General features: G+C 67.2%; 55 protein-coding genes (1 of these 55 running past the window's edge). 19 read left to right on the plus strand and 36 right to left on the minus strand.

Annotated features, from left to right (window positions below; translation table 11 throughout):
- The 3 genes from ACFWPK_RS16290 to ACFWPK_RS16300 all read left to right on the plus strand — a co-directional run.
- Positions 1–965, plus strand: a 965-nt coding sequence (locus ACFWPK_RS16290; RefSeq protein ID WP_378916299.1) for a UDP-N-acetylmuramate dehydrogenase, incomplete at its 5' end; no start/stop codon positions are given.
- A gap of 64 nt (positions 966–1,029) precedes the next feature.
- Positions 1,030–1,557, plus strand: coding sequence for a DUF2505 domain-containing protein (locus tag ACFWPK_RS16295; protein ID WP_378916302.1), 528 nt, complete (start codon positions 1,030–1,032; stop codon positions 1,555–1,557).
- Between the two features lie 8 nt (positions 1,558–1,565).
- The gene (locus tag ACFWPK_RS16300) at positions 1,566–2,357 is read left to right on the plus strand and encodes a class I SAM-dependent methyltransferase (protein ID WP_378916305.1); all 792 of its coding nucleotides are present in this window, start codon (positions 1,566–1,568) and stop codon (positions 2,355–2,357) included.
- Here the strand turns inward: ACFWPK_RS16300 and ACFWPK_RS16305 are convergent.
- Entirely contained in the window at positions 2,343–2,951 is a 609-nt protein-coding gene (locus tag ACFWPK_RS16305; RefSeq protein ID WP_378916308.1) for a hypothetical protein, read from the minus strand. The two genes, ACFWPK_RS16300 and ACFWPK_RS16305, sit on opposite strands and share 15 nt — an antisense overlap.
- A gap of 105 nt (positions 2,952–3,056) precedes the next feature.
- Between ACFWPK_RS16305 and ACFWPK_RS16310 the strand changes: the two genes are divergently transcribed.
- Entirely contained in the window at positions 3,057–3,791 is a 735-nt protein-coding gene (locus ACFWPK_RS16310) for a DUF2993 domain-containing protein (RefSeq protein WP_378916311.1), read from the plus strand.
- Between the two features lie 4 nt (positions 3,792–3,795).
- Here the strand turns inward: ACFWPK_RS16310 and deoC are convergent, their stop codons facing one another.
- On the minus strand, positions 3,796–4,461 hold the full coding sequence (gene deoC, locus ACFWPK_RS16315; RefSeq protein ID WP_378916314.1) for a deoxyribose-phosphate aldolase: 666 nt from the start codon (positions 4,459–4,461) through the stop codon (positions 3,796–3,798).
- 117 nt (positions 4,462–4,578) lie between these two features.
- Here deoC and ACFWPK_RS16320 point away from each other — a divergent pair, with 117 nt between their 5' ends.
- Positions 4,579–5,106, plus strand: a complete 528-nt coding sequence (locus ACFWPK_RS16320; protein WP_378916316.1) for a GNAT family N-acetyltransferase — start codon at positions 4,579–4,581, stop codon at positions 5,104–5,106.
- Position 5,107: 1 nt separating this feature from the next.
- Here the strand turns inward: ACFWPK_RS16320 and purU are convergent, their stop codons facing one another.
- The 6 genes from purU to ACFWPK_RS16350 form a co-directional block, all read right to left on the minus strand.
- Positions 5,108–5,998 carry a formyltetrahydrofolate deformylase gene (purU, locus tag ACFWPK_RS16325; RefSeq protein ID WP_378916318.1) on the minus strand — a complete coding sequence of 297 codons (891 nt, stop codon included), beginning with the start codon at positions 5,996–5,998 and terminating at the stop codon, positions 5,108–5,110.
- A gap of 20 nt (positions 5,999–6,018) precedes the next feature.
- On the minus strand, positions 6,019–7,071 hold the full coding sequence (locus tag ACFWPK_RS16330; protein WP_378916320.1) for an alpha/beta fold hydrolase: 1,053 nt from the start codon (positions 7,069–7,071) through the stop codon (positions 6,019–6,021).
- Between the two features lie 75 nt (positions 7,072–7,146).
- On the minus strand, positions 7,147–7,437 hold the full coding sequence (locus tag ACFWPK_RS16335; RefSeq protein WP_378916653.1) for a DUF2516 family protein: 291 nt from the start codon (positions 7,435–7,437) through the stop codon (positions 7,147–7,149).
- A gap of 81 nt (positions 7,438–7,518) precedes the next feature.
- A complete protein-coding gene (locus ACFWPK_RS16340) occupies positions 7,519–8,172 on the minus strand; it encodes a heparin-binding hemagglutinin (RefSeq protein ID WP_378916322.1) in 654 nt (217 codons plus the stop codon).
- A complete protein-coding gene (locus ACFWPK_RS16345; protein ID WP_378916325.1) occupies positions 8,172–8,618 on the minus strand; it encodes a helix-turn-helix domain-containing protein in 447 nt (148 codons plus the stop codon). Before ACFWPK_RS16345 ends, ACFWPK_RS16340 begins: the two co-directional genes overlap by 1 nt.
- A gap of 91 nt (positions 8,619–8,709) precedes the next feature.
- Positions 8,710–10,041: a DUF445 domain-containing protein gene (locus tag ACFWPK_RS16350; RefSeq protein WP_378916326.1), complete on the minus strand. Its 1,332-nt coding sequence runs from the start codon at positions 10,039–10,041 to the stop codon at positions 8,710–8,712.
- A 262-nt stretch (positions 10,042–10,303) separates the two neighbouring features.
- Between ACFWPK_RS16350 and ACFWPK_RS16355 the strand changes: the two genes are divergently transcribed.
- From ACFWPK_RS16355 to ACFWPK_RS16370, 4 genes are all read left to right on the plus strand, one after another.
- Positions 10,304–10,990, plus strand: coding sequence for a TetR/AcrR family transcriptional regulator (locus tag ACFWPK_RS16355; protein ID WP_378916655.1), 687 nt, complete (start codon positions 10,304–10,306; stop codon positions 10,988–10,990).
- Between the two features lie 158 nt (positions 10,991–11,148).
- Positions 11,149–12,579: an ABC1 kinase family protein gene (locus ACFWPK_RS16360; RefSeq protein WP_378916657.1), complete on the plus strand. Its 1,431-nt coding sequence runs from the start codon at positions 11,149–11,151 to the stop codon at positions 12,577–12,579.
- 25 nt (positions 12,580–12,604) lie between these two features.
- The gene (locus ACFWPK_RS16365) at positions 12,605–13,849 is read left to right on the plus strand and encodes a saccharopine dehydrogenase family protein (protein ID WP_378916328.1); all 1,245 of its coding nucleotides are present in this window, start codon (positions 12,605–12,607) and stop codon (positions 13,847–13,849) included.
- 17 nt (positions 13,850–13,866) lie between these two features.
- Positions 13,867–14,490: a methyltransferase domain-containing protein gene (locus tag ACFWPK_RS16370; RefSeq protein ID WP_378916330.1), complete on the plus strand. Its 624-nt coding sequence runs from the start codon at positions 13,867–13,869 to the stop codon at positions 14,488–14,490.
- Here the strand turns inward: ACFWPK_RS16370 and ACFWPK_RS16375 are convergent.
- The 4 genes from ACFWPK_RS16375 to ACFWPK_RS16390 all read right to left on the minus strand — a co-directional run bounded on the left by ACFWPK_RS16375 (position 14,476) and on the right by ACFWPK_RS16390 (position 18,202).
- Positions 14,476–15,039 (minus strand): vitamin K epoxide reductase family protein, encoded by a 564-nt coding sequence (locus tag ACFWPK_RS16375; RefSeq protein WP_378916660.1) that lies wholly within the window; start codon positions 15,037–15,039, stop codon positions 14,476–14,478. The genes ACFWPK_RS16370 and ACFWPK_RS16375 overlap by 15 nt on opposite strands.
- Complete coding sequence (locus ACFWPK_RS16380; RefSeq protein ID WP_378916331.1) at positions 15,039–15,800, minus strand: DsbA family protein; 762 nt, start codon at positions 15,798–15,800, stop codon at positions 15,039–15,041. Before ACFWPK_RS16380 ends, ACFWPK_RS16375 begins: the two co-directional genes overlap by 1 nt.
- An 83-nt stretch (positions 15,801–15,883) precedes the next feature.
- A complete protein-coding gene (locus ACFWPK_RS16385; RefSeq protein ID WP_378916334.1) occupies positions 15,884–16,729 on the minus strand; it encodes a polyphosphate kinase 2 family protein in 846 nt (281 codons plus the stop codon).
- Positions 16,730–16,744: 15 nt separating this feature from the next.
- Complete coding sequence (locus tag ACFWPK_RS16390; RefSeq protein ID WP_378916335.1) at positions 16,745–18,202, minus strand: alanine/glycine:cation symporter family protein; 1,458 nt, start codon at positions 18,200–18,202, stop codon at positions 16,745–16,747.
- Positions 18,203–18,328: 126 nt separating this feature from the next.
- Here ACFWPK_RS16390 and ACFWPK_RS16395 point away from each other — a divergent pair, with 126 nt between their 5' ends.
- Both ACFWPK_RS16395 and ACFWPK_RS16400 read left to right on the plus strand, forming a co-directional pair.
- On the plus strand, positions 18,329–18,805 hold the full coding sequence (locus ACFWPK_RS16395) for an excisionase family DNA-binding protein (protein WP_378916338.1): 477 nt from the start codon (positions 18,329–18,331) through the stop codon (positions 18,803–18,805).
- Positions 18,805–19,365 carry a PIN domain-containing protein gene (locus ACFWPK_RS16400; protein WP_378916340.1) on the plus strand — a complete coding sequence of 187 codons (561 nt, stop codon included), beginning with the start codon at positions 18,805–18,807 and terminating at the stop codon, positions 19,363–19,365. The genes ACFWPK_RS16395 and ACFWPK_RS16400 overlap by 1 nt, the downstream gene beginning before the upstream one ends.
- 12 nt (positions 19,366–19,377) lie before the next feature.
- Here the strand turns inward: ACFWPK_RS16400 and ACFWPK_RS16405 are convergent, their stop codons facing one another.
- The 3 genes from ACFWPK_RS16405 to ACFWPK_RS16415 are packed head-to-tail and all read right to left on the minus strand — an operon-like array spanning position 19,378 to position 22,426.
- Complete coding sequence (locus tag ACFWPK_RS16405; protein WP_378916343.1) at positions 19,378–20,109, minus strand: ZIP family metal transporter; 732 nt, start codon at positions 20,107–20,109, stop codon at positions 19,378–19,380.
- 7 nt (positions 20,110–20,116) lie between these two features.
- Complete coding sequence (locus ACFWPK_RS16410) at positions 20,117–21,316, minus strand: AI-2E family transporter (RefSeq protein WP_378916345.1); 1,200 nt, start codon at positions 21,314–21,316, stop codon at positions 20,117–20,119.
- A 57-nt stretch (positions 21,317–21,373) separates the two neighbouring features.
- Positions 21,374–22,426 carry an NAD(P)-dependent alcohol dehydrogenase gene (locus ACFWPK_RS16415; RefSeq protein WP_378916348.1) on the minus strand — a complete coding sequence of 351 codons (1,053 nt, stop codon included), beginning with the start codon at positions 22,424–22,426 and terminating at the stop codon, positions 21,374–21,376.
- A gap of 199 nt (positions 22,427–22,625) precedes the next feature.
- Between ACFWPK_RS16415 and ACFWPK_RS16420 the strand changes: the two genes are divergently transcribed.
- Positions 22,626–23,666 (plus strand): S1C family serine protease, encoded by a 1,041-nt coding sequence (locus ACFWPK_RS16420; RefSeq protein ID WP_378916662.1) that lies wholly within the window; start codon positions 22,626–22,628, stop codon positions 23,664–23,666.
- A 38-nt stretch (positions 23,667–23,704) separates the two neighbouring features.
- Here ACFWPK_RS16420 and ACFWPK_RS16425 read toward each other — a convergent pair whose 3' ends face one another.
- Positions 23,705–24,988 (minus strand): hypothetical protein, encoded by a 1,284-nt coding sequence (locus ACFWPK_RS16425; RefSeq protein WP_378916350.1) that lies wholly within the window; start codon positions 24,986–24,988, stop codon positions 23,705–23,707.
- A gap of 96 nt (positions 24,989–25,084) precedes the next feature.
- Between ACFWPK_RS16425 and ACFWPK_RS16430 the strand changes: the two genes are divergently transcribed.
- A complete protein-coding gene (locus ACFWPK_RS16430) occupies positions 25,085–25,624 on the plus strand; it encodes a TetR/AcrR family transcriptional regulator (RefSeq protein ID WP_378916352.1) in 540 nt (179 codons plus the stop codon).
- Positions 25,625–25,762: 138 nt separating this feature from the next.
- Positions 25,763–27,097 (plus strand): DUF1254 domain-containing protein, encoded by a 1,335-nt coding sequence (locus tag ACFWPK_RS16435; protein ID WP_378916354.1) that lies wholly within the window; start codon positions 25,763–25,765, stop codon positions 27,095–27,097.
- Position 27,098: 1 nt separating this feature from the next.
- Here ACFWPK_RS16435 and ACFWPK_RS16440 read toward each other — a convergent pair whose 3' ends face one another.
- The 7 genes from ACFWPK_RS16440 to aceA all read right to left on the minus strand — a co-directional run bounded on the left by ACFWPK_RS16440 (position 27,099) and on the right by aceA (position 37,533).
- Positions 27,099–30,191: an ATP-binding protein gene (locus ACFWPK_RS16440; protein ID WP_378916356.1), complete on the minus strand. Its 3,093-nt coding sequence runs from the start codon at positions 30,189–30,191 to the stop codon at positions 27,099–27,101.
- Positions 30,188–30,781, minus strand: coding sequence for a hypothetical protein (locus ACFWPK_RS16445; protein WP_378916359.1), 594 nt, complete (start codon positions 30,779–30,781; stop codon positions 30,188–30,190). The genes ACFWPK_RS16440 and ACFWPK_RS16445 overlap by 4 nt, the downstream gene beginning before the upstream one ends.
- A 28-nt stretch (positions 30,782–30,809) precedes the next feature.
- A complete protein-coding gene (locus ACFWPK_RS16450; protein ID WP_378916361.1) occupies positions 30,810–31,862 on the minus strand; it encodes a hypothetical protein in 1,053 nt (350 codons plus the stop codon).
- A gap of 5 nt (positions 31,863–31,867) precedes the next feature.
- Entirely contained in the window at positions 31,868–32,368 is a 501-nt protein-coding gene (locus tag ACFWPK_RS16455; RefSeq protein ID WP_378916363.1) for a DUF4365 domain-containing protein, read from the minus strand.
- A gap of 168 nt (positions 32,369–32,536) precedes the next feature.
- Complete coding sequence (gene metE, locus ACFWPK_RS16460) at positions 32,537–34,861, minus strand: 5-methyltetrahydropteroyltriglutamate--homocysteine S-methyltransferase (RefSeq protein ID WP_378916365.1); 2,325 nt, start codon at positions 34,859–34,861, stop codon at positions 32,537–32,539.
- Positions 34,862–35,208: 347 nt separating this feature from the next.
- On the minus strand, positions 35,209–36,081 hold the full coding sequence (locus ACFWPK_RS16465) for a 3-hydroxybutyryl-CoA dehydrogenase (RefSeq protein WP_266293923.1): 873 nt from the start codon (positions 36,079–36,081) through the stop codon (positions 35,209–35,211).
- A 162-nt stretch (positions 36,082–36,243) separates the two neighbouring features.
- Entirely contained in the window at positions 36,244–37,533 is a 1,290-nt protein-coding gene (aceA, locus tag ACFWPK_RS16470) for an isocitrate lyase (RefSeq protein WP_378916366.1), read from the minus strand.
- A gap of 567 nt (positions 37,534–38,100) precedes the next feature.
- Between aceA and ACFWPK_RS16475 the strand changes: the two genes are divergently transcribed.
- Together ACFWPK_RS16475 and ACFWPK_RS16480 are read left to right on the plus strand one after the other, a co-directional pair.
- Positions 38,101–39,243 carry a lipase family protein gene (locus tag ACFWPK_RS16475; RefSeq protein WP_378916368.1) on the plus strand — a complete coding sequence of 381 codons (1,143 nt, stop codon included), beginning with the start codon at positions 38,101–38,103 and terminating at the stop codon, positions 39,241–39,243.
- 88 nt (positions 39,244–39,331) lie between these two features.
- Positions 39,332–39,619, plus strand: a complete 288-nt coding sequence (locus ACFWPK_RS16480; protein WP_378916371.1) for a hypothetical protein — start codon at positions 39,332–39,334, stop codon at positions 39,617–39,619.
- A gap of 49 nt (positions 39,620–39,668) precedes the next feature.
- Here ACFWPK_RS16480 and puuE read toward each other — a convergent pair whose 3' ends face one another.
- The 9 genes from puuE to uraD all read right to left on the minus strand — a co-directional run bounded on the left by puuE (position 39,669) and on the right by uraD (position 50,223).
- Entirely contained in the window at positions 39,669–40,583 is a 915-nt protein-coding gene (puuE, locus tag ACFWPK_RS16485; RefSeq protein ID WP_378916373.1) for an allantoinase PuuE, read from the minus strand.
- Complete coding sequence (gene alc / locus ACFWPK_RS16490) at positions 40,580–41,557, minus strand: allantoicase (protein WP_378916374.1); 978 nt, start codon at positions 41,555–41,557, stop codon at positions 40,580–40,582. The genes puuE and alc overlap by 4 nt, the downstream gene beginning before the upstream one ends.
- 155 nt (positions 41,558–41,712) lie before the next feature.
- Positions 41,713–42,936: a DUF6986 family protein gene (locus ACFWPK_RS16495; RefSeq protein WP_378916377.1), complete on the minus strand. Its 1,224-nt coding sequence runs from the start codon at positions 42,934–42,936 to the stop codon at positions 41,713–41,715.
- Entirely contained in the window at positions 42,933–46,031 is a 3,099-nt protein-coding gene (locus tag ACFWPK_RS16500) for a molybdopterin-dependent oxidoreductase (RefSeq protein WP_378916379.1), read from the minus strand. Before ACFWPK_RS16500 ends, ACFWPK_RS16495 begins: the two co-directional genes overlap by 4 nt.
- Positions 46,032–46,053: 22 nt before the next feature.
- Entirely contained in the window at positions 46,054–46,917 is an 864-nt protein-coding gene (locus tag ACFWPK_RS16505) for an FAD binding domain-containing protein (protein ID WP_378916665.1), read from the minus strand.
- 235 nt (positions 46,918–47,152) lie between these two features.
- Entirely contained in the window at positions 47,153–48,523 is a 1,371-nt protein-coding gene (locus tag ACFWPK_RS16510) for an 8-oxoguanine deaminase (protein ID WP_378916381.1), read from the minus strand.
- Positions 48,511–49,416: a factor-independent urate hydroxylase gene (pucL, locus tag ACFWPK_RS16515; RefSeq protein WP_378916384.1), complete on the minus strand. Its 906-nt coding sequence runs from the start codon at positions 49,414–49,416 to the stop codon at positions 48,511–48,513. The genes ACFWPK_RS16510 and pucL overlap by 13 nt, the downstream gene beginning before the upstream one ends.
- A gap of 1 nt (position 49,417) precedes the next feature.
- Complete coding sequence (gene uraH / locus ACFWPK_RS16520; protein WP_378916385.1) at positions 49,418–49,735, minus strand: hydroxyisourate hydrolase; 318 nt, start codon at positions 49,733–49,735, stop codon at positions 49,418–49,420.
- Positions 49,732–50,223 (minus strand): 2-oxo-4-hydroxy-4-carboxy-5-ureidoimidazoline decarboxylase, encoded by a 492-nt coding sequence (uraD, locus tag ACFWPK_RS16525; RefSeq protein WP_378916388.1) that lies wholly within the window; start codon positions 50,221–50,223, stop codon positions 49,732–49,734. Before uraD ends, uraH begins: the two co-directional genes overlap by 4 nt.
- A 126-nt stretch (positions 50,224–50,349) precedes the next feature.
- Here uraD and ACFWPK_RS16530 point away from each other — a divergent pair, with 126 nt between their 5' ends.
- Together ACFWPK_RS16530 and ACFWPK_RS16535 are read left to right on the plus strand one after the other, a co-directional pair.
- Complete coding sequence (locus ACFWPK_RS16530; protein WP_378916390.1) at positions 50,350–50,946, plus strand: NTP transferase domain-containing protein; 597 nt, start codon at positions 50,350–50,352, stop codon at positions 50,944–50,946.
- A 15-nt stretch (positions 50,947–50,961) separates the two neighbouring features.
- Positions 50,962–51,981: an XdhC family protein gene (locus ACFWPK_RS16535; RefSeq protein ID WP_378916393.1), complete on the plus strand. Its 1,020-nt coding sequence runs from the start codon at positions 50,962–50,964 to the stop codon at positions 51,979–51,981.
- Positions 51,982–52,012: 31 nt separating this feature from the next.
- On the opposite strand, the gene ACFWPK_RS16540 is transcribed toward ACFWPK_RS16535, so the two are convergent.
- The 4 genes from ACFWPK_RS16540 to ACFWPK_RS16555 are packed head-to-tail and all read right to left on the minus strand — an operon-like array spanning position 52,013 to position 55,462.
- Positions 52,013–53,077 carry an ABC transporter substrate-binding protein gene (locus ACFWPK_RS16540; protein ID WP_378916396.1) on the minus strand — a complete coding sequence of 355 codons (1,065 nt, stop codon included), beginning with the start codon at positions 53,075–53,077 and terminating at the stop codon, positions 52,013–52,015.
- Positions 53,078–53,136: 59 nt separating this feature from the next.
- Positions 53,137–53,937 (minus strand): ABC transporter permease, encoded by an 801-nt coding sequence (locus ACFWPK_RS16545; protein ID WP_378916398.1) that lies wholly within the window; start codon positions 53,935–53,937, stop codon positions 53,137–53,139.
- On the minus strand, positions 53,934–54,695 hold the full coding sequence (locus ACFWPK_RS16550) for an ABC transporter permease (protein ID WP_378916401.1): 762 nt from the start codon (positions 54,693–54,695) through the stop codon (positions 53,934–53,936). Before ACFWPK_RS16550 ends, ACFWPK_RS16545 begins: the two co-directional genes overlap by 4 nt.
- Complete coding sequence (locus ACFWPK_RS16555) at positions 54,692–55,462, minus strand: ABC transporter ATP-binding protein (protein ID WP_378916404.1); 771 nt, start codon at positions 55,460–55,462, stop codon at positions 54,692–54,694. The genes ACFWPK_RS16550 and ACFWPK_RS16555 overlap by 4 nt, the downstream gene beginning before the upstream one ends.
- A 246-nt stretch (positions 55,463–55,708) precedes the next feature.
- Between ACFWPK_RS16555 and ACFWPK_RS16560 the strand changes: the two genes are divergently transcribed.
- Positions 55,709–56,453 carry the 5' portion of an alpha/beta hydrolase gene (locus ACFWPK_RS16560; protein WP_378916406.1) on the plus strand. Its footprint extends 272 nt past the window's final position, so the window shows 745 of its 1,017 coding nt (coding positions 1–745); the start codon lies at positions 55,709–55,711; the stop codon falls past the right edge of the window.

The raw sequence follows: 56,453 nt of genomic DNA on the forward strand, positions 1-56,453 counted from the left end.
CCGAGGCGCTGGTGGCCACGGTGAAGGCCCTGGATGCGGCCGGTATCGCGGTCCTGCTGGTGGCGGGCGGGTCGAATCTGCTCATCGACGACGCGGGCTTCGACGGCGTGGCGGTCCGGATCGACACGACCGGTGTCGAGCTGGGGACCGACGGCGTGGTGGCCGAGGCGGGCGCGAACTGGGACGAGGTCGTCGCGGCGACCGTCGCAGCCGGGTTGGGCGGGCTGGAGTGCCTGTCCGGGATTCCGGGTTCGGCAGGTGCGACGCCGGTGCAGAACGTCGGCGCCTACGGGGTAGAGGTCGCGTCGCTGTTGCGCCGGGTGCGCCTGCTCGATCGCAAGACCGGGGACGTGCGCTGGGCCGAGCCCGCCGAACTCGGCTTCGGCTACCGGACCAGTGTGCTCAAGCACAGCGATGACGCCGTGGTCCTCGACGTCGAATTCGCGTTGGATCCGAGCGGGATGAGCGCGCCGGTGCGCTACGGCGAACTGGCGAAGGCGCTCGGCGCGGGCGACGGCGAAACCAGGCCGGTCGAGCAGGTGCGCGCGCAAGTGCTCAGCCTGCGCGCGGGCAAGGGCATGGTCCTGGACCCCGCCGATCACGACACCTGGAGTGCCGGTTCGTTCTTCACCAACCCGGTCGTCACCGAGGAGCAGCTGCCGCGGGTACTGGCCGCGATCGCCGCGCACGTCGGCGACGACGTCAAGGTGCCCACCTATCCCGCACCCGATGGCACCAAGCTCTCGGCGGGCTGGCTCATCGAACGAGCCGGTTTCGCGAAGGGCTTCCCCGGCGAAGCCGCCGCCGCGCGCCTGTCGACCAAGCACACCCTGGCCCTCACCAACCGCGGCACCGCGACCGCATCCGACATCGTCGCCCTGGCCCGCACGGTCCGCGCGGGCGTCCTGGATCGATTCGGCGTGACGCTGGAACCGGAACCCGTAACCGTCGGCATCGATTTATAGGACCGAGCACAGACAACCCACCTCTTACCTCCGCCCGCACCTCAACCACGTAACGTGTTCTGCCATGGCACGCAGACTGGACTACTCGGCCCGCTATCCCCTGCACACCACCGAAGAGCTGTACGCAGCCCTCCAGAGCAGGGACTACTGGGAAGCCCGCGTAGCCGAAATGCGCAAGTACGCCCCCAACAACGAAGTGGTCAGTCTCGACGTCACCGATGACAGCATCGAGGTGGTCCTGCACCACACCCTGCCCCGCGAGATGCTCCCCGAGATCGCCCAGACCGTGATGCGCAAAGACATGGTGATCACCCGCAAGGAGAGCTGGGGCCCCTTCGACCACGACGAGACCGAGGGCAAGTTCTCCGCCTCGATCCCCGCGGGCCCCGGCAGCCTCACCGGCACCATCCGCCTGTTCCCCACCGAAACCGGCGCCACCATGCGCTTCTCCCCCACCGCCAAGGTCTTCATCCCCATGGTCGGCCCGCGCCTGGAGCAGCTGATGCTGGTGAACCTGGTGGACCTGTTCCGCGCCGAGCAGGAAGAAACCCTGCGATACCTGGACAGTCAGACCGCCGACAAGTCGGTCTGACACCTCCGGTGAGCCGCAAGGCCCTCCCTCCGGTCGGCACCATCACCCGCGGCACCACCGGCGTCAACCGTCTGCGCCGCAGCGATCGCTGGCTCGTCAACGACGAACTCGTCAGCAAGACCCTGCGTGAATCCGCCACGCCCTTGGTTGTCGACCTCGGCTACGGCGCCGCTCCATGGACCACCTTCGAGCTGGCCGCCCGCTTGCGGACAGTTCGTCCCGACCTCGAGGTGGTCGGTCTCGAAATCGATCCGGCCCGCGTCGTCGAACCCCGCGACGGTGTTCGCTTCGCCCGTGGCGGCTTCGAGCTGGCGGGCCTGCGACCTACCTTGGTCCGCGCGTTCAACGTCCTGCGCCAATACCCCGAGGACGCGGTCCCCGACGCGTGGTCCCGGATCCAGTCCAATCTGGCCCCCGGCGGCCTGCTCGTCGACGGCACCTGCGACGAACTCGGCCGCCGCTGCGCCTGGGTGCTCCTCGACCGCCACCGCCCCCTCTCCCTGACCCTGGCCTGGGATCCCTTCACCGTGGACCGACCCTCCGACATCGCCGAGCGCCTGCCGAAGGCGTTGATCCACCGCAACATTCCCGGTGAACGTATCCACGCCCTACTCATCGCGGCCGACCAAGCCTGGGAGCGTTGCGCGGCCATGGCGCCGTACGGCCCCCGCATCCGCTGGCGCGAAGCAGCGCGGCTGTTGCGCGCCAACGGTTTCCCGCTGCGGCCCTATCACCGACGAATGCGCGACTGCGTGCTGTCGGTCCCCTGGGACGTAGTCGCCCCGTCAGACCCGGCTTAACGCCCGCCGTACCCGCGCCGACGCGCGCGGCGCCAATTGCTGCCCGCCCCACCAGATCTCGTCGGTATCGCACCGGTGGATGGCCACCGCGTCGGCCACCACCTCGTCCAGCGCCGACTGCGAGATCTCGGTCTCGGCCAGATCGAGGACCGTCCGCACCGGCGTCGTCACCAGAAACGGCCCGGCCGACTCCACATCCGCCGCGCAGAGCTTGCGCCGGGTCAGCACCAACCGCGGCGTGACGGGCGGGCGACCCGCCGACACCGACAGGTGCAGAAACCGCGGCTGCAATCTGCCGAGCCCGTGTAGTTCCGCCGCACTCTGATACGACACCGCCGCGGCACCGTCGAACCACGCCGCCCACATCGCGTACTCGTCCAGCGGCCCCACCCGCCACTGCCCCAGCCGCATCATCCCGACCCCGGCCCTGGTCACCGACCCGTCCCCCAAGGCCGCCCTGACCTGCGATTCGCAGCCGGTTCGCAATACCTGACGCGTGGTGAAAAAGCCCGCGTGCCGCCCGGCGAGGCGCCGCAGCACCCGCCACCGATGATCCGCTGTCCCCGCCACCCGGCGCGCGCCCTCGCCAGTCATGAGCCAAGGTTACGCCGGGTTCAGTGCGCCACGTCACATTTTGCTGTGAAGGCTTTCACCACGTCCTCAGAACAGACACAGAAAGTTCGGGAAGAATCCGATGCCATGACCACGCAAAAGCCCCCACGCCCCAGGATCGGTCGCCGCCCGCTGGTGATCGCGTTGGCCGTGGTCGCCGTCCTTCTCGTCGCGGCCATCGGCGGCACCGAAGCCTATGCCCGGCACAAGGTCTCACGCTGCATCAGCAGCGCGTTCGAGCAGCAGATGGGCTCTGGCATCGACGTGGGCTTCGGCCTGCGACCGATCCTGCTGTCCTATGTGGACGGCAAGGTCGGCTCGGTCACCGTCGACAGCGAGGACAACAAGTTCGGCCCCGCTGTCGGGATGGTGGTGCACGCGAAATTCAACGACATCGAACTGGTCGACCGCGGTCGCGGCGGCGGCACCATCGAGAGCTCGACCGCCGACGTGACCTGGAACAACGACGGCATCCGCGAGACGCTGGGCACCATGGTCAGCGGCGTGAGCTCCTCGGCGAGCACCGGCGTGCTGACCCTCGATGTGCTCGGCGGCCTCGCCCAGCTGGAGGTGCAACCGCTGGTCCACAACGGCAACGTCACGGTGGAAACGAAGTCGGCGCAGCTGCTGGGCATCGGCCTGCCCACCGCCCTCGTGCAGGGCATCGTCGAAACCTTCACCGAGAGCTTGCAGAGCTACCCGCTCGGCCTGAGCGCCCAGGAGGTGAAGGTCACCGATGACGGTGTGACAGTGCACCTTTCCGGCGGCAAGACCTCACTGGATGCCGACCCCTCCGGTCAGCAGACCGAGTTCACCTGCTGATCGCCTACTCTGGAAACCCGTCGAGCACCGCGGCGGATTTCGACAGCCCGAGCCGGGTGGCACCGGCCTCGATCATCGCGGCGGCGTCCTCGGCGGTGCGGATCCCACCACTGGCCTTCACCCCGAGCCGCCCGCCGACGGTCTCGGCCATCAACCGCACCGCGTGCACGCTCGCACCGCCCGCCGGATGAAAACCGGTGGAGGTCTTCACGAAATCGGCACCGGCCTGCTCGGCCGCCCGGCACGCGCCGACGATCGCCGCATCGGTGAGTGCGGCCGATTCGATGATCACCTTGAGCACGGCCCGATCCATGGTCGCCTCGCGCACGGTGATGATGTCGGCGAGCACGGCATTGAAATCACCGGCCAGCGCGGCGCCCACGTCGATCACCATGTCGACCTCGGCGGCGCCCTGCTCCACGGCCAGCCGCGCCTCGGCACCCTTCACCAGCGAATGGTGTTTGCCGGACGGGAAGCCCGCGACGGTGGCCACCACCAGCCCCGGCGCGCGCACCGGCAGCATCGAGGGCGAGAGGCAGATCGCGTACACCCCGAGCTTGCGCGCCTGGGCAATCAGCGCGTCGACCTCGGCCGGGGTGGCTTCCGGGGCGAGCAGGGTGTGGTCGATCATGTCGGCCACGGCGGCCCGGGTCAGCGGCGCGGAAGTCATTCGCCGAGCATCGCACACCCGCAGCGGCGTCCGGCAGCGAGGGCGACGACGTTTCCGCCGACATCGAGCGCCGCACATCATTGCGCTCATCTACCCAAATCCGGGAGACTTATGCCTGTGCTGATCCGTCGCGAGACCCCAGCGGACGCCGCGGCGATCGCCGCGATCCACCGAGCCGCCTTCGCCCCGCACTACGCGGACGATCCGGCCGTCACCGAACCACCCGAACCCGCCCTCGTCGAGACGCTACGCACCGACGAGTCGTGGATGCCGACCCTGTCGCTGGTCGCGCTCGAATACGACACCGTCGTGGGGCACATCTGTCTCACCAGAGCCGGTATCGGCCCGTTCCCGGTGCTCGCGCTCGGCCCGCTCGGCGTCGACCCGGAGCATCAGAAGTCCGGCGTCGGCTCGGCGCTGGTCCACGCCGCCCTCGGTGCCGCAGACGCCCTCGACGAATCGGTCGTCGGCCTGGTCGGTGAACCCGACTACTACGCCCGCTTCGGCTTCGTCCCAGGCCCGCGTCTCGGCGTCGTGCCCGACGTAGCCGAATGGGCGCCGTACTTCCAGGTGCGCCCGCTCACGGCCTACGACTCCGCCGTCACCGGCGAATTCCGTTACCCCGCACCGTTCTACGACCTGTAGATCACTCGAAGACGACCGTGCGCCGACCGTGCACGAGCACCCTGCCTTCGAGATGCCAGCGCAGCCCGCGCGCGAGCACGACCCGCTCGATGTCACGTCCTTGGCGCACCATGTCGCGCACATCATCGGCGTGATCGACCCGGATCACGTCCTGCTCGATGATGGGCCCCGCGTCCAGCTCGGCGGTGACGTAGTGGCAGGTCGCCCCGATCAGCTTCACCCCGCGCGCGTAGGCCTGGTGATAGGGCCGCGCGCCGACGAACGAGGGCAGGAAGCTGTGGTGGATATTGATCGCGCGCCCCGCCCAGTACTCGCACAGCTGGGCCGGGAGCACCTGCATGAAGCGGGCGAGCACCACCGCCTGGGGATCGTGGGAGTCGACGAGTTCGCGCACCTGCTCGAAGGCCGGACCGCGCTCGGCCGGGTCCTTCGGGAACGGCACGTAGTGGAACTTCACCCCGTGCGCCTCGGTCATGCCCGCGAGATCGGGATGATTGCCGATCACGGCCTCGATGGTCGCGGGCAGCTCACCGGCCTGCGCGCGGCCGAGCAGGTCGTGCAGGCAGTGCCCGTCCTTGCTGACCAGCAGCACCACCCGCCGCGGCGCCCCGGAATCGTGTAGCTGCCAGTCGGTCTCGGGACCGAACTCGGCGGCCACCTCGGCGAAGCGCTCCCGCAGCTCGTCGATCGAGAACGGCACCGTCGAGGCCTGCACGGCCTGCCGGGTGAAGAACCAGCCGATGTCACCGTCGGAGTGATACCCGGCCTCCACGATCGAGCCGCCGAATTCGGCGATGAACGAGGAGATCCGGGCGATGATGCCCGGCCGGTCCGGACACCCGAGGGTCAGCACGAACCGACGGTCGTCCGAGGTCACAGCGGTAGAACTCATCCGCCGATTCTCGCAGGCTGTCAGGCCGAGGCGCGCACGGGCTCACGGACGGCGGCGAGTACCTCGGCCACTTCGGCATTGAACAGGTCATAGCGTTCGACGTTGCCGAGGTGCCCGGTCGGCAGCACCTTGAACTCGGCGAGCGTGCCCGCTTCCCGCAGCAGCGCGGCCAGACGCTCGGCGTGAATCGCCGGTGTCATGTCGTCGCGGTCGCCGGCGAGCACGGTGGTCGGCACCGAGAAGTTCTTCGCGTCATCGCCGAGGTGCAGCGCGGCGAGCAGGTTCCCGTAGCGCGAACGCGTCATCATCGGACAGCCACGCACCACCGACAGCGCGTAGTCCAGCTTCTCGCGGGAGGTGTCGAGGGTCATCACCTGACGGGCGAAGATCCAGCGCACCGGCTTGATGGGCGGGAAGACCACCGGGGTGCCCAGGATCAGCTTGCCGAGCCAGTCCGGCGTCGGCATCGCGCGCCCACGCAGCAGCCGCAGCGGCTTGTTCAGGCCGGGGACCATGGTCGACACCTCGACCAGCGAGTGCGCGCCGGTATTGGTGAGGATCACCGCGGCGGCCTGTTCGGCGACGCGCTCGGGGTAGCGGCCCGCCCAGGCGATGAGCGTCATCCCGCCCATGCTGTGTCCGGCCAGTACCGCGCGCTGACCCGGCAGCAGGACGGCGTCGAGCACGTCACACAGGTCGTCGGCGAGCAGATCCGTGCTCGGGCGGGCGTATCCGTTGGTGCTCTCGCCGTGGCCGCGCTGGTCGTAGGCGACCACGCGGTACTCGCCGGCGAAGGCGTTGATCTGGGCGTTCCAGTATTCGAGGGAGCAGGTCCAGCCGTGGGCGAACACGATCACGGGCGCGTCGACCGGGCCGTAGGCGTGCACCCGCAACCGGGCACCGTCAGCCGTGATCACCGGGATCACGTCGTGCGGCATCCGCGGCGGATCGAAGGCCGCGATCCCGTGCGACCGGGTCCGCAGGTCGGCCCGGTGGGCCGCGAGGGTGGTCTTGACCACGGTGGACGCCTGATCGACCAGGTTCACCAGAGCCGTCGGCAACTTTGCGCGCATCAGCACACTCCTTTGTGTTACTGATAGATACAGTAACACCGTGTACCACTCACCCGCGAGCCCTCCGGGGGGCTGTTACCAGCGCGGGCCGCGCTGCACCTCGTCGACCTTCGGGCGCACGTCGGCCAGGTACACACCGGTCGCGATGATCGCGATGAACGACAGCAACCCCAGCCCACCGATGCCGATCAGCAGAAACACCAGCGCACCGCCGAGAATGGCCAGCCAGATCGGCTTGGTCATCTTGTCGACGGCGGTGAACGCATCCGAACGCTGGCGCACAGCGTGAATGAGCGCGAACACCGTCGCGCCGAGGGCGCCGATCCACAGGACCAGCAGAATCAGCGAGGTCATCCCATTCACCATGTTCACATCCCCATCATACGAACAGCGGCCCCGTACACACACGGTGTACGGGGCCGCTGTCAGCGGTGATGCGCGGAAGGCTTAGACCTTCTTCGGCGCGACCTTCTTGGCAGCCGGAGCGGCCTTCTTGGCAGCCGGAGCCTTCTTGGCGACGGGAGCCTTGGCCGGAGCGGGCTCCTCGGTGGTGACGGCGACGACCTCGGCCTCGACGACAGCCTCGACCTCGTCGGCCACAGCCTCGACCTCGGCCTTGCCGCGGCCCAGCAGGTCGTTGACCTTGGTCAGGGCGTCCTCGGCGCGAGCGGAGGCATCCTTGTACAGGGTCTCGACGCGGCCGATCTGCTCGTCGACGGCCTGGTTGGCACGCAGCCGGTCGACGGTCTCCTCACCGCGAACGGCGAGATCGGCGTAGATGTCGAGCGCCTGGCGGTAGTACTGCTCGGCCAGCTTGCGCAGCTCTTCGGGGGTGAACTTCTCGCGCAGCTCGGCGAGATCCTCCGGCAGCTCCGAGGGCAGGCCGGAGATGCGGTCGCGCAGGGTGTCGAACTGGGCCTGCACGTCGGCGGGCACGTTCGCGATGCGCTCGCGGGCCTCTTCGACGCGGGCCTTGGCATCGGTGGCGCCAACGCGGCCACGGACGTCGGCGACGACGTCGTTCACGGCGGCGTAGATGGCATCACCGGCGCCGACGGTGGCGAACAGCGGCTTGGTCACAGTGGCGGTCTTCTCGGTCATCAGTCTTCATTCTCCTGGTGTGGCGGAGTGTCAGTTGTCGTGAACGAAACGTCACTGTCTCGTTCGATCCCCCCTGAGCCGGCTTCTTCCCCGTTTTCCCGGCGAAACGACTCATAGATTTCCAGCAACACCTGTTTCTGCCGCTCGGACACCGAAGTGTCGGCGAGCAGGGCGTCGCGGACCGGGCTGTGCGGACGCTGTTCCAGAAATCCTGCCCGCACATACAACACCTCCGAGGAAACCCGCAGTGCCTTGGCGATCTGCGCGAGTACTTCGGCGGAGGGATTACGTAATCCGCGTTCGATTTGGCTCAGGTACGGATTACTTACCCCCGCCAGAGCGGCGAGCTGACGCAGGGACACCTGCGCACCTTCGCGCTGTGCCCTGATGAAACCTCCGATATCTTGAGCCGCGTGCGCTACACGACTCTCGGGTTGGTCTGTCATCGCTCACCTTCTGGCGTTGTAAGGCCAATACTAGAACAGGGTGCTAACTATTGCAAGCACTACAGTTAGCACCCGGTCGGCTAACCATCACTCAGTGGAACAGCAGCTGCGAGATCGTGTAGATGGCCAGGCCGGCGAGCGAGCCGACGACCGTGCCGTTGATCCTGATGAATTGCAGATCCCGACCGACCTGCAATTCGATCTTCCTGCTCGCCTCGTCGGCGTCCCAGCGCGCGACCGTGTCGGTCACCAATGTCGTGATCTCCGCGGAGTAGTTACCGACCAGATAGCGAGCACCGCGATCGATCCACCCGTCCACCTTGCCACGCATCGCCGGGTCGTCACGCAGGCGCTCGCCGAGCTGCTGCACATTTTCGGCCACCTTGCGCCGAAGGGTGGAATCGGGATCGTCGGCCGACTCCAAGATCAACCGCTTCGCCGCCCGCCAGGTGGCCTCGGCCATTCCGGTGATCTGCTCGCGGCCCATGATCTCGGCCTTGACCTTCTCCGCCTTGGCGATCATCGCGTCGTCGTGTTGCAGGTCCTCGGCGAAATCCTGCAGAAAGCGATCGGCGGCCCGGCGCAATTCATGATCGGGATCGGAGCGCACCTTCCAGGTGAACTCCACGAGCTCCCGATAAATTCGTTCGGAAAGCAAAGTATTGACGAATTTCGGCGCCCATTGCGGCGCATCGCGCACCACGATCCGGTCGATCGTCTCCTGTGAGCCCAGCGCCCACTGATGCGCGCGCTCGGCCAGCAGATCGATCAGCGGCCGCTGCCGGTTGTCGGCGATCATCTCCGAGAGCACCCGGCCCAGCGGCGGGCCCCACAGCGGTTCGGCGATCCGCTTGACGATGGTGTTGTCGATGATCTGCTCGACGTCCTCGTCGCGCAGGGTGTTCACCACCGCGGTCAGGATCGTCGCGCTCTCCTGCGCCACCCTGGCCGCGTGGGCCGGATCGGCCATCCACCGACCCACGCGCAGCGAGATCTGCGCCGAGTCCAAGCGGGCCGAGACCACGTCCGGAGCGAGGAAGTTGGTGCCGACGAAGGCGCCGAGACTCTCGCCGAGCTGGTCTTTCTTCTTGCGGATGATCGCGGTGTGCGGGATCGGCAGACCCAGCGGGTGTTTGAACAGCGCGGTGACCGCGAACCAGTCGGCCAGTGCGCCGACCATGCCCGCCTCCGAGGCCGCGCGGACATAGCCCACCCACTCGCCGCCGCCGCCACGCGATTCGAGCCAGCGGCACAGCAGGTAGATCACGCTGGCCACCACCAGGAAACTGGTCGCCAGCGCCTTCATCTTGAACAGGTCACGTTTTTTGCCCGCCTCGTCGGTCATCACCGCGAAGCCGGCGGGCTGTGCGGCGGGCTCGGTGCGCGGCGTGAGAACCGCCGTGTTGCCGGGAGATTTCTCCATAGCCCCCATTCTGCTGTGCGCGCGGCGAGTGCGCCGCCGTCAACCCCGCGTGGCGTCTCCCACGACACGGCGAACCGCGCGGTTTGTCGTACGCGCGCGTAAGCACCGCAGTGTGGTAAATGCCGCAACGTGGGCCAAAGGAGCGCCACCCCACACCGGCGCGCCTAAGCTGTTGGCTAGAGACGCCAACATCGATCACAAGGGGGCTGTTCTGTCCACCGAAGACCTTGTCGAGATCGGCGAGCAGTCGAGCCGAGCCAGTGTGCGCGGCGGCGGCCAAGCCGACGGCCGCAAACGTCGGTGGCGCCAGCACAAGATCGACCGTCGCGAGGAACTGGTCGACGGCACCCTCAACGCCATCCGCGCGCGGGGCAGCCAGGCGGGCATGGACGAGATCGCCACCGAGATCGGCGTGTCCAAGACCGTGCTGTACCGCTACTTCGCGGACAAGAACGACCTGGTCCACGCCACCATGCAGCGCTTCATCGAAACCACCCTGCTGCCCCGGGTGTACGGCGCGATCAGTCTCGACGCCGACGAATACCAACTGGTGCGCGCCGCGATGACCGAATACGTCGGCACCGTCGACGACGACCCCGAGGTCTACCGGTTCATCATGAGCAATTCCGCGGGCGACAAGTCCTCGCTCGCGGAGTTCGAGCGGCTGTTCGCCGAGGTGGTCACCACGGTGCTGGTCGACCGCGCGGGCAGCAAGGGCATGCGTACCGACGGCGCGCTGCTGTGGTCGTATGTGCTGGTCGGCGGCATCCAGCTGGCCACGCACTGGTGGACCACCACCGACAAGGCCATGCCGCGCCAGGACGTCATCGACTACCTCACGATGATGGCCTGGAGCGCGATCGAGGGCATCGCCAGGGCAGGCGGCTCGCCCGAGATCTTCACCGCGCAGCCACATCCCCTGCCCGAGATGCCGCAGCAGGAACCCTGACCAGCGTTTTCGCGCGTTCGAGGGAGCCGGGCTCGACAACTCCGCGCGGTTGGCTACGCTGAACCGAGCGGGGCGCTGTGGCTTGCGTCACCGCCGGTGGTCGTGTGACGCTGCGCGTCTACGCCGCCGCGCACGTCGGCACCAACGGAGGTACCTCGATGGCGAAGAACGTGCCGACTTCCCGGCTTGCCCGCGGGACGAAACTGGGGGCAGTCGCGGCGGGTTCGGTCATCCGCTCGAAGAAGACCAGGCTATCGATGCGTGGCCGCTCGGAGGCGGTGCGCGCGCGAATGGCGGAGGAGTCGATGATCCGCACCACCGAACAGGTGGTCATGGTGCTGGGCACCATGAAGGGCGTCGCCATGAAACTGGGTCAGATGATGTCGGTGCTCGATCTGGATCTGGTGCCCGAGAACCATCGCGAGCGGTTCCAGCAGCGCCTCGCCGTGCTGCGCAACGCGGCACCGACGGTGTCGTTCGAGTCGATGCGCACGGTGATCGAGCAGGATTTCGGTGCTCCGCTGGCGGAGATCTTCGCCGAATTCGATCCGGAGCCGATCGCCGCCGCCTCGATCGGCCAGGTGTACCGGGCCACCCTGCACGACGGCCGTGCTGTCGCGGTGAAGGTCCAGTACCCCGGGGTCGACGCCGCCGTCCGCGCGGATCTGAAGAACCTCACCATGTTTCGCCGGGTCCTGGCCTCGGCGATGCCGTGGATCACCCCGGCGGTGCTCGACGAGCTGAAACTCAATATGGAGAGCGAGCTCGACTACCGGGCCGAAGCCGCCACGCAGTCCGAGATCGCGCATCTGTATCGCGAGCACCCGTTCATCGTGGTGCCCGCCTCGGTGCCCGAGCTGTCGACCACCCGCGTGCTGGTCAGCGAGTTCATCGACGGCGACGGCTTCGACGAGATCCGGAAAATGCCCGCTGCGCTTCGCGATCGGGTCGGCGAGATCATCTACCGGTTCTATGTCGGCTCGCTGTTCAGCTTCAACGAGTTCTGTGGCGACCCGCATCCGGGCAATGTGCTGCTCGCGCGTGACGGCCGGGTCGCCTTCCTCGACTTCGGGCTGTTCAACCGCATGGACCCCAAGCTGGTCGGATTCGAGATCGAGTGCCTGCGCGCGGCCGCCGAGGATCGCGCCGAGGACCTGCGGCAGTTGATGATCGATCGCGGCGTGATCGATTCGCCCGAGGAGATCGGCGCCGAGGAATGCCTCGAATACGTGCTCGCCGCCTCGGAATGGTGTCTGGTCGATGAGGAACTCACCATCACCCCCGAACTGGCCAGCGGCGCGTTCCTGCTCGCCGTCGACCCGAGGGCCAGCGAGTTCACCGGCATGAAGCAGCAGAATCTGCCGCCGGAACACCTGTTCTCGCGCCGCGCCGACTTCCTCACCTTCGGCATGCTCGGCCAGCTCGACAGCACCAACAACTGGCATCTGGTCGCCAGGGAATGGCTCTACGGCGATCCGCCGGTCACCGAACTCGGTCTGGCCCACCGCGATTGGCTCAGCACCCACCCACCTAAACCGGTGAAGAAGACCCGCGCCCGCAAGGCGAGCGCAGCAGCCACCAAGCCCTGATCATCATCTTCTCGAAAGGCGCGCAATGCCGCAGCACCGTGAGTTCGACCTGATCCTGTTCGGCGCAACGGGTTTCGTCGGCAAACTCACCGCCGAATACCTGACCACCGCGGCCCCGGCCGGCGCCAAGATCGCCCTGGCAGGCCGCTCGGCGGACAAGCTCGCCGCCACCCGCGCCGAGCTGGGCCCGGTGGCCGCGAATTGGGAACTCGTCGTCGCCGATTCCAGCGACCCGGCATCGCTCGCGGCGATGGCCGAGCGCACCAAGGTCGTGGTCACCACGGTCGGCCCGTACCTGCGCTACGGCATGCCGCTGCTCGGCGCGTGCGCCGCGGCGGGCACCCACTACGCCGACCTCACCGGCGAGCCGCTGTTCATCCACGACGCCATCGAGAAGTACGAACAGACCGCGGTCGACTCGGGCGCCAAGATCGTGAACTCCTGTGGCTACGACTCGATTCCGTCGGATCTGAGCGTGTACGAGATCTACCGCGCCACCATCGCCGACGACACCGGCGAACTGGAGGACACCACCCTGGTCGCCTATCTCAAGGGCGGCATGAGCGGCGGCACCATCGATTCCGGGCGCGCCATGATGGAAGACATCGCGGCCGATTCCGCGCGCGGCAAGATCCTGGCGCACCCGTATTCGCTGAGCCCGGACCGCAGCATGGAACCCGATGTCGGCCGCCAGTCCGATCAGGCGCTGGCTCGTGCCGACAGCATCGACGCCAGCCTGGACGGCTGGGTCACCACGTTCGTGATGGCCTCGCACAACACCAAGGTCGTGCGCCGCACCAACGGCCTGCTCGGCTGGGCCTACGGCAAGCAGTTCCGCTACCGCGAGGTGATGAACGCGGGCACCTCGGCCGCCGCACCACTGGTCGCGGCGGGTATCGCGGGTGGCATCGTCGCCGGTATGGCCTCGGGTGCGGTCCTTTCGCGCGTTTCGCTCGGCCGCAAGCTGCTCGACCGGATCCTGCCCAAGCCGGGTACCGGGCCCAGCGAAAAGGCCCGCCGCAGTGGCTGGTTCACCATGAAGACCTTCGCCCGCACCAGCTCGGGCGCCAAGTACCAGGCCACCTTCTCCGGCACCGGCGACCCCGGCTACCAGGCCACTGCCGTGCTGCTCGGCCAGAGCGGCCTGAGCTTGGCCTTCGACACGCTGCCCGAGCGCGCGGGCGTGCTCACCCCCGCTTCCGCGATGGGCGAGGCGCTCACCGCGCGGCTGCGCGAGGCGGGCATGACCATCGAGGTCGCACGGCAGTGAATCTAGCTCGCAAGACCATGAACGCCCCGGCGCTGGCGGCGGTGTACGAGCACGCGTGGCGACCCACGCTGTTCTACCTCGCCAGCGGCCGCACCACCGGCACCGACCGCCGCGACGCGGTCGGTGCCCTGCGCCTGAGCGGCCCCATGAAGGTGCTCGATCTGGCATGCGGCCCAGGAAATTTCACCCGCTATCTCAGCGAGTACCTGAGCAAGGGCGGCTTCGTCACGGGCCTGGACTACTCGGCGCCGATGCTGGCCAAGGCCGCCGCCGACAACGCGAGCCCGCGGGTCGGCTACGTCCGCGGCGACGCCCGCACGCTGCCGTTCGCCGACGGAACCTTCGACGCCGTCTGCTGTTTCGGCGCCCTCTACCTGATCCCCGACCCGCTGGTCGCTACCCGCGAGATGATCCGTGTCCTCGCCCCCGGCGGCCGCATCGCGATCAGCACCAGCTACGCCGAGGACAATCTCTTCGGCTCGGCGAGCAGCCTGGCCGCGAGCCTGGGCGGCCTGCGTCTGTTCGACCGCGACATCTTCCCGAAGCTGTTCGCCCGGGCTGGCCTGACCGAAATCGACCAGCGCGTCCACCGTTTCATGCAATACGTGGATGCCACCAAGCCCTTTTCAGACCAGGCTTAGCCAATAGTCCTGGAACTTCAGGAACACCAGCAGCAGCACCACCGCGTAGAACACCACCACCAGGGTCCAGCGCCATTCGGCGAGGATCCCCATCGCGCCACGCGAGCGACCCCACAACTCCTGGGTGATCACCGCGAACAGCACCGGCACCGCCACCCACACCACCATGCAGTACGGGCACAGCGCGTTGATCCGGTACAGGCTCTGGAAGATCAGCCAGCACAACCCGGCGACACCGAGGACGGTTCCGAGCCACAGCCCGCCCCAGATCCAGCGCGGGAACCCGACGCCGACCACCGACAGGACGCCGAGGGTCACCACCACCGAGAACCCGACGACGCCGATCAGCGGGTTGGGGAAACCGAAGACCGCGGCCTGGTCGGTCTTCATGATCGACCCGCACGACAGCACCGAGTTGATGCTGCACGAGGTGACGTAGTCCGGGTCGACGAACAGCTTGAACCGTTCGACGGTGAGCGTGACCGACGCCAGCCAGCCCGCCAGCCCGGCGATCAACAGCAGCCAGGCCGAGCGGGCGGGGGCGGTGATCACTTGGCCGCGTCAGCGATCACGGAGGCCAGGCCGTTCTCGGTGAAGATCGCGTCGGACTGGTTCAGCTGACCGTTGATGTACACCGACGGCGTCGACTTCACACCACTCTGCAGCGTGGTCTGGGTGACCTGCTGGATGTAGTCGTTGTACGGCTTGTCGTTGATGCAGGTCGCCACGGCCGGATCGGTATACCCGGCGCCGGTGGCGATCTCGATGAGCTCGTCGTTGCTCAGGCCCGCGCCGCCCTCGGCGGGCTGCTTTTCGAACATGGTCTGCAACCAGCCCTGGTACTTGGTCGTATCGGACTTCGCCACGCAGAACGACGCGTTGGCCGCGCGCGAGGAGTACTGGTTGGTCGAGGCCTTGTCGAGGAAGGAGATGATCTGGTACTCGACGGCGGCGGTGCCGTCGGCGGCGGCCTTGGCCAGCGCCTGCCCGTTGGCGGCCTCGAACTGCTTGCAGGCCGGGCACTGCAGGTCGGCGACCACGCGAACCTTGACCTTGGCGTCGGGATTGCCGATCACGACCGTGCCGGTCTCGGTGATCGCCCCGCCCGTCGCGGGCACCTGCGCCGCCGAAATGGTCGTCGACTCCTTGTCGGAATCGGACTTGTTCACCGCGATACCGATCCCGATGGCCGCCACCAGCGCGACAAGCACCGCCGCGACACCGACCTGGATCGCGATCTTGCGCTTCTTGTCGGCCGCCTCGGCCGCCGCAAGCGGATTCTTGCCCGAGGGCCTCTTGCCCGTGCTCACCGTCGTCACACGCCTTTCGCTCGTTGGCTCCCCACCGGGAACATCATGCGGGCCGAACCTGAGAGTTTCCGCAAAGCTCGTACTCAGGACTCGTCGAGTCGTTTCAACTGCTCGGCGATATCGAAGTCGGCGGGCGGCCAATCGAGTTCCAGCCGGGCCAGCGCGGCGATCAGCAACTCGGTGACCGCGAGGCGCGCGTACCACTTGTGGTCCGAGGGCAGCACGTGCCATGGCGCGTAATCGGTGTTGGTGCGTTCGAGAACGGCCTGGTAGGCCTTCTGATATTCGGGCCAGTAGGCGCGTTCGGTGATATCGGAGGGGTTGAATTTCCAGTATTTGTCCGGCCGCTCCAGACGTTCGCGCAGCCGCTTCTTCTGTTCGTCGAGGGAGACGAACATGGCGACCTTCACGATGGTGGTGCCCGCGTCGGTGACCTCTTTCTCGAACGCGTTGATCTGGTCGTAGCGCTGCTCCCACTCCGACTGCGGCACGAGATCGTGCACGCGCACCACCAGCACGTCCTCGTAGTGGGAGCGGTCGAAGACGCCGATCTGACCGTGCGCGGGCAGCTTGTTGCGGATGCGCCACAGGAAGTCGTGCTGCTTCTCGAGCTCGGTCGGCACGCCGAAGGACGCGTGATCGACGCCCTGCGGGTCGACCGAACCGATGACGTGGCGCACGATGCCGCCCTTACCCGCGGTATCCATGCCCTGCAAGATCAGCAGCACGCTGTGCTGCCCACCGGTGCGACCGTGCGCGAACAGCTTCTCCTGCAAGACCGACAGCACCGTCGCTCGTTCGGCGAGCAGTTCCTTGCCCAGACGCTTGTCGCCGGTGAAACCCGGTGTGCTCGAGGTGTCGAGATCGGCGACGCGCTGACCGTCGGGGCGCAGTGCGATATCAGCCTGTTCGGTCCAGTGTTTCGCCATTTCCCATGCCTACCACTAGTGGGTGGGTTTACCGGGCAAGCTCGACGCAATCGTTGCCTGCCAGCACTGCACGCCCACCGGATCGGCGATATCGGCGCTGTGTACGTACACGGGATCCTCGCCCGCGCCGCGCTGGGCGCGGTAGTCGGCGAGCAGGCGGAACGCGATGGCGCCGAGCGGGATGATCGCGGCCAGGTTGACCAGTGCCATCACGCCCATGAACACATCGGCCAGGTTCCAGATCAGGCTCACCGAGCCGAGCGCCCCACCGAAGACGGCCACCAGCACCAGGATTCGGAACGCGGTGAGCACCTGTGGACGGCTGGTGATGAATTCGATATTGGCGCGACCGTAGTAGAAATTGCCGATCATCGAGCTGAACGCGAGCAGGAACACCACCGCGGTGAGCACGTGCCCGGCCCAGGCGCCCAGCGACGCCTGCAGCGCGCTCTGGGTGAGGTCGGCGGTGCGCCGCTCGGACAGGTCGGGGTCGGTGGTGAGAATGATGAACGCGGTGATCGAGCAGATCAGCAGGGTATCGAAGTAGACGCCGAGCGACTGGACCAAACCCTGCTTCACCGGATGCGAGACATCGGCTGCCGCAGCGGCATTGGGCGAGGAGCCGAGCCCGGCCTCATTGGAGAACATGCCGCGCCGGATACCTTGCGCGAGCGCGGTACCGATCCCGCCGCCGACCACCTCGCGCAGCCCGAACGCCCCGCCGACGATATCGGCGAGCACCCGCGGCAGATCGGTGAGGTTGAGCGCCACCACGGCGATGCCGAGCAGCAGATACACGATCGCCATCACCGGAACCAGCACCTCGGTGATGTGGCTGATCCGGCGCACCCCACCGAAGATCACCACGCCGAGCAGCGTGATCAGGCACAGCCCGACCACCGGGGCGAACCAGTCACCGTCCAGCGCCGACAGCGACGCCCGCCCGGTCGCCACGATGGTGTTGGACTGCACCGCGTTGAACACGAACCCGAAGGTCACCGTGATGATCACCGCGAAGGCCAAACCCTGCCATCGACGACGCAACCCGTACTCCATGTAATAGGCCGGGCCGCCGCGAAAAGTCCCCGGCTCCGCCTCCCGGCGCTTGTAGAGCTGGGCAAGGGTCGATTCCACGAACGCCGACGCGGCCCCGACCGTGGCCATCGCCCACATCCAGAACACCGCCCCCGGCCCGCCGACGCTGATCGCGGTCGCGACCCCGGCGATATTTCCGGTTCCCACCCGCGCCGCCGCCGAAATACTGAACGCCCCGAACGCCGACACCGCCTTCTTCCCGTCCGCCGCCGTCGGCCCCTTCTCGGCCACCACCCGGAACATCTCCGGCAGCATCCGCAGCTGCACCACCCCACTGCGCACGGTGAAGTACACCCCGGCCGCGATGACCAGCGGAATCAGCAGCCAGTTCCAGAACACATCGTTGACATCGACGATCACCGAGTTCAGGGTGTCCATCCGGCGAACGCTACCGCCGCCGCCCGCCATGACCGGTCAGGCTGCGACCGATGTTGCCGGTTCGATCACCTATCTTTCGAATTATTCGAAACAGTGCCACAATGTTGGTGTCCCCGAGGAGGCGCTATGACCGCGACATTGAACGAACGCACGCTCTTGCCGGAGCATCCGGATCAGCTTGTGGAGGTGCGCAGGTTCTTGGACGCAACCCCGGACACCGCCGAAGTGACCATCCTGCGTTCAACAGCGGGCGAGGTGGTGGCTTTACCTGCTGAGGTTTTCGAGGGGCTCCGCTTGGTCGCGCTCGCGTTGTCCGAGGGGAAGGCGGTCACGGTCGCGCCGCTGCACACCACGCTGACAACCCAGGAAGCCGCCGAGCTCCTCGGGATGAGCAGACCCACATTCGTCAAGCTCTTGAACTCGGGCAGCATCCCGTTCACCCGACCGGGCCGACACCGTCGCGTCCGCCTCGCGGATGTGCTGTCCTTTCGCGAGCACCGGCGTACCGAACGCGCCGCCGGATTATCAGAACTGACCAGGATCTCCGAGGATCTAGATCTCTACAACGACACCCCTGCGGAGCCGTTGAAGCGAGAGGACTGATGCAGCGAGTCTTACTCGATACCTGCATTTTGTACCCAGCCCACCTGCGCGACACCATGCTTCGGCTAGCGGAAGCAGACCTGATTCAGCCGTTGTGGTCGGCAGAGATTCTCACGGAACTCCGACGAAACCTCTGCAGCAGACAGAAGAGCGATGAGTTGGCCGCGGCGAAGGTCGACCGGCTGATCAGTACGTTGACCGGCTTCTTCCCTGACTCGATAGTCGAGGGGTATGAGCCACTGGTAGATCGGATGGAGAACCACCCCAAGGATCGGCATGTGCTGGCGGCGGCGCTGCAAGGCAACGCAGATGTGCTGCTGACATTCAACCTCAAGGACTTCGAGGTCAGACCTATCGGCGACGGGTTTCCGGAGCTACTGCACCCGGACGCCTTTCTGCTGGACGTCTTGGACCTGGCACCCGGCCGAGTGATCAGGTTGCTCGACAGACAGGTCGCCGAGCACAAACGTCCACCGAAGCACATTCAAGGTCTACTCGACGTGCTCGACCGCTCCGGAGTTCCGGGCTTCGCCGCCGAGGTGCGGCGCCACCTCGACTAGCACCCTGGCGACTCAGTGGCTGAGGGCCGCCACGGCGAACATGGCGGCTACGCCGAAGAGGGTGCAGAGCAGGGTCAATCGGGAGGGGTGGCCCGCGTGGGCTTCGGGGAGGATGTCGGCGGTGGCGAGGTAGAGGAGGAAGCCGGCGAAGTAGCCCATGTAGAGGCCGATCCAATTCTCGGGGACGTGGATCAGGGTGCCGAGGATGGCACCGACTACGGGGGCGATGGCGTCGAGGCCCAGGAGGGTGAGGGCGCGTTTGCGGGCGGTGCCGTAGACGGTGGGGATGGTGAAAGTGTTGAAGCCGTCCGCGAAGTCGTGGCAGATGACGGCGATGGCAACCGACATGCCGACCGCCGCGCCTGCCTGGTAACCCAGGCCGATACCGAAACCGTCCAGGGTGCTGTGGAAGATCAGGCCGCCCGCGGCCAGCAGGCCGACGGACTCGAAACCGTGCTTGTGCGTGCCGAATTCCTGCTCGTGGCCGCGATGGATGGCGACCGCGCGCTCGATCACGTGCAGGCTGAGGAAGCCGAGGACGGCGGCGATCAACACATAGGGAATGCCTCGGAACATGCCGTCGGACTGTTCCAGCGCCTCGGGGATCAGGTCGAACGCGACCACGCCGAACATCACCCCCGCGGCCAACCCGAGAACCAGGTGCTTGCGGTCGCCGATCCGCATGGCGACGAAACCGCCGAACAGCGTCGACAACATCGACACCAGGGACAACAGGATCGCCATGCGCTGCCTATTCGTCGGTGGATGCGGCTTCGGACTCGGCTTTCTTGCGCTTCTTTTTCTTCGGCGTCGGCGCGTCGGCCTCTTCGGTGACTTCGTAGCGCCGCACATAGGCGCCCGCGAAACCTTGCAGCGTGGCGGTGACAGGAATCGCGAGCAGCGCGCCGGTCGGCCCGAGTAATGCGGCACCCGCGATCACCGCCCCGAAGGCCACCGCCGGATGCATGTCCAGGGTGGTCGCGGTGATGCGCGGTTGCAGGACGTAGTTCTCGAACTGCTGATAGGCGACGATGAACAGCAGGATCCACAGCGCCGTGATCGGGTCGTGCACCAGCGCCACCAGCACCGGGAGCGCGCCAGCCATATACGTGCCGACCGTCGGGATGAACTGGGAGACAACACCGACCCACAGCGCCAAGGCGAACGCCGACGGCACATCCAGCACCCGCAGCGCGACATAGTGCGCGATCGCCGAGCACAGGGCCAGCAGTGCCCGCGAATAGATGTAGCCGCCGGTCTTCTCGACCGCGATATCCCAGGCCCGCAACACATGCTTCTGCTGTTTCGGCGGCAGCAGCGAACACACCCAGGTGCGGAAACGCGGTCCGTCGGCCGCGAAGTAGAACGTGAACAGCAGCACGCCGAGCAGCTGGAACAGCGCGCCGATCGCGACCGTGCCGATGCCCCAGACGTTTCCGGCCAGACCGACCAGATACTTCTCGATAGTGGAACTCCACTCCGAGGCGTACTTGGTCAGGTCGTCGCCCGAAATATCCTGGTCGAAGGTCGAATTGACCCAGTCGACCAGGTCCTGAACGTAGTCGGGGGCGTTCGTCACCAGCATGGTCACCTGGTTGACCAGCAGCGCGCCCAGCGTCCACACGAACGCGACGATCACCACCAGCACCACCAGGAACACCGCGCCGGTGCCCGCCCCGCGCCGAACACCGCGCGCGGCAAGCCAATTCACCGCGGGTTCGATCGCGAACGCCAGGAAAATCGACACCAGCAGCACGGTCAGCAGACCCTGTACCTTGGCGAGCACCCAGAACGCGGCGATCAACCCGGCTACCGCGAGCACGGCGTACAGCAGCGCCCGCGGTAGCCAGCGCGGTGGTGTTCGTACCGACCAGAAGGCGGGCAGGGTACTCACGTCGGCGGACTGTGCGGCAGGTTCAGCGGATTCGTCCTCGGCAACCACAAATGTCACGGTACCGAGGACGAGCGCCCACAGCCCGTCGGCGCGCGTGCCGCCGACCCGCCTCGACTACACCGTGGCGGTGTCGATCACGAACCGGTACTGGACATCGCTGGCGACCACGCGGTCGTACGCGGAGTCGATCTCATCGGCGGAGATCAGTTCGATCTCCGCGCCGATCCCGTGCGAGGCGCAGAAGTTCAGCATCTCCTGGGTCTGCGCGACACCACCGATCATCGAACCGGCCAGTGACCGGCGGAAGCCGGCCAGGTGGCGCCCTGTGACGCTCATCGGGTGCTCCGGGAGGCCGAGGATGACGAGCGTGCCGTCGAGGGCGAGCAAGCGCAGGTAGTTGTCGATGGGCAGGTCGGCCGACACCGTGTTGATGATCAGGTCGAACTGACCGCGCAGCTGACGGAAGGTTTCCTTCTCGCTTGTGGCGTAGTAGTGGTCGGCTCCCATGCGCAGGCCGTCGTCGCGCTTGCGCAGCGACTGGCTCAGCACCGTGACCTCCGCGCCGAGCGCCGCGGCGATCTTCACCCCGACGTGCCCGAGCCCGCCCATCCCGATGATCGCGACCTTCTTGCCCGGTCCCGCGTTCCAGTGCTTCAGCGGCGAGTACAGCGTGATGCCCGCGCACAGCAGCGGCGCGGCGACATCGAGGCCGATGCCTTCGGGAATCGCGACGACGAAGCTCTCGTCGACCACGATCTGGGTGGAGTAGCCGCCCATCGTGTACCCGCCAGGCTGCGCGGTTTCGGGAACGGGCGAGTTATAGGTCCAGGTGGGGCCGTTGGAGCAGTACTGCTCCTCGCCCGCCAGACACGGCACGCACTTACCGCACGAGTTCACCAGGCAGCCGACGCCGACCCGGTCACCGACCTGGTACTTGCGCACCGACGAGCCGACCGCGGCGACGATGCCCGCGATCTCGTGACCGGGCACGCACGGATACTGCGCGCCACCCCACTCGTCCCGCGCGGTGTGGATATCGGAGTGGCAGATACCGGCGTACTTGATGTCGATCAGGACATCGTCGGGACCGACTTCGCGACGTTCGATCGTGACCTTTTCGAAGGCCCCGTCGGGGGAGGGCTTGGCGTAGGCGGCAGCGGTGCTCATGGCTACATGCCTACAGCCGCATGCGTGCTTTGCCAAGTAGACCGCACCGACGGCGGTGTCTCGGGCCCGATCGGGCATGTCGAGCCTCGTACCGCGTCCTTATCGAGACCGGCGGACGCGGAAAACGGGTCACAATGGATTGGTCGGCTCGCGAGAGAGGACATGTGCTGTGAAGCGTGTCGGACGAGTGCTGGTGACAATGCTGGTAGCGCTGCTCGGGGTCAGCGCGTTTCTCGGGTATCGCGGGGAGTTCACCCTGGTCGAGCCGGAATTCGTGGCGCAAGCGCAGGCGCCGGTACTGGTGCCGCTCGACCCCGTGCTGGTCGCCGGGCAGGTGGAATCGGCACTGGTCAATATCGACGTCGACGCGGCCGGTTTCGGCATCGGGGCGGCCGGGTCGGGGATCGTGCTCACCTCCGACGGGCAGATCCTGACCAGCCATCACGTGATCAAGGGGGCCGAGGCGCTGAGCGTCACCGATATCGCCAACGGACTGGTCTACGACGCGACCGTGCTCGGCTACGACTCCGGCGCCGACATCGCGCTGTTGTCGTTGGGCGGGGCCGCGGGGCTGCCGACCGCGCGGCTCGGCACCTCCGCCGACCTGCGGATCAGCCAGGATGTGCTGGCCATCGGCGACGCGGGCGGCGACGGCGGCCGGCCCACTTCCGTCGCCGGTCCGATCACCGATCTGGACGCGACGATCGTCGCCATGAACTCCGCCGACCTGACCCGCAAGGCACTGAACGGGATGGTGGAGATCGCCGCGCCGGTGATGGGCGGGCAGTCCGGCGGTGCGCTGGCCGACGCGTCGGGAGCGGTGGTCGGAGTGATCACGGCGGCGTCGGGCGAGGCCGCCAGGGCCGAAGGCAAACCGGCCAACGGCTATGCGGTCCCCATCGATGCCGCCATGCGGATCGTGGCGCAGATCCGTTCGGGAACGCCCACCGAAACCGTCCATATCGGCCCGACCGCGACCCTCGGCGTGCAGGTGATCGATGCCAGACCGGCAGGCGCCCAGGTGAGCTGGGCCTTCTACGGCCAGCCCGCGCGCGAGGCGGGGATCAACATCGGGGATGTGATCACCGCGGTCGACGGCGTCTCGATCACCACCGCGAAGGCTCTCAGCGCGGCCATCAACGTCCGCAAGCCCGCCGATCCGGTCCGGCTCGAAGTCACCTCGCCGGACGGCGCGACCCGAATCGTCGAAGTGGCGCTGGCACATGGAACGCCCAACTAGCCGATTACCTGGGCCGATAGCTGAGCGGGAGTTGGACGTCACTCGAGGGTTTGCAGTAGCTCGACCAAGGTCATGCGGAGCTTTTCCATCTGGGTTCGGCTGTAGAGGGCGGTGTCGTATTCGAGTTGGAGGGTGAGGCGGCCCGCGATGGTGAAGGCGGTGAGTTTCGGGGGCATGGCGGGGCCCATGGCGTAGATGTCGTCGCGGACGAAGGCGATGTGGTCGGGGATCGAATGGGGTTGCAGGCGGCCGATATTGGAGATGGCGATGGTGGGCGGTGCCGAGAGGAGGGCGGCGGTGAGTTCGTCGTTCACGAGCTGGGCGGCGAGTGGGAAGCGGGCGGGTTCGCGGCGGTCGAGGCCGGCGCGCATACCGGTCTCGACCGAGTGCGCCAGTTCGAGCTGGGTGGTTTCGCCGGTCGCCGAGACCGCGACGCCCGCGCCGGAGGCGAAGTTGACGATCGTGTCGGCGGGTACCGGCGGGTCGAATTCCCCGCGGACGTCGGCCGCGTACCCGCAGAACATCGGCACGGCGCCTGACTCGGGAAATCGAGTTCGGATGGCGGCCAGCGCCGTACCGGTGAGCAGGCTGTTCACCGAAAGGCCATGGGAGCGTGCCGCTGTCACGAGTTCGGCGGTCTCCTCGGCGGTCAGTTCGACGCGCTGCATCGCGAATCGGCCGAGCGGATCGGCATCGGCACCGTCGCGGGGCAGGGTTCGTGGCACGTCATCAGGGCTCATCGTCGCCGCACCGGCCCTGATCTCGGTCAGCCATGCCTCGGCCTCCGCAGCCGAAACCACCTCAGCCAGAAGAGTATCCATCGCCTCTGGCAGTGCCTGATCCGAATCCGCCTCCGGCACAGCGACACCTGTCGCATGTGCGGTGTAGTGCCGCCACATCTGCCCGAGCAACGCGAATCCCGATCTGCCATCGGAGATTCCGTGATGGACGGCCAACACGATCTGCTGACGCAGACCCGCCCGCAGCAGGTACGCGCGAAACAGCCCGTCACGCCAGTCCCTCGGCCCGTTGACCAGCGCCAGATACTCGGCTTCGCCGCCCTCGATGATGTCGAGCCGAGGCCGGAATTCGTCGTCGCGGACGAAATAGCCCACTCCGTCGTCGGTCACCACCCGACTGCGCAGCAGTGGATGCGCGGCGGCGAGTTCGTCGAGCACCGTCCGCAGGATCGCGGGGTCGAGCGCGCCGTGCACGGTGGTGCCGAGAAACAGCGGCATGGCGCCGGTCGGCACGCTGCCGATGGTCGCGCCGGTGTCGAAGTAGCTGGATTCGAACGGGGAGATGCGTCGCCGAGAGGTCATATCCGAAACATACATCCGTTTCATACACTTGTCACTGACGGTTGTTTGAAACCGATGTCACAAACGGGCGTATGCACCGCTTGCTATCGTGCGCAGGTGGGAACGCGCGAAGATCTCCTGGACGCCGCCAAGCAGTGCCTGGCCGAACGCGGCTATGCCCGCATCACCGTGCGCGATATCGTCGCCGCCTCCGGCACCAACCTCGCGGCCATCAACTACCACTTCGGCACCCGCGACAAGCTGCTGCAACAGGCGATGCTGGAATCCAGCGCGACAGCCGTCACGCAGATCCTCGACGCTCTGCCCGCGAACGACCCCGCCGATCCCACCGCCCGCCTCGAAGCGTTCTGGCACAGCCTGATCACCTCGTTCGTCGAGAACGCCCCGCTCTGGCACGCCAACGCCGAATGCCTGAACCAGGCCCTGCACTCCCCCGAACTACGCACCGAACTCGCCGCGGCACAGGGCCGAGCCCGCCACGGCCTGTCCGAAGCCTTCGGCAACGGCGACAGCAACGTCGGCGCGATCCTGCAAACAATGATCGGCGGCCTACTCCTCCAATGGCTGATCGACCCGGACAACGCCCCCACCGCCGCCGAACTCACCGCGGGCGCCCGCGCCATGATCCGCGCCTGAGTCGCTCGACCGCCGAACCGGCACGCGGCGATCTCACCCGCTCCGGGCGATGTGCGCCGATCGAGCATCGGCGGATGCTGGTGTCGCGCGGTCCGACAACGGTCGCGCGCGACGCGGACGCCAAGACGAGGAGCGCACATGCCGGATCAGACCGTCCCCGAATTGACCGCCCAGGCCTACCTGTACGGATTCCCCCTGGTCTTCAACCTCGATTCGATCGAACGATTGCTCCGCGAGGGCATCGGCGATATCCCCGCGACGCCGTTCAACGACTTCGCCCATGCCCGCACTCTCGCCGGCGCCTCGGCGACCTTCGTCTCGGTCAACAACGACACCGTGTACTCGATCGCCCTGATCGACCTTTCAGTCGGTCCAGTGACCTTCCACGTACCTGATGCCGGCAATCGGTACTACGTCATGCAGTTCATCGACGCCTGGACCGACAACTTCGCCTACGTCGGCACCCGGGCCACCGGAAACCGCGCGGGCGACTACCTGCTCGTACCACCGGGCTGGACCGGTACCGCCCCCGACAACACGACGGTTATCCATTTCCCGACCGCTGTCGGCGTGATCGCCGGCCGATGGGCGTGCGCCGGCGAGGACGACCTCCCCGCCGTGCACGCCTTGCAGGACGCGCTGACCTTGACAGCCGCCGACCGAGCCGCACAGCCGACGGGACTTCCGTCGCCGGATCCGACGGTCGCCCCGGACCTGATGTTCCTCGAGAAGGTCCGTGTCTGGTCGCAGGCCTTTCCGCCCGCGAAGCGCGATCTCGCGCTCCAGGAATCGTTCGCGCAGATCGGCCTGACGACAGCGGGCGCCTCGCCCTACCCCACCCTCGATCCGGACCGAGCATCCGCGCTGCGCGCCGGACTGGGCGAGGGCCAGGCAGAACTGAGCAACGCGATAAAGAGCGGGGCGGGCGCCGGGGACAACGGCTGGCAGCTCACACTGCACCTCTTCGACTACAACATCGACTTCTTCGAGGTCGGCACGCGCGACGACGAGAACTTCAAGATCACCGACCCGACCCAGCGGATCATCGCTCGCGCCGTAGCCGCCAAGGCCGGACTCTGGGGCAACCACGCCTACGAGGCCGCCTACGCGATGATCTTCACCGACAGCACCGGCCGACAGTTGACCGGCGCGAACACCTACACCCTGCGCCTTGACCCCACCCCGCCGGTCAACGCCTTCTGGTCGGTCACCATGTACACGACCCCCGACTTCTACCTGTGCGCCAACCCGATCGACCGCTACTCGATCGGCGACCGCACCCCCGGCCTCGTCTACGACGACAACGGCGCCCTCACGATCACCATCAGCCACACCGAGCCCGCCGACCCCAAGGCCCGCGCGAACTGGCTCCCCGCCCCGGCCGGGGACTTCCGCCCCTGCCTGCGCATGTACGAGCCACAACCACCGATCCTCGACCAGACCTACATCCTCCCCCCGATCACCAGAACCTGACCTATTCCTCGTCCCGCCTTGCCCGTTCGAGCACCTCGGCCTCGGTCGGTGGGCTGGCGGGATGGTGGCTCAGGCACAGCGGGGTCGCGAGTTTGCGGAACGCCCGGCCCTCGGTAGCTCCGTAGAACTGGCCGGTTCTCAGGCGGCCGATGTCGTCCAGGTTCCCACCCCAGCTGGCGGCGATGCTCTTGGCTGTTTGGATCTGGACCGCGGTGCCCAGCTTGCCGAAGAACTGGATCGCTGTGTTGCCGACGACCCTGCTGTCCAGCCCTTTTGGTGCCTGCGTGGCGTAGGCGATACCCAGTCCGTACTTTCTTGCCTGCGCCGCGAGCATCAGCGTGCTGGCGGAGGCCGGAGTGTGCTTGCCCGACGGCGCGAGCATCTGTGCTTCGTCGAGGACGAGCAGCGCGCCGAGTGGCCGGTCGCCCGCCGGGTTGGTCTTGAAGTAGGTGAACAGGGCAACCTGTAGCTGGCTGACGAAAGTGGCGCGTTGGTCGGGGTCGGGTAGTCCGACGCAACTGACCACCGAGACTCGAGCCTTCTTGCCAGGTGCGGGGGTCAGCAGAACGCCGGGGTCGAGGGGTTCTCCGTCGCCACCGAACAGGGGGTCGTTGATCATGGAAACCGTGAGACCGTCCGCCATTTCGGCGGCGAGGTCCGCGGCGTTGCGCACGCGACTCACACCGTCGGGGAGGTCGGCGAGCAGGTCGATGAGGCCCGTCAGTTTCGCCTGTCCCGACCTGGCGAAATGGGTGAGCGTCTGCAACAGCACCGCGCGCGCCCTTTCCGACTTCGTCCGTGCGATGCCGGACCGCGTCAGCAGGTCACCGGCGGCCACTTCCACTGCGGTCCGCAGTTCGTCCGGGTCGTCGAGCACTGCCGCGAAATCCGGGAGCGGGTTCAGTATGAGGGGGCGGCCGGCCTGTCGACGTGGGGTCCACACGACCACATCGGTCTCGGCCAGGTACCGCGCGGCCTTCTCGGCATCGCCCGGCTGCCATGCCGACGGCGCTTCCTGCCACGCATCACCGAGCCGGGACAGGTCGTTGTTCACGTCGAGGACGATCACCGAAACCCCGTGCAGTGCTACTTCTTCCACTAGTCGGCGGAGCAGCACTGTTTTGCCGGAGCCGCTGCTCGCGAACAGCACGAGATGCTTGCGCAGCAATTCCAGCGGAATGACGAATTCGCTGCTGTCAGCGAGTCCACGGCCGAGCGTGACCGTCGGCCCGGAAGATTCGACCACCGCCGGTGTGACGGGCGTGACCTCGGAGGGACCATTGGCGTTGGCCTCATCCGAATCCAGCTGCACAACAGCCGATTCGGGAAGGCTGCCGAACACCCGGCGGAACAACTGAGTCCTTCCAGCGGGCGCGCGCTCCACCAGCCAGGCGTCGAACCCCGGCTTCGCCTCGGCGAGCATGTGCTGTAGCGCGGTGAATGTTCGGAGATCATCCTGGGAAATGGGCAGCGTGCTTCCATCCGCCGAGGCCAGATCATCCAGCATCGCAGCGGTTTTGGGGCCCTTCGAGAAGGGGATGTTGCGCAGAATCGTCAGATGCCGGTTGCCGTCGGACTCCTCGATGCCGGATTCGATGACCGCCGAGCGCATCCGGGACTGCACAGCCAGGTGGTGGGTGTGCCCGATCGCCCGGAAACTCCAGTGTTCCTGCTCTTCGAGGATGGGGTCGACCGTGCGGAGCAGGCGTGCGTGCAGCGCCCGCCCGGTAGCGGTCGCCGAGTCGATGCTCAGGTCGTCGCGATCGCGCTGCTCGAGGACGAAACACTGCAGGGCCGCCTTGAGCAGGGCGGCCATGATTTCGTCTTCTTCGGCCGGGTCGAGCGGCATGGTGGAATCGGCGGCTTCGCGTAGTTCGGCGAAGCGGTTGTCGAAACCACTCAGGTCCACCTGCAGCACCGGCACATTCGACTCAGGACCGTTCCCGATATCGGTGAAGTCGGCGAGTTCCCGAATCTGGCTTCGCTCCAAGCAATTCCGCACGTGCTCGGCGACGAGTTGCAGCAACCGGCGCGGGGTGTAGCGGGTCACGTCGGCAGCCTCGAAGGCACGCGCGGCGATCGGCCAGGTCGGGTACGGCGGCGTGAAGTCGACCTCGTCGTACTGAACCGCCAGATGTCCCGCGACAACCGCCGCCGCCACCGGGGCGCCGGGAAGCGCGGTGGCCAAGAACCGCTCGGTGAATCGGTCGGCGGATGAGGCCAGACCCTGCCTCTTCAGGTAATCCCAGGTGGTGGGGATGCACGCGGCGATGATGATCGTGCGCACCGTCTCCTCCCGCAGCTTCATCAAGCTGTCGGCAAGGTTCGCCGCCTTCGCCCCTCCCTTGTTGGCGGAATCCGCCATGACGGCATCGATCTGATCGAGCGCGATCACCACCGGCCCCGCCGCGCCGAACAACCTGATCAGATCCTGAAAGATCAACTGCGCATTGCTGTTTCCACGCCGGAATCCCCACTCCCTTGCGACGTCCTGATCGAGCGGGTCACGCAGTATGAGAAAGCTGTCGCCCACATCACGCAAGGGTCCGCCGGACCGGAACAGCACCAGGGCCCGCAGCGTGTCTTGGCACTGGTAGGCCAATTGCGGTTCCGGAATGGACAGGTCGGCCAGAAACCGCTCGACGTCCTCGGGCTTGGGCCGCATCGGCCCGGCGATCCGCGCGGTGCGCTCGCGGTCGTAGCCGGCCCGCTCGGCGAGGGCGACCAGCATCCGGCGCAACTGCCCACCGTCGGCGTCGATCAACCGGTTCATCACACCGTGAACGGCACCGTCCCAGAACGATTCACCGTCGATCAGCTTCGGCATGAAGAAGAACCCGCCCTGGTCCTGGACGTACTGCCGAATCCAACCGAGCAAGTGCGTCTTCCCGACCCCGGGATCGCCGTTGAGAATGAACCCGGTCGGCGACATGTCCGGCCGGTCCTTCGCCAGACCGATCGCCCTGGCGATCTCCGCCGACGCCTCGCGATGCAGCTCCTCGACGTGATAACTCTGCGGCCGCCAGATCGAATCCGGGCCGAGTGCGGTGCTGAACTGCACCCGCGCGAGCGCGCTGTATTCCAGCTCGTTCACCGCACCGCCTCAACGGTGAGCAGATGACGGGCGGTACCGCCGAGCACGATCGCCGCCGCGTGATCGTCGTCGGTCAAGGTCTTGCGGTCGGCCTCCGCCCGCACGTGCACCCCGTCGCGATCGGCGAGCCGCACCATCGCGTCCGAGAAATCGGCGGGCGGGATGTGCGGCAACCTATTACGCAGTTCGGAGAGCCGGACCTGATCCGGCTTGCCCTTGGTGAGCTCGGTGTATTTCCGGATGATCTGGCCTGCCACGTCGGGCACGAACACATCGGTGAGCAGTTGTCCGGTGGTCTCGAGATGCCGGTGGAGCCCGGCCAGCACCGCGTAGAGGGCGCCGCCGAAGGAACCGGATTTCTCCGGGCGCGTGCGCGCGAGCTCGTCGGTGCACCACTGCGCACCCTGCTCGGTGAGTTCGTGCACGAGCGCACGACCGACCTTGACGCTGTCGACCAGCCCCAGTTTGTTGAGCCGCAGTCGCGGTTTGCCATCGAGCGTCACCCCGGCCACCGCGGACAGCTCGGCGTTGGTGAGTTCGCGTGCCTCTGCCAACAGCGTCAGCAGCACTGCGAGTTCTCGTGGGCTCATCTGATCCGACAATGTTCGATCCGTTCTCTCACGATCCGTCGCCTTCGATGACGGTGAATCCGTTTTCGGAAACTTGCAGGTCGCGTCTACCGTCGAAGGTTCCGGTAGCGCGAACACTGGCCCCAGAGCTGTGTGCCGCGATGGCTTTCGTGTACTCGTCGGCGGTGCGCAGCCGCACCGTGACGCGTCGGCGCCGCCCGGTGCTCGTCTCGTCGACGACGAGCACACCCCGCACGATCGCCTTCGGTCCGCCGTCGTTGTCCAGCCCGACGACGACCCCTTCGACCACCGCGGGCGACTCGGGTCCGGGCAGCGCTTCGAGCCGGGCGGTCGGCAACGGCGAGGAAGCCACCGCCTGGTCGAACAGGCCCGGCAGCCGCGAGACCGCGGTGCTGGAGAACTCGACCGCCACATCAGGCCGCGGCACCTGGCGTGACCAGCGGAAGTTCAACTCGAATTGCATCGGGTCGCGCTCCGCCGACCCGAGCGCGCTGAACAATTCGACGGTGTCGTACCGGATCTCGTGCGCGATCCCGAATCGCTCCCCCTGTGCCGCACCACGCACCGTGGCCGCGATATCGAGCATCCGAATCGCCGAGCCGCGCCCCAGCCGTGAACCAGGGCCCGCGAGGAACACGTCGAACCCGAAGGCGTCGCGACGCGGCAGCAGCGTGGTGTCGTCGAGCAGCTCGGCGACCGCGCGCTCCCGCATCGATGACATCCTGATCTCGCTGCCCGCCACCTGGTACGCGCAGGTGACGAGCAACGAACGCAGGGCCGCCAGCGCGGTTGTTCCGGCCTCGAGCGAAACCTCACCGTCGCCCGCGCGATACCCGACGATATCGACGCCACCGGAAACGATGTCGCGCACAACGACTTCCGTCGACCGCTGCTCGGAATCGGCGACACAACGCACCAACGCCCGCATGCGTGCGGTGAGGTCGACGACCTCACCGTCGGGTACCAGCACGTCGAACTCGCCGTGTGACCAGATCCGGCCATTGCGCCATTGCACCTGTGGCGTCCAGCCCTGGGCCTGCAGATACCCGATGACCTCATCGAGCCGGGGCGCGGCGACCATCGGCCCTACCTCGACGATCCGGCGACGAGCGCGGCGAGTGCCTCGACATCGAGCACATTGCTCACCGGAATCGGCACCGACACCTTGCGCTTGGAGTTGTCGACAGCGAATCGAACCCGGTCACGCAGCGAGAGGAAGTATCCCGCGTGACGAAGCATCAGCCCGCCGGTGACCGAGTCGGTGAACAGGTCGGCCACGACGGGTACGTGAACGGCGAAAAGGTAACGCGGAACGGCGAAGTCGGTGCCGGCTAGCTGGTTGAACTGGGTGTGGCTGAGCCCACCGAAGATCAGCTGGCCCTGCCGGTACTTCGGCCGCGACACGGTCTTGATCTGCACTTCGATCTGCGGGGAGAATCCGAATCTCGTCCGCCCGGGCTGCTTGATCGTCAGGTCGACCCCGTCGACATCGAGATCATCGGTCGACCAGACGAGACCGGCCGCCGAGGCGAGCACCCGGATGTAATCGTGCCCGAACTTCCCTTGATGGTGATGCGGATCGAGCACCGCGTCTCCCTCCCGACCCGACGGTACCGACGCGAACTGTAGTCGCCGGCGCCGAGATCCGCCGGGGTTCAGGCATTCTCATGTTTGACGCAGGCCCACACTGGGTAAAGGGCCAACCGACAACAAAGAGGCGCACCGAAAACCGGTGCGCCCCTTCGGCTTGTTCGCTTACTCCGCTGTCGCGGCCGCCTCCTGTGCGGCCAGCGCCCGCCGGCGAACCCGGCGAGCCGCGGCCACCATGTTCCGCAGCGACGGCTCCAGCTGCCAGTAGTGGCGCGTCTTGAGCCCGCCGTCGGGATTGGCCCACAACCGTTGCGGGGTCACGGCATTCGCGGCCTGCGTGAGCAGCTCGTCGAATTCGTCGATATCGGGGATGCGGGCCGAGCGGCTCTCGTACACGCCGGGGCCGACACCGTGGGTGAGGCCGTGGCCGGTGGAGAGGTCCTCGGTGAGCGCCTCGATGACCCATTCGATCGAGCGGGTCGCCACGATCGCGGTGACGTCGGCGTCGAGCTGATCGATCGCGTCGACCACCTCGGTGCGGCCGGAATAGCCGATGTGCGTGTGGATCTGGGTGTCGGAGCGCACGCCGGAGGTGGCCAGCTTGAACGCGCCGACCGCCCAGCGCAGGTACTCCTCGCGCCCGCGCGGGCGGGCGGGGAGCAGCTCACGGATGGCGGGTTCGTCGACCTGGATGATCGCGATCCCGGCCTTCTCCAGGTCGACCACTTCGTCGCGAATGGCAAGTGCCACTTGGTCGGCGGTCTCGTAGAGCGGCTGATCCTGGCGAACGAACGAGCGCGCCAGCATCGTGACCGGCCCGGTGACCATGCCCTTGACCGGCTTGTCGGTGAGTGACTGCGCGTAGGTGGTCCACTCCACCGATATCGGCGCGGGCCGCGCCACATCGCCGTAGACGATCGGCGGTCGCACGCACCGCGACCCGTACACCTGCACCCAGCCGAAACGGGTGGTCGCGAAACCGTCGAGCTGCTCGGCGAAGAACTGGATCATGTCGTTGCGCTCGTGCTCACCGTGCACGAAAACATCGAGGCCGATGTCTTCCTGCAGGCGGATCGTCGCCTCGATCTCGGCCTCGACCAGCTTGCGGTAGTCGTCGTCGGACAACCGTCCCGAGGCCACCTCGTGGCGGGCCTGGCGCAGTTTGCCGCTCTGCGGGAACGAGCCGAGCGTGGTGGCGGGCACCAGCGGCAGGTTCAGCCGCTCCTGCTGCGCGAGCGCGCGCACGTCGTAGGGCGCGCGTTCGCGCATCTCGGGCGTCACCGCGTACACCCGCTGGCGCACCGCGTGCTTCTGCTTGAAATGCACCTCGGTGGGCCGCTTGCGCCAGTTCTCCGACGGGCCCTCGGTGAGTGCCTTGGCGAGCGAGACGACCTCGCCCACCTTCTGTTTCGCGAAGGCGAGCCGGTCGGCGACATTGCCTTCGATGTCGTATTCGGCGAGCACGTCGTAGGGCACGTGCAGCAGCGTGGTGCCGGTGGACACCACCAGATCCGGGCACACCTCGGCGATCGCGTTGAGGTAGTTCAGCGTGACGACACGGTCGGCCCGCCACACATTGGTGCCACTGATGACACCGGCGTAGATCCGCTTGCGCTTGATCCCGGGGATCTCGGCCAGCTCCTCCGGCGTCATCCGGTACGAGGCCAGATCGAGCCCGATCGCCTCGACGTTGCTCGCGGCCAGGATCCGCAGCGCCTCACCGAAGTCGCCGTACTGCCCGGTGACCAGGATGCGCGGGCGCAGCGGCGCCTTCGCCAGCCGGTGGTAGACCTTCTCGAACGCGGCCAGCTCGGCAGGAGTGCGCTCAGCCGTGAAGCAGGGTTCGTCGAGTTGCACGCAGGTCGACCCGCGCTTGGCGAGGATCTCGAACAGCTCTTCGTAGAACGGCAGCAGCTGATCGAGCAGGCTCAGCGTGTCGAACTCGGTCTCGCCCGGCACATGCCCGGCCTTCGACAACAGCAGCAGCGACACCGGGCCCAGCACCACCGGACGCAGCTCGATCCCGCGGGCGGCCGCCCGGTCCCACTCGTCGAGCAAGGCCTCCGGGTGCAGCGAGAACGTGGTGTCGGCGTCGAGTTCGGGCTGACGGTAGTGGTAGTTGGTGCCGAAGAAACGCACCAGCTCGAGCGGCGGGGTGTCCGGGTTGCCGCGAGCCATCAGGAAGTAGAAGTCGAGCGGGTCGAGCCCGGCTTCGAACTCCCTGAACCGCGAGGGCACCGCACCGAACAGCAGCGCGTTGTCGAGGATGTGATCGTAGAAGGAGAAGGTGTTGCCCGGCACCTGCGTGAGTCCGGTCGCGGCCAGCTCGTTGAACTGACGCTCCTGGATATCGCGGCCTACCGCGCGCAATTCCTCGCGTTCCATCGATCCGCGCCAGTAGGCCTCGAGCGCACGCTTGAGCTCTCGATGCGGACCGATCCTCGGGTATCCGAGAACGCTCGACCCGAATCCATCGGTGACGTTGACCATGACCGCCGATACTCCCTTTCGATCACACGCTGCGCTCGACATAACGTCGGGCACGCCAGCGAGTCCGACAAAAGCAGCTTAAGCCGCGGAAGCGCCCCCTCGCCGCTCCCCCCGCAAACCCCGAGCACCTGAGCGCCTCTTGTAAGTCTTTTTAGGGGCCCGCCCTGATCTGGACTGACTGGAGGGTGCGACGAAGGAGTACCCGGAGGGAGGGAAGATCAGGGGCCCGAAGGGCCCCGCTCGAGCGCGCCAGCGCTCCAAAAACACAGCCACCAAACGACCCCGAGCGGGTGGTCCTGATGCGTCCCTACTGAACAGCCCGCATCCAGGCTGTTCAGCCGAGTCCCCTACTTCCCGTACTGGTAGAACCCGGCTCCGGTCTTCTTACCGAGCAGTCCGGCTTCGACCATGCGCATCAGCAGCGGCGGGGCGGAGTAGAGCGGCTCCTTGAACTCGGAGTACATCGAGTCCGCGATCGACTTCACGGTGTCGAGGCCGACGAGGTCGGTCAGCGCCAGCGGGCCCATCGGGTGGGCACAGCCGAGCACCATCGCCTTGTCGACGTCGTCCTTGGTGGCGAAGCCCGACTCGACCATCCGGATGGCCGAGAGCAGGTACGGCACCAGCAGCGCGTTGACGACGAAACCGGAGCGGTCCGCCGATCGCACGATCTGCTTGCCCAGGATCTCGGCGGCGAACTGCTCGGCGCGCTTGGCGACCGGCTCGCTGGTCTTGAGCGTGGTGACCAGCTCGACCAGCGGCAGCACCGGCACCGGGTTGAAGAAGTGCAGACCGACCACGCGCTCGGGATTGGCGGTGGCGACGGCGATCTTCATGATCGGGATGGAGGAGGTGTTGGAGGCGAGCACGGCGTTCGGGTCGGTGACGACCTTGTCCAGCTCGCTGAAGATGGCCGTCTTGACCTCTTCGTTCTCGACAACGGCCTCGACCACGAGCTGACGGTCGGCGAAGTCGCTGAGGTCGGAGGTGAAGCGCAGCCGCCAGGCTGCCTGTTCCCGCTCGCGCTCGGTGATCTTGCCGCTGCTCACGCCACGGTCCAGCGAACGCAGGATCCGAGCGCGGCCCGCAGCGGCGAGTTCACGGGTGGTCTCGTAGACGAGGACGTCGACATGCGCGCGTGCGCACACTTCGGCGATACCAGCGCCCATCTGTCCCGCGCCGATGATTCCGACGCGCTGAATCTTCTCGCTGCTGCTCACGTCCCGCTCCTGCTGTGTGTCTGGCTGTGGGGTGGCTGGGGAGGTCATAGCGACCAAAGTATAGGGATGCCCTCCCACGCCAGGGCTGTATGGCGTGGGAGGGCGTACACCCCTACCGGAGTAGAGGAAAGGCGTTGCCGGTCAAAGCAACCCCGAGGGGGATCAGTGGAACTGACCCTCTTCGGTGGAGCCCTTCAGGGCGGCGGTCGACGTGTTGGGGTCGACGGTGGTGGCGATGGTGTCGAAGTAGCCGGCACCGACCTCACGCTGGTGCTTGATGGCGGTGAAGCCACGCTCGGCAGCAGCCTTGAACTCGCGCTCCTGCAGGTCGACGAACGCGGTCATGCCCTCGCGAGCGTAGCCGTGCGCCAGGTCGAACATGCCGTAGTTGAGCGAGTGGAAGCCCGCCAGGGTGATGAACTGGAACTTGAAGCCCATCGCGCCGAGCTCACGCTGGAACTTCGCGATGGTCGCGTCGTCCAGGTGCGCCTTCCAGTTGAACGAAGGCGAGCAGTTGTAGGCCAGCAGCTGGTCCGGGAACTCGCTGCGAACCGACTCGGCGAACTTGCGCGCGACCTCGAGGTCCGGCACGCCGGTCTCCATCCAGATGAGGTCGGCGTAGGGGGCGTAGGCCTTGGCACGCGCGATGCAGGGCTCGATGCCGTTCTTCACACCGAAGAAGCCCTCGGCGGTACGGGTGCCGTCCAGGAACTCACGGTCGCGCTCGTCCACATCGGTGGTGAGCAGGGTGGCAGCCTCGGCGTCGGTGCGGGCGATGATCACCGAAGGCACCTGGGCGACGTCGGCCGCGAGACGGGCCGAGGTCAGGGTGCGGATGTGCTGCTGGGTGGGGATCAGCACCTTGCCACCGAGGTGGCCGCACTTCTTCTCCGAGGCGAGCTGGTCTTCCCAGTGCACGCCCGCGGCGCCGGCCGCGATCATGGCCTTCTGCAGCTCGTAGGCGTTCAGGGCGCCACCGAAGCCGGCCTCGGCGTCGGCGACGATCGGGGCGAGCCAGTTCTTGACGGAATCGTCACCCTCGACGCGGGAGATCTCGTCGGCGCGCAGCAGCGCGTTGTTGATGCGACGGACCACGGTCGGAACCGAGTTCGCCGGGTACAGCGACTGGTCCGGGTAGGTGTGGCCGGACAGGTTGGCGTCGCCGGCGACCTGCCAACCGGACAGGTAGATGGCCTTCAGGCCGGCGCGAACCTGCTGCACGGCCTGGTTGCCGGTGAGCGCACCGAGCGAGTTGATGTAGTCCTCGTTGTTCACGAGGTCCCACAGGATCTCCGAACCGCGACGGGCGAGGGTGTGCTCCTCGACAACGTTGCCCTGCAGCTTCGAAACCTGCTCAGCGGTGTAGCTGCGGGTCAGGCCCTTCCAACGCGGGTTGGTGTCCCAATCCTGCTGGATTTCTGCAGCGGTCTTCGGGGTGCCGGGGAGAGACATCTCTTGACTCCACTTCCTCGTGTGGTCGGTGCTCCACGCAGCCGGCGTGCGAATCAACCGGTGGCTGAACGCTTTCGGTTGCACATCTCGTACTGCTGGAGCAATTTGCAGGCTTGCTAGGACTTACTAGGGCCCAAGGGGTGTACTTCCAAACAATGGCACACCCAGAAATGGCCGTCTACCTGTTGGTTGTGTGAATCTCAGCTAGTTTTGCCGACGCGTTTGCTAACTTTGCGAAATTAGCGGGCTGATTGCAAGCATCAGGCCTACCGACGGGTAGCGCTGACCAGGAGTTTTAGCATAACGCTTGTACTGTTAGCGATCACCGGGTGGGCACGCTCCGACACTCCCGAGCCTTCCAGCGTGTGAGTCGTTTCACACACCACGCCGGACACGAATGATGTGCGTGTCGTCACTCGATTCGGTCACGACGCACACTTCTGCCTCATCGCCCCCAGAAATGGGTGCACCGCATCGCGTGCGGGACACTCATCCACCGAGACGACAGGATGCTCGGGACGCGGGCGCACCCTGGACGTTCGTCCACGAAGACGAAAGAGTGCATCCATGAGGATTTCGAGGATCGCCGCGACATCGCTGACCGTGTTGGCGGCGGCACTGAGCCTGGTGCCGGTGGCGAGCGCGCAATCGAGCGAGACGGCAGGCACCGTTGTCGGCGTCGAGTCACTGTCCGCCGCGGCGACCCTGCCCGGTTCCGCCCGTGCCGAGCGCCTGCTCTACCGGTCGACCACCGCGGGCGACCAGCCGACCACGACCAGCGCGGCCGTGTACTTCCCCGCGGGCGAAGCCCCGCAGGGCGGCTGGCCGGTGATCGCGTGGGCGCACGGGACCGTCGGCCTCGGCGACGACTGCGCCTACAGCGTGGCCGGGCCCGCGGCGGTGGAGCGTGACTGGGCCTACCTCGGCACCTGGCTGAACCAGGGCTACGCGATCGTCGCCGCCGACTACGCGGGCCTCGGCGGACCCGGCGAACACCCCTACCTCAACGGCATCGCCGAAGCGCACAACGTGGTCGACGCGGTGCGGGCCGCGACCGAGCAGTACCCGTCGCTGTCGAACAAGTGGGCCGTGGTCGGCCAGTCCCAGGGCGGCGGCGCCGCGGTGTTCACCGCCCGCTACGCCACCGAGTTCGGCGGACCCGACCTGGATTACCGTGGCGCGGTCGGCACCGGCGTCCCCGCCTATATCGAGGACGTCATCGGGCTCATCGGCCCGGGCATGCCGCCCATCGCGCTGAGCTCGCACCTCACCGCCTACGTCCTGTACATCCTCAGCGGCCTGCGCACCACCTACCCCGACCTGAACATCGACGGCCTGCTCACCGACTCCGGCCGCACCTGGCTCGCCCGCGCCCAAACCGCCTGCATCGGCCCTCTCGGCGACGAACTGGCCGCCGCGAAACCCTCGATCGGCAGCATGTTCGCGCGCCCCCTGTCATCGCTGCCCGACGCCAACGGCCTGCTCGCCCGCTACATGGGCCTGCCCGAATCCGGCTACGACCGGCCGCTTTTCCTCGGCCAGGGCCTACAGGACACGGACGTCGTGACCCCCGAAACGCTGCGCTACGCCGCTGTCCTGCAAGCCAACCGCCAGCCGATCACCTTCCACACCTACCCCACCGACCACGACGGCGCCGTCAACGCTTCCCTGGTCGACTCGGTCCCCTTCGTCAGAGGTTTGTTCGCCTGACCCGAGTACGAGAACGGCCCCGCGCTACGCCAAGTAGCGTGGGGCCGTTGCGGTTTCGATGTCGATTCGATTACGTACAGTCGCAGGCGTGAGAATTATTCGATCCGCCGCCATGGCCGCTTTCGCGCTGCTGCTCGTGCCTGCCTTCGCGCACGCCGACCCGCCGCCGATCTTCACCCAGGAAGAACAGTGCGAGACCACCCGCACCCTGGTCGACAATGTCCGCGCCGCCAAACCTGATGCGACGCCGGAAGAGATCGCGGACATTTTCGTCAACTACATGGACTCGATGGGCGCCTACAACCGCGTTCCCCAGGCCAAGGAATCCGATCGCCAGATCACGCTGAGCAATATCGAGCGCTGCGGTTTGGCCTAGGTGCTGACCTGACGTCGACCCCGTGCGCAGCGGGGTCGACGTTTCGCGGTCAGTTGGCGAGGAGCCCTGCCGGGTGCACCTTGCGCCAGTGTTCGGCGATGTCGATGCGGCGGGTTGTCCACACCCGGTCGTGGGATTGGACGTGGTCGAGGAAGCGTTCCAGGGCCGCGGTGCGGGCGGGGCGTCCCGCTATGCGGCAGTGAAGGCCTACCGACAGCATTTTCGGGGCGCCTTCCGCGCCTTCCCGGTAGAGCACGTCGAAGGCGTCGCGCAGGTGGGCGTAGAACTCGTCGCCGTTGGCGAAGCCCGCCGGGGAAGAGAAGCGCATGTCATTGGTGTCGAGTGTGTACGGAACCACCAGGTGGTGCCTGCCGCGCACCTCGGTCCAGTAGGGGAGGTCGTCGGCATAGGAGTCGGAGTCGTAGACGAAACCGCCCTGTTCGACCACCAATTCGCGGGTGTTCGGGGAGTCGCGGCCGGTGTACCAGCCGAGGGGGGCCGTGCCAGTGAGCTCGGTGAGGATGCGGATCGCTTCGGCCATATCCGCGCGTTCGATATCGCGATCGATCAGCTGATAGGACTTCCATTGCAGTCCGTGGCAGGCGATTTCGTGACCGAGCTCGGAAAAGGCCGCCACCGCTTCGGGATTGCGCTGCATGGCCCGCGCCACCGCGAAGACGGTGAGCGGCAGGCCGCGCCGTTCGAATGCGCGCAGCACCCGCCACAACCCGGCGCGCGAACCGTATTCGTAGAGCGATTCCATGCTCATGTGCCGGTTCGGAAAAGCATCGGCGGGTGTCATCTCGGAGAGGAAAGTCTCCGAATGCGGCGAACCGTCGAGGACGTTGTTCTCCCCGCCCTCTTCATAATTCAGCACGAACTGCACGGCGATATGCGCGTCGTCGGGCCACTGCGGGTCGGGCGGATTCGGTCCGTAACCGACGAAATCGCGAATATCGCTCACGCGGAGAGCTCCCCGTAGAGGCGCAGCCGGGCGAGGCCGCCGTCGGGATAGATATCGAGGCGCACCTCCACGACCGAGGCGGCCGCGAGCTCCAGCGCGAACCGGTGGCGGGTGTCGGGCAGCAGGTCGGTGCGCGGCAGGAGCTCGACTTCTGTTCCGTCGCTGGTGAATCCGGTGAGTGAGGCCGCGCCGGGGCTGTTGCCGAGGAAGCAGGAGGTGTCGATCTCGGCCAGCCGGATCGCCCCCGGTCCGGCGAGTTTGATTCGCACCCAGTCGTTTCCGTCGTCGCGGCGACGCGCGGTCTCCCAGCCGTCGCCCATTTCCGTGGCCAGGCCGGGGTAGAGCATCTGGTTCGGCGAGCTGTAGAAGCGGTTGGAGCAGTCGAGCACGATGGCGCCGTTTTCCAGTGCGGCGAGATCGAGCGGGCCGAGGCCGAGCAGCGCGGTGTCGGGGCGACCTTCGCCGTGCACGCGCAGACGGGCAACGCCGCCATCGGGATGCATGGTGAGTTTCACATGGGTCCACCGGTTCTCGTCGTCGACGGCGAACGGATTGCGGCTGTCGCCACCGACCTTCACGCGGTCGAGCAGGGTCACCCAGTCGGTGCGGGCGGCGATCTCCTCGGCGGGCGGGTAGCCCTCGATCGCCAGCGCCGACAGCGACACCTCGGGCGGATAGTTGCCCTTGAACCAGGCGGTGTCGACCACGACGCCACGGATCACGCCGGGCACACCGAGGCGCACAATCGCCGAATCGTCACCGGGTTTGCCGCGATGCCTTCGGGTCTCCCAGCCGTCGTAGACCTGGCCCTTGTGCCCGAACGTCGCCGGCTGGTATTCCGACGGACCCGGGCTGACGAGGTTCTCCTTCTCCGCGAAGAATTCGTCGTTCGCCCAGATCACCGAACCGCCGAGGGTGCGGACGGCCAGATCCGGTAGCAGGGTGAAATCGTCGCTGCCGGTGAATCGGCTCACGGGTGCCTCCTGGGGTCGGGTGCCCACGACCGAAGCCGTGCTCGTCTGAAAATGGTGCGCCGGATGCGCGACACAGCGCTCTCATTCCACCGTGTGGCGCCTCCTCCGATATTACTGGTATACCGCTATTTGTGCCGGGGTAGGCACCTCGCATCTCACGTCGCGCGCACCCGCCGCGCGACGAGGTCGAGCAGAACATCGCTGGTCAGACCCGGTGCTGCGGCGAGGAGGTCCGCATCGGTGAACGCACCGGCACGCAGGCCGCGCAACACGGTGCTCGCCAAGGCCTCGGCGGTGGCGGGCTCGTCCATCACGCCTCCTCCGCGCCGGTCCAGATAGGCGATCAGGCGCGGCACCGCCACCTCGGACGCGCTGCGGAAGAAGTCGTAGGTGGCGAGCCAGCGGGTGATCAGGTGGCCGGGGTGCATGTCCCAGCCCTGGTAGTAGCCGCGGCGCAGTGCCCGGTCGACCAGGCGGTGATGGTTGGCCATCGCCCCTTCGGGATCGACGTCGGGGACGATCTGGGTCGAGCCGTCACAGATCCACACCCCCGTCTGCGCGGCGGCGACCTGCATCACCGACTTGGCGTAGTCGGCGGCGGGGTGGTCGAGGGCCTGATCGGTGGCCGCGATGCCGCAGGCGGCGGTGTAGTCGTAGGTGCCGAAATGCAGTGCGCTACACCGGCCGTCGGCCAGCTGGATCATCTTGGTGATGGGCGCGGTGCCGTCGGGGGCGATGATCGCCTGCGGGCTCTCGATCTGTAATTCGAAACGCAGCGACCGCTCGGGCAGGCCGTGGCCACGCTCGAGTCCGGTGCACAGGTCGACGATCGCCGATACCTGTTCCGCGGCACGGATCTTCGGCACCGTGAACACGAAGCCGGGCAGCGCGCCTCCCGCTCCGTCGAGGACGAGCTCGAGGGTCCGCAGCGCGCGCCGACGTTCGTTCGCGGCCAGCCCTTTCGTGCGAACACCGAAGGAGACCGGGGCGCCGGGCTTTTCGACCCAGGCCGCCAGCGCCTCGCCCGCTGCCTTCGCGGCCGCGTCCTCCTCCTCGTCGGCACGGAAGCCGTAGCCGTCTTCGAAGTCGATGCGCATGTCCTGCACCGGCCGGTCCGTGAGCTGGCGGCGGACGGCGGGCAGTGAACCGGTGACGTCGAGGCCGACGAGGAAGTCGGCGTGGCGATGCAGCAACTCCAAGGCTGCAGCACCCCACTCGGCGGGGGTTTCCGCGGTGGCGCGGTCGGCGGGAACGTAGGCGGTGTGCACGGGCTGGACCCGGTCACCGGCTCCGGGGTAGCGCACGCGCAGTTCGGCGTCGACGGAGTCGAGAACGGCGTCGAGACGGGCTCGAATATGTTCGGGCAGGCGAGTATTCACCCGGCGGTTCCTTCCTGGATGGCGCGCCACACACGGTCGGCCGTCATCGGTAATCGGTACGGGCGGGCTCCGATGGCGTCGCGGATCGCGTTCGCCATGGCCGGTGCCACCGGGTTGTAGGGGGACTCACTCATCGATTTGGCACCCAGCGGGCCCAGTTCGTCACTGGTTTCGGCGAAATAGACCTCCGTGCGGGGCAGATCGGCGAACTGTGGAATGTGATAGTGGCGCAGCGTTCTTGTGGTCACCACACCGTTCTCGGATCGCATGTCCTCGTAGAGCGCGGTGCCGAGTGCTTGCGCGACCCCGCCTTCGACCTGCCCGCGCAGCTGCACCGGATTGAGCACGGTGCCCGCGTCGGCGACCTGGATCGACTGCAGGATCCGCACCGCACCGGTCGACGGCTGGACCCCCACCCGGAACGCGTGGACATTGAAACTCACCGAGCGCGGGGTGCCTGCGTGGGTGCCGTGGGCGATCAGCTCGCCGTCGGCGAGCAGCTCAGCAGCGGTGATCAGCTCGTCGCCGCAGCGCACGCCGCCCGCTTCGAGCAGGCAGTCGCGTTCGGGGTGACCGCTCACCTTCGCCGCCCTGGCCAGCAGCATCGCGTGCAGTTCGAGTGCCGCCGCGTACAAGGCCTTGCCGGCGACCATGGTGCCGGTGGAGCCGAACGCGCCGGTGTCGTGGCCGACGACGTCGGTGTCGGATTGGCGGATCACGATCCGCTCGGCGGCGGTGGCCAGTGCCGTCGCCGCGAGCTGGGCGTGGACGGTGGTGGTCCCGTTGCCGAATTCCGCTGTTCCGACGCCGATTTCGTAGCGTCCGTCGGGGAGCAGGCTCACCGTGGCATCGGCATGGTGTCCGCGCGGGGGCACGGTCGCGATCATCGCCACGGCCATCCCCTCACCCACCTGCCATTCCGGGCCCGGTGCGTCGACGCCGTTGCCGCGACGTAGCGCCTGCTGGGCGGTGTCGAGGCATTGGTCGAGGCCGTAGCTGCCGAAAGTCAGGTCGGATTCATCGATTTCGGCGCCGGTGAACTGATCGCCCGGGATCAGCACATTGCGGCGGCGGAATTCGAAAGGGTCGATGCCGAGTTCGCGGGCCAGTTCGTCGATCGCCGATTCGACGCCGAAAATCACCTGGCCGAGCCCGTAGCCACGGAACGCACCGGAGGGAACGTTGTTGGTGTACACCGCTTGTGCGTCGACCCGCTTGTTCGGGCAGCGGTAGACCGCCACCGATTCGCCGACGGAATGGAACATCACACCCCCGCTGTGGTTGCCGTAGGCGCCCGAGTCGGTGAGCACGTCCACCGAGAGCGCGGTCAGGATGCCCGCCGCGTCGGCCGCGGCGGTGACCGCGACGCGCATCGGGTGACGGCAGGTGGCCGAGGTGAATTCGTCCGTGCGGGTGAACTCGTACTGCACGGGATGCCCGGTGCGCAGCACGGCGAGCGCGATCAGGTCCTCGGCCAGCATCTCCTGCTTCGCCCCGAACCCGCCGCCCACGCGAGTCGCGAACACCCGCACACGATCCCGGTCGAGTCCGAACACGTGGCAGAGTTCGTCGCGCACCAGGAACGGCACCTGTGTGCTCGATCGGACGACGAGCCTGCCCGCGTCATCGAGCCAGCCGACGCCACCGTGGGTCTCCAGGTGCACGTGCTGTACGCGCGGTGAATTCCACACGCCGCTCACCACTTTCGCGGCCCGCTCGATTCCGGCATCGAAGTCACCGACACCGCCGTGGATCTCGGCGATCAGATTGCGCTCGGCGTCGGCGATCCGCGCCGAGGCGGGCTTGTCGGCGTGCAGCAGCGGCGCGCCATCGGCCAAGGCCGCCTCGGGTTCGAAGACCGCAGGCAGCACCTCGTACTCCACCTGAAGCGCTCGCACTCCGGCGCGGGCGGCATGCAGGGTCTCTCCCACCACCGCGGCCACCCGCTGCCCCGCGAACCGGACCGTTCGATCGAGCACGAAGGTGTCGTCCGGATCGTCCTCGCGCAGTTCGTGGCGAGCCGTGGAAAACGCGACCCGCGGGCCATCCACATGTGTCAACACCGCGTGCACACCCGGAACAGCCCGCGCCGCGGCCACATCGATGGAGACGATCCGCGCGTGCGCGTGCGGACTGACCAGCACCGCCAGATGCCACGGTGCCACGGGCGGCATCTGGTCCCCAGCCCCCGGCACCACATCCATCGTGAACGCTTCCCCACCACGCACGATCCGCGCCCCCGCGGGCGCCCCCACCCCATCCCCGATCTGCCCCGCCCGATACTTCCGCCGCATCACCCCACCGACCCGCGCCGCCACCCCCAGCACGGCGGCTGCCCCGACCTCCGGCCCCTCCTCGGCCGATACACTGGTGACCTCACCAGCCAGCCGACCCGAGTGTCCTTGTGTCACATAGGACTCCACAGCAGGTCCCTCCGCGATGAGCGGCTGATCCGATCGCGCCACGTCATCGCTTTCCGGCCGCATGTCTCGGACAGTCGAATGAGCGGGCTGACCATCATCGCTACGTGCCGCGGTGACCGGGGACGCGTCGGGCGGAGTTCCGGCAGCAGGTGACTCCGCGCTCGCCTGCTGCGCGGCTTCCTCGGCAGTTGTGCACAGTGATGCACAGGGTGCTGCCAAGGCGTCGGCGATGGCGCGATAGCCCGTGCAGCGGCAGAGGTTCCCCTTCAGCAGCTCGGCGCGTTCGGCATCGGTGACTGCCTCAGCAGGAAAGTTGTCCACAGCCGTGTCGGGTCGGGCGGCGGCCAGACCCGACGCTGTCACCACCATTCCGGCGGTACAGAAACCGCATTGGAATGCGGCGTTCTGGACGAAGCTGCGCTGCACGGGGTTCGGGCCGTCCGCGTCGCCGAGACCCGCGGCGGTCGTCACCGCGCGGTCGGCGGCGCGGTGGGCGGGGATCAGGCAGGAGTGGACGGGTTCGCCGTCGAGCAGCACCGAGCAGGCGCCACAATCGCCGGAGTCGCAGCCCTTTTTGACCGCCAGCTCGCCGTGTTCGCGCAGCAGCGTGCGCAGGCACTGGCCGGGGCGCGCGGTCACCTCGACCGCGCGGCCGTCGATATCGAGCCTCATGAACCACCTCCTTGTTCCGTCGTCAGCACGATTCGGCCGCGCAGGCTGGCCCCCTGAGTTCAGCCGCGACCTCGGCGGCGAGTAGACCGGTCACGTGCCTGCGCCAGTCCGGCGCACCGTGTGGATCGTCGAACCACACGTCGTTGCCCAGGTCGGCCAGCGCGTCAGTCAGGTCGGATTGCGAAGGGACGGAATCGAAGTCGAGGACGATCGGGCGTACGGTCGCCGCGGTGATGGTGATCGCGCATCGGCCGTCGGACTGATGCCTGCCCATCACGACAGACCCGGAACGCCCGAGCGGTGCCAAGGCGATCTTGCGAAAGCTGGTGCGTGACAACAGGCTCGAGGTAGGCACCAGGAAAGAGCGCACGACGGCACCTTCCGCCAGCAGGTTCTCGCCCGGCGCGGTAACGAAGTCGCGCAGGGTGATTCGGTGCTCGCCACCGCCACGAGGCCAGATCACCGCTGTCGCGTCCAAGGCCACTAGCGCACCGAGAACCGCACCGGCGGGCAGTGACAGACAGACATTCCCGCCGACCGTCGCGGTGCGCCAGATCTTGTGCGAGGCCAGCAGCGCCCGGCAGGACTGGGCGAACAGCGCGGTGCCCGGCCACTCGGGCCGCAACACCGGAGTACCGAGTTCGCGGCCGGGACGGGCACCGGCGAACTCCGCCAGCGTGCAGGTCGCGGCGATCTCCAGACCCTGCGCGGACGCCGTCAGCGGTGCCCAGCCGAGGGTGGTGATGTCGACCAGCCGGTCGAGGTGATCGTGCGGTTCGGAGAACAGGAAGGTGCCGCCCGCCAGCACCGCGGTACCCGCTCCGACCTGCGCCAGATCGGCACGTTCGCGGGCGAGAACAACCTCGGAAACGGTATCCAGATCCACGTTCACCTCGCTTACCTCACCGGCCACAGTAGGGGCCGGGAGTTGCCACGGTGTTGCACGAAACCCGCGCCAGATTGCGCCGCGGTTAACCCGGTGTACGTCATCCAGTGTGCGCCGATCCGAGTGAAATCGCAGTTCAGCACGCCGCCGGTGGGTACCGCCCGCGGCGTCTCGCTCGCGGCCGCGCACCGACCGGCACGCGGCCGACATCAGCGCCCACCCCGGCCGAGCACGTTCACCCGCCGGCCAACAGGGTCGTCTGCGCCTGGGCGACATCGGCACCCACCGATGCCTCGTCCACGGTCAGCACCACATCGTCGCGAACAACCTCGCGCCCGTTCACCAGCAACGCGGCCAACGGCGGCGCCGACCCGAGCACCAGCGCGACAACAGGGTCCTCGATGCCCGCGTGCGCGGGGGTATCCAGCCGCCACAGCGCCAGATCCGCCAGCTTGCCCGGCTCGATGGATCCGATCTCCTCTGACCGCCCGAGCACCCGCGCGCCACCCATGGTCGCCAGTTCCAGCGCGGTCCGCACCGTCATCGCCCGCGGCCCGCCGACCGCCCGCGCGTACAGCAGCGCGTTGCGCGGTTCCTCGATCATCGAACTCGACTCGTTACTGGCCGCACCGTCGACCCCCAGACCAACGGGCACACCGGCCGCCACCAGGTCGGCGGTCCGCGCGATCCCGGCGCCCAGCCGGCCGTTGGACGTCGGGCAATGCGCGACCCCGGTCCCGGTGCGCGCCATCGCGGCGATCGCCGGGTCGTCGAGGTGCACGCCGTGGGCGTACCAGACGTCCTCGCCGAGCCAGCCAAGCTGTTCCATGTACTCAGCGGGCGTGCAGCCGAAGCCCTGCTGGCAGAAGTCCAGCTCATCGAAGGTTTCGGCGAGGTGAGTGTGCAGCCGGACCCCGGCGGATCGGGCCAGCGCCGCGGACTCGCGCATGAGGTCGGCGGTCACCGAGAAGGGCGAGCAGGGGGCGAGCGCGATCCGCACCATCGCATCGAAGGACGGGTCGTGCCAGTCCGCGATGGCCGCGGCGCTCGCGGCGAGGATGTCGTCGATCGACTCCACCACAGCGTCCGGCGGCAGCCCGCCTTGGCTCCGCCCGAGATCCATCGACCCGCGCGCCGGGTGGAACCGCAGCCCCACATCGGCCGCCGCCCCGATTTCCGCGGCGAGCAGATCGCCGCCACCGCGCGGGAACACGTAGTGATGATCCGACGACGTCGTGCACCCACTGCGCGCCAGCGAGACCAGCGCACCGGTGGCCGCCGTCCGCACCGACTTCTCGTCGATCCGCGTCCACACCGGATACAGCCTCGTCAGCCACTCGAACAGCGTGTGGTCGGCGGCCAGCCCACGGGTGATCCACTGGTACAGGTGGTGGTGGGTGTTGACCAGGCCGGGGGTGAGCACGCAGCCACGCCCGTCGATCCGCGCGACCTCAGGGCCGAACTCCGGCGGCTCTCCCTCGCCGACGGCATCGATCTTGTTGCCACGCACGGTGACCCAGCCATGGCGATACTCGGTGCCCGCCGCGTCGACGGTCACCACCGCACACCCGTGGATCAGCACCTCGGGCGCCCTCACGGCTGCCACGCGATGCCCGCATCGGGCGCGTCCGCGCGCGCAAGGGTGGCATGGATCGAGCCGTACGGTCGGTCGGCTGCCCAGAGCACCTCACCCTTGTTCTCGATCTCGAACTGCGCGAGGTCGTAGTCGAAGTGGTGCTTGTTCGGTGCCGACAACCGGATCTCCGCCAGTATCGGGAAACGTTGCAGTGCAGCGGTTCCCATCGCATACAGCGTCTGCTGCAGCGCCTTGGAATACGTAGTCGCGAACAGCTCGAGCAGAGTGGCGCGGATCCCCGCGTATACCCCGTCCCAGTCGACGCCACCGGTTTCGGCGAACCGCCACTGGACCACCAGCGAACTGGCCAGCACGCGATCGTGGGTCGGCGCGAGGGTGGTGTACTCGTCGGTGAGGAAGTCGGCGAACTCCGAGCCGGTCGACTTGAGCAGCACCAGGTCCTTGATCCCCCCGATCACCCAGGTCTGCTGCTTCGCCCCCTTGCCCGCCACCGTCACCGCGGCCGTGCGCACCTCGGGCCCCTGTCTCACCCAGGTGTGATCGTGTTCGGCACCGCCGATCGAAACCCGCTGCCAGCCATAGGAGTCCACGTCGATGCGCGCACTGGACACCGGCTCGACCGTGTCGACGAAATGCTTCGCCAGCGCGATCGCGTACTCCTCGATGGTGTCGAGGCCGGGCTTCTTCGAGTAGACGAACGCCATGTGCTTCTGAGTGTCGGTGGGCAGAACATGACGCTGGTCACCGTCGGTGTAAGCCGCCTCGAAATCACCGCGCAGCGCGGTCGAGACGTTCACGTCGCGAATCTCGTGGCGCGCGTTCTCTTTGTAGAAACGCACAACCCGATTCTCGGCTTTGCCATATCGATTGTCGGTCAACACGATCGGACCACTCAGTACCATCTCAGCTCCCTCGGTAAGTGGAATAGGCGAACGGCGACAGCAGCAGCGGCACATGCAGATGCGGCCGCTCACCCACCGTGAACGCGACACAGACTTCCGGATAGAAGGTCTCGACACCCTGCGCCGCGAAGTAGCTGCCGGTATCGAAGAAAAGCCGGTAGTCGCCTGGATTCAGCCCGGCCGCAAGCTCTTTCACCCGACCGTCGGCATCGGTGAGCGCTTCGGTGAGCCGCTGGTCGCCGCGCATGAGCCACACGGCGACGCCCGCGGCGGGCACCCCACCCACAGCATCTAGGACGTGGGTACTCAGGCTCGTCACGGCGCCACCAGCGCCGCCAGGCGCAGACGGTTGATCTTCGCCAATTCTGTTCGCATGACCTGCCTTTCGGTAGACGAATCGTTGTCCAGCCGCGACCGCAATACCGCGAGCAACTCCTCGCCGCTGCGGCCTGCCGCGCAGACCAGGTAGATATGGCCGAATTTCGCCTCGTAGGCGCGATTGCCCTCGGCCAGCGCGGCGCGCACGTCCGCGCCCGCCACACCGGACTGTTCGCGCGCCGACGCCGCCGAGGTCGGGTGGTCGCCGATGCGCGGGTGATCGGCCAGTGCCTCGTCGATCTCATCGTCATCGAGGGCGGTCAATTCCGCATCGGCCGCCGCCAGCAGCGAGTCCGTGGTCGCGTAGGGACGCGCGGCCGCGATCGCCCGTGCCCAGCGTGGTGCGGAGCAACAGGCAAGCAATGTCTCTTCGGCAGTCGCCGCAGGTAGATCGTTGAAACCCGCGAGGCTCAGCCCTTCGCTCGTCATCGATCCAGCATCGCGCGATCCCCGCCATGCCGCCACCGATGTGCACTCCATCACGTCGGCGTGTCGTCGTCGCTGCGCTCCCCTGCCGTAATCGACCGGCAACATTGCGTCATTACCTTCGCTCACATGCCCCCAGTCGACCCGTCCGCGCACTCGTCGTGCACGGGCATCGTCCTCGCGGCGGGTGCGGGCACGCGATACGGCAAACCCAAGGCACTCGCCGAAAACGGCGCCTGGTTGCGCTCGGCGATCACCGCCCTGCGCGACGGTGGTTGCGATCCGGTGATCGTCGCGCTCGGCGCGACGGGACCCGATCCGGCCGCTGTCGGACTGCCCGACGGCACCGAGTGGCGGTGGGTCGCCGACTGGGCGACCGGACTCGCCGCGACGGTGCGCGCGGGCCTGCGCGCCGCCGGCGAAACCGGCACCCGTTATGTGGCGTTCTTGCCCGTCGACACCCCCGATATCGGGGCCGATGTGGTCGCCAGAGTGCTCGCCGCGGCGCGTTCGAGCCAGAGCGGACTTGCCCGTGCTGTGTTTCACGACACACCTGGACACCCCGTTGTGATAGAGAACAAGCACTGGGAAGCCATTTCAGAGGTAGCCGCAGGCGATACCGGGGCCGGTTCCTATTTGGGCGGTCGACAGGATATGGTGTGCGTCACGTGCGACGACTTGGCGACAGGGACCGATCGCGATTTCCCGGAAGTCGGCGCACGGTGATCGGAGTTGTGAGATATGCGCGATATCGTCGATGACCTTCTGCGAGTGTGGCATTCGGGCCGTACGGGCGGCCTCGCCACCGTGGTCCGTACCATCGGCACCAATTCCCTGCCCATCGGCTCCTCGATGCTCGTCACCCCCAACGGTGGCGTCTTCGGATCCATCGCCTCCGGCCGATTGGAAGAGACCGTCTACGAGGCGGCATTGGAAGCGGGCCGCACCGGCGTCCGGCAACTGCGTCGCTACAGCATGCTCACCGGTATGGAATCGAGCGCCGACGACGGCACGCTCGTCGATATCTTCGTAGAGCCGTTCTCCTGCCGCGATTTTCCCGAATTCCCCACCATCGCCGCCGATATCCAAGCCCATCGCCGGGTCACCGTGTTCACTGTGGTCTGGAATCAGGATCCCGATGTCATCGGCCAGCATCTGGTCACCGACCGCAAGCACGCGACCGAACTCGTCGCGCTGCCCGAGTCGGATCTGTTCGTCGCCTCGTACTGCCCGCCGCCGCGCCTGATCATCTTCGGCGCCAACGCCTACGCGGCCACCCTCGTCGCGCAGGCGCGGATGATCGGCTACCGGGTGAGCATCTGCGACTCGCGCCCCGAGTTCGCCGACCCGGCCTCGTTCCCCGGCGCCGAAGTGGTCGTCGACTGGCCGCACCGCTACCTCAACACCCTCTCGGCCGCGGGCGAGATCGACAGCAGCACCGCCATCGTCGTGCTGGCCAACGAGCCGCGCTTCGAGATCCCGCTGCTCACGGTCGCATTACGACTACCCGAGCTCGGATACCTAGCCGCGCTCGGCACCCCCGCCGACCAAGCCCGTCGCCTCGACGACCTGCGCGCGGGTGGCTTCGACGAGCCCACCCTGTCCCGCGTGCATGTGCCCGCAGGCCTGGAATCGGGCCCGCGCACCCCCGCCGAGACCGCCGTCTTCATCACCGCCGACTTCCTCGCCTCCCGCGCGGGTCTGCGCCTGGCCGCCCAGCGCGACTACCTCTCGACAGCCGCAGTGGGCATGGCGATATAGATCTGCGGCTGGAGCCGCTGGTTTGCGGCGCCTACTTCAAGCCAGGATTCTCGGCGTAGACCTCGCGGAGTACGGACAGGTCGAAGAGCTGGTCGGCCTTGATGTCGATCTTCGCGGTGCGCAGGGCGGCGATGTTCTGCTCGATCAGCGCGTCGGGCATCGAGAAGAGGCCGTCCGTCTCGGTCGTAGCCGAGACGACCAGGTCGTTCTGCGCGATGGCTTCCTCGGTCTGCTCGGCAAGGTCGAGTTTGAGGTCCTTGCCGTAGACCTCCACGGCCAGGCGCGCGGACTCGGCCGGGTTGGCGACGGCGTCCTTCCAGCCCTTGATCTGGGCGGTCAGGAAGGCCTTGAGCTTGTCGCGCTCGTTGTCGATGGTGTTCTGGGTGACGGTGAGCGTCTCGGCGACCAGTGGCAGACCGAAGTCGGCGAACAGGAAGTGGTCGTTGGCGAAGCCCTTGGCGGCCAGGGTGATCGGCTCGTTCGTCACGTAGCTCACCCAGCCGTCGACCTCACCGTTGGCCAGCGGGGTCGGATCGAACTGCGCGGGCACCACGGTCACCTCGCCCGGACTGATGCCGTTGGCGGCCAGCAGAGCGCTGAAGATGAGCTGGTTGGTGTCCTGCACACCGATCTTGCGGCCTTTCATATCCGCGGGCGATTTGATCGGTTTACCCGCCGAGCTGACGATCGCGAACGGGTTCTTCTGATAGGTCGCGCCGACGATCTTGGCGGGCAGGCCTTCGAGCACAGCGGGCGCGGTGGTCTGCGGCGCGGAAAGGCCGAGCCAGATCTTGCCGGTATCCAGGCCCGCTTCCACCGAAGTCGACGCCGCACCACCGGCGACGAGATCTACCGCACCGAATCCCGCATCCTTGAAATAGCCCTTCGAATCGGCGAAATACTCACCCGCGAATTCGATGTTCTTGATCCACGACAACTGGATAGCGACCTTGCCGAATTTCGAGCCGTCGTCGGTCGACCCGTTCGAGGAAGTACCCGAAGCGCCGCCACAGGCCGCGAGCAATCCGGCCCCGCCGAGCGCCGCGCCGGTCAATGCCGAAAATCGAAGAAAGGAACGACGGTCGATACTGTTCATACGCAGAATGTAGATTCGGCGCGTTTCGTTCTCTTTGCGGCCACGTTCCGCCGCTATTCCTACTTTCCCGCACTCGGACCGAAGCGCGCGAGCACCACGTTCTCGATCACGCCGACAATCGCGTACAGCAGCACCGACACCACCGTGACGACCACGATGGATGCCCACAGCCGGTTGTACTGGAACATCGGGATGGCCCGCACCAGGCTCGCGCCCAATCCTGTTCCACTGCCGAGCCATTCACCTAGCAGGGCACCGATCAACGCACCGGGGACCGAGACCCGCGCCGCGGCGAACACCGACGGCAGCGCGGCGGGCACCGCGACCATCCGCAGCCGCGTCCAGCGCGAGCCGCCGTAGGCGGTCACCAATTCCATTGCCTGTCTTGGTGCTTCACGCAGGCCGGTCATGATCATCACCAGGGCGGGGAAGAACACGACGATCGCCGTCAGGACGGTGACCCCCGCCGTGCCTCGGCCGAAGATCAGCACGACGATCGGGCTCAGGGCGACCAGCGGCACCGAACGCAACAGCATCGCGACCGGCATGAACGTCTGCCGCACAGCCGAATACAGCACGAACAGCGCGGCAACGCCGAGCGCGCCCGCCATTCCGACCGCGAAGCCCGATGCCGCGTCGCCGAGGGTGATCGCGAGGTCGTCGAAGATCGCCTGCCGTGCCGTCGGCGCACCCGCCGAGGTCACCAGGTAGGCCCAGACATCCGACGGTGTCTTGCCCACCCGTGGCCCGATCTGCGGGAACAGGCGAAGGAACAGCGTCCAGATGACGAGCAGCAGGATCAGCGAAGTCGCCAGCGGCAGCAGGAAACGGCCGATCCGGCGCACAACGGTGGTGGTCATCGCCCCTCCTCCACAGTCGTCCACGGCGTGATCAGCCGAGCCGCGCCCGCGACGAGCAGGTAGCCGAGCCCGGCCAATGCGGCGGCGGCGATCGCCATGCCCCAGGTGCGCGGCACGTTGTAGGCGGTCTGTGCCGCGGTGAGCGCGACTCCGATGCCGCTGTCGACGCCACCGAGGTACTCGCCGATGATCGCGCCGAGCACGGCCGACGGTGCGGCGATCTTCAAGGCGGCGAACGTATTCGGTAGTGCGGCGATGGATCGGACCCGGTACAGCTGCTGCCAGCGGCCACCGCCGTAGGCGCGCACCAGATCCAGGCTCGCCGGATCGGCCGAGCGCAAGCCACTCACCGCGCCGACCATGGTGGTGAAGAAGCAGTACATCGCGGCCAGGAACACCGTGGGCGTGCGTCCGCCGAACACCACCAGGATGATCGGGCCCAGCGCTACCAGTGGCGTGCAGTAGCTCAGGATGGCCAATTGGGTGGCGAGTGGTTCGATCCGCGGCACCAGCATGATCAGCGCCGCGATCCCGATCGCCAGCACGTTCCCCCACAGGAAGCCCTGCACCGCACCGATCGCGGTGACCTGGAAATTGGGCCCGTAGAGCCCCCACCCGTCCGACCACATGGCGGAAAGGACGCGCCACGGCGTAGGAATCGTCCCGCCTGCGGTTCCGGCGGCGGCCAGCGCCCACCACAGCGCGATCAGCACCCCCACGCCAAGCGCCCCGGCGACCCGGCCCGCGCCCGCATTCACGCGACCCCACCCCGCCCGAACAGCAGCTCGGACAGGTAGTCACAGAGCTTGTGGAATTCCGGGGTGCGCATCATCTCGGGGGTGCGCGGGCGCGGCAGGTCGATCTCGACCAGTTCCAGCACCCGGCCCGGTCGCGGACTCATCACCGCCACCACATCGGAGAGGAACACCGCCTCGCCGATCCCGTGGGTGACCATCAACGTGGTCGCGGGCTTCTCGGTCCAGATGCGCAGCAGTTCCAGGTTCAACCGCTGCCGGGTCATGTCGTCGAGCGCGCCGAACGGTTCGTCGAGCAACAACACCGAGGGCTGTACGACCAGTGCCCGCGCGATCGAAACCCGTTGGCGCATACCGCCGGACAACTGCGCGGGCTTGGCCTTCTCGAACCCTTCGAGGCCGACGAGCGCGATCAGTTCAGCGATCCGGTCCGGTTCGGCGGGCAGCCCAGCCACCTGCAACGGCAGCCGGATGTTGGACTCCACACTGCGCCACGGCAGCAGCGCCGAATCCTGGAACGCGATACCGAGCTGCGCTCCGCCGCGCAATTGTTCCGGCGTGAGCCCGTTGATGCGCGCGGTGCCCGCACTCGGTTCGTCGAGGCCGGCCAGAATCCGCAACACCGTCGATTTGCCACAGCCGGACGGCCCGAGCAATGACAGGAATGCACCGTGAGAAGTCCGCAAATCCACCGATTCCAGCGCGTTGACGGTGTCGCGTCCTACCTTGAAGGTCTTGCTCAACCCACTGATCTCGATCCCCGTACCCATGCTCGTCACCATAAGAGCGGCTGGTTGCGGCGGCATTTCCGAATCGGAGCCAAGATTGCGACCCCGTAAACCGTGCTCGAGGTCACCCATAAAAGTGAACCGGTAACGATTCTGTCGTGTGAGAGGACATAGAGTGTCGGAGGATCTGACAGCCCTGCAGGCGTTGAGCGCATATGCTCTCGGCGACCGGGGGAAGCACTGCGATGACGTGCCCGACAGGGCCCGTGGACTGGAACCGACTGTTCGATGAAGCTCTCTGCACTACGTACCGTGGCCGCGCTGCGCACCACCGCCGTGGCTCTGACCGCCGCGTTGTCGGTGGCCGTTGTCGCCGGTGGCGCCGCCACCGCCGCACCCGAGAAGCCCTCAGCCGTGTCGTCCATCGTCAAAGACGGACGCGTGTGGCACCTGAAGGTGTATTCGGCGGCGATGAAGAAGGACATCACGATCGACGTGCAGCGTCCCGTCGACGAGTCCAAGCCCGCCCCCAACTTCTACATGCTCAACGGCCTCGACGGCGGTGAGGGCACCGCCAGCTGGGCCGCGCAGACCCAGGCGCTCAGCTTCCTGGCCGACAAGCAGGTCAATGTGATCCAGCCGATCGGCGGTCGCGGCAGCTACTACACCGACTGGAAAGCCGAAGACCCGAAGCTGGGTCTGAACAAGTGGAGCACCTTCTTCACCCAGGAGCTTCCGCCGCTGCTCGACGGCGCCCTGAACTCGACCGGCCTGAACTCGCTGGCCGGTCTGTCCACCTCCGGCACCTCGGTGCTGCAGCTGGCCGAGGCCAACCCGGGTCTGTTCAAGTCCGTCGCCGCCTACAGTGGCTGCGCGCAGATCGCCGACCCGATGGGCAAGCAGGCGGTCAAGTTCTCCGTGGAGACCTGGGCCGGTGGCAAGACCGCGAACATGTACGGCCCGGACAACGATCCGGCGTGGGTCGAGAACGACCCGGTCATCAACGCCGAGAAGCTGCGCGGCACCAACCTCT

The sequence above is a fragment of the Nocardia sp. NPDC058519 genome, from assembly GCF_042719755.1.
In the GTDB taxonomy this organism is placed as follows: Bacteria; Actinomycetota; Actinomycetes; order Mycobacteriales; family Mycobacteriaceae; genus Nocardia.

Excerpts from the sequence above, each read along its gene's own strand:
- ACFWPK_RS16295 (WP_378916302.1), top strand. The coding sequence starts at position 1,030 with ATGGCACGCAGACTGGACTACTCGGCCCGCTATCCCCTGCACACCACC.
- ACFWPK_RS16305 (WP_378916308.1), bottom strand. The coding sequence starts at position 2,951 with ATGACTGGCGAGGGCGCGCGCCGGGTGGCGGGGACAGCGGATCATCGG.
- ACFWPK_RS16310 (WP_378916311.1), top strand. The coding sequence starts at position 3,057 with ATGACCACGCAAAAGCCCCCACGCCCCAGGATCGGTCGCCGCCCGCTG.
- deoC (WP_378916314.1), bottom strand. The coding sequence starts at position 4,461 with ATGACTTCCGCGCCGCTGACCCGGGCCGCCGTGGCCGACATGATCGAC.
- purU (WP_378916318.1), bottom strand. The coding sequence starts at position 5,998 with ATGAGTTCTACCGCTGTGACCTCGGACGACCGTCGGTTCGTGCTGACC.
- ACFWPK_RS16330 (WP_378916320.1), bottom strand. The coding sequence starts at position 7,071 with ATGCGCGCAAAGTTGCCGACGGCTCTGGTGAACCTGGTCGATCAGGCG.
- ACFWPK_RS16335 (WP_378916653.1), bottom strand. The coding sequence starts at position 7,437 with ATGGTGAATGGGATGACCTCGCTGATTCTGCTGGTCCTGTGGATCGGC.
- ACFWPK_RS16340 (WP_378916322.1), bottom strand. The coding sequence starts at position 8,172 with ATGACCGAGAAGACCGCCACTGTGACCAAGCCGCTGTTCGCCACCGTC.
- ACFWPK_RS16345 (WP_378916325.1), bottom strand. The coding sequence starts at position 8,618 with ATGACAGACCAACCCGAGAGTCGTGTAGCGCACGCGGCTCAAGATATC.
- ACFWPK_RS16350 (WP_378916326.1), bottom strand. The coding sequence starts at position 10,041 with ATGGAGAAATCTCCCGGCAACACGGCGGTTCTCACGCCGCGCACCGAG.
- ACFWPK_RS16360 (WP_378916657.1), top strand. The coding sequence starts at position 11,149 with ATGGCGAAGAACGTGCCGACTTCCCGGCTTGCCCGCGGGACGAAACTG.
- ACFWPK_RS16365 (WP_378916328.1), top strand. The coding sequence starts at position 12,605 with ATGCCGCAGCACCGTGAGTTCGACCTGATCCTGTTCGGCGCAACGGGT.
- ACFWPK_RS16370 (WP_378916330.1), top strand. The coding sequence starts at position 13,867 with ATGAACGCCCCGGCGCTGGCGGCGGTGTACGAGCACGCGTGGCGACCC.
- ACFWPK_RS16385 (WP_378916334.1), bottom strand. The coding sequence starts at position 16,729 with ATGGCGAAACACTGGACCGAACAGGCTGATATCGCACTGCGCCCCGAC.
- ACFWPK_RS16390 (WP_378916335.1), bottom strand. The coding sequence starts at position 18,202 with ATGGACACCCTGAACTCGGTGATCGTCGATGTCAACGATGTGTTCTGG.
- ACFWPK_RS16395 (WP_378916338.1), top strand. The coding sequence starts at position 18,329 with ATGACCGCGACATTGAACGAACGCACGCTCTTGCCGGAGCATCCGGAT.
- ACFWPK_RS16400 (WP_378916340.1), top strand. The coding sequence starts at position 18,805 with ATGCAGCGAGTCTTACTCGATACCTGCATTTTGTACCCAGCCCACCTG.
- ACFWPK_RS16405 (WP_378916343.1), bottom strand. The coding sequence starts at position 20,109 with ATGGCGATCCTGTTGTCCCTGGTGTCGATGTTGTCGACGCTGTTCGGC.
- ACFWPK_RS16415 (WP_378916348.1), bottom strand. The coding sequence starts at position 22,426 with ATGAGCACCGCTGCCGCCTACGCCAAGCCCTCCCCCGACGGGGCCTTC.
- ACFWPK_RS16420 (WP_378916662.1), top strand. The coding sequence starts at position 22,626 with ATGCTGGTAGCGCTGCTCGGGGTCAGCGCGTTTCTCGGGTATCGCGGG.
- ACFWPK_RS16425 (WP_378916350.1), bottom strand. The coding sequence starts at position 24,988 with ATGACCTCTCGGCGACGCATCTCCCCGTTCGAATCCAGCTACTTCGAC.
- ACFWPK_RS16435 (WP_378916354.1), top strand. The coding sequence starts at position 25,763 with ATGCCGGATCAGACCGTCCCCGAATTGACCGCCCAGGCCTACCTGTAC.
- ACFWPK_RS16445 (WP_378916359.1), bottom strand. The coding sequence starts at position 30,781 with ATGAGCCCACGAGAACTCGCAGTGCTGCTGACGCTGTTGGCAGAGGCA.
- ACFWPK_RS16450 (WP_378916361.1), bottom strand. The coding sequence starts at position 31,862 with ATGGTCGCCGCGCCCCGGCTCGATGAGGTCATCGGGTATCTGCAGGCC.
- metE (WP_378916365.1), bottom strand. The coding sequence starts at position 34,861 with ATGGTCAACGTCACCGATGGATTCGGGTCGAGCGTTCTCGGATACCCG.
- aceA (WP_378916366.1), bottom strand. The coding sequence starts at position 37,533 with ATGTCTCTCCCCGGCACCCCGAAGACCGCTGCAGAAATCCAGCAGGAT.
- ACFWPK_RS16475 (WP_378916368.1), top strand. The coding sequence starts at position 38,101 with ATGAGGATTTCGAGGATCGCCGCGACATCGCTGACCGTGTTGGCGGCG.
- ACFWPK_RS16500 (WP_378916379.1), bottom strand. The coding sequence starts at position 46,031 with ATGAGGCTCGATATCGACGGCCGCGCGGTCGAGGTGACCGCGCGCCCC.
- pucL (WP_378916384.1), bottom strand. The coding sequence starts at position 49,416 with ATGGTACTGAGTGGTCCGATCGTGTTGACCGACAATCGATATGGCAAA.
- uraD (WP_378916388.1), bottom strand. The coding sequence starts at position 50,223 with ATGACGAGCGAAGGGCTGAGCCTCGCGGGTTTCAACGATCTACCTGCG.
- ACFWPK_RS16530 (WP_378916390.1), top strand. The coding sequence starts at position 50,350 with ATGCCCCCAGTCGACCCGTCCGCGCACTCGTCGTGCACGGGCATCGTC.
- ACFWPK_RS16535 (WP_378916393.1), top strand. The coding sequence starts at position 50,962 with ATGCGCGATATCGTCGATGACCTTCTGCGAGTGTGGCATTCGGGCCGT.
- ACFWPK_RS16540 (WP_378916396.1), bottom strand. The coding sequence starts at position 53,077 with ATGAACAGTATCGACCGTCGTTCCTTTCTTCGATTTTCGGCATTGACC.
- ACFWPK_RS16545 (WP_378916398.1), bottom strand. The coding sequence starts at position 53,937 with ATGACCACCACCGTTGTGCGCCGGATCGGCCGTTTCCTGCTGCCGCTG.
- ACFWPK_RS16555 (WP_378916404.1), bottom strand. The coding sequence starts at position 55,462 with ATGGGTACGGGGATCGAGATCAGTGGGTTGAGCAAGACCTTCAAGGTA.